This window comes from Asanoa siamensis, from assembly GCF_016862555.1.
GTDB classification, from domain to species: domain Bacteria; phylum Actinomycetota; class Actinomycetes; order Mycobacteriales; family Micromonosporaceae; genus Asanoa; species Asanoa siamensis.
Window position 1 is genome coordinate 55038 of the sequence record NZ_BONE01000014.1, and the last position, 56900, is coordinate 111937.

General features: G+C 72.0%; 51 protein-coding genes and 1 pseudogene (2 of these 52 cut by a window edge). 28 read left to right on the plus strand and 24 right to left on the minus strand.

All coding sequences use genetic code 11. From position 1 onward, the window contains the following. A protein-coding gene (locus Asi02nite_RS11515) for an FtsX-like permease family protein (protein ID WP_203712412.1) crosses the window boundary here: on the minus strand, positions 1-2352 show its 5' portion. The gene continues 693 nt to the left of window position 1, outside the view; only the first 2352 of its 3045 coding nucleotides appear in the window; the start codon lies at positions 2350-2352; the stop codon falls past the left edge of the window. A 151-nt stretch (positions 2353-2503) separates the two neighbouring features. Between Asi02nite_RS11515 and Asi02nite_RS11520 the strand changes: the two genes are divergently transcribed. Then, positions 2504-2770: a hypothetical protein gene (locus Asi02nite_RS11520; RefSeq protein ID WP_203712414.1), complete on the plus strand. Its 267-nt coding sequence runs from the start codon at positions 2504-2506 to the stop codon at positions 2768-2770. Here the strand turns inward: Asi02nite_RS11520 and Asi02nite_RS11525 are convergent. Continuing rightward, a complete protein-coding gene (locus tag Asi02nite_RS11525; protein WP_203712415.1) occupies positions 2767-4032 on the minus strand; it encodes an ABC transporter substrate-binding protein in 1266 nt (421 codons plus the stop codon). The genes Asi02nite_RS11520 and Asi02nite_RS11525 overlap by 4 nt on opposite strands. An 88-nt stretch (positions 4033-4120) precedes the next feature. Here Asi02nite_RS11525 and Asi02nite_RS11530 point away from each other — a divergent pair, with 88 nt between their 5' ends. Further along, positions 4121-4951 (plus strand): phosphoribosylaminoimidazolesuccinocarboxamide synthase, encoded by an 831-nt coding sequence (locus tag Asi02nite_RS11530; RefSeq protein ID WP_203712417.1) that lies wholly within the window; start codon positions 4121-4123, stop codon positions 4949-4951. Positions 4952-4956: 5 nt separating this feature from the next. Here Asi02nite_RS11530 and glpK read toward each other — a convergent pair whose 3' ends face one another. After that, positions 4957-6414: a glycerol kinase GlpK gene (glpK, locus tag Asi02nite_RS11535; protein ID WP_203712419.1), complete on the minus strand. Its 1458-nt coding sequence runs from the start codon at positions 6412-6414 to the stop codon at positions 4957-4959. Positions 6415-6461: 47 nt separating this feature from the next. On the opposite strand from glpK, the gene Asi02nite_RS11540 reads away from it, so the two are divergent. Both Asi02nite_RS11540 and Asi02nite_RS11545 read left to right on the plus strand, forming a co-directional pair. Next, complete coding sequence (locus Asi02nite_RS11540; protein ID WP_203712420.1) at positions 6462-7397, plus strand: ribose-phosphate diphosphokinase; 936 nt, start codon at positions 6462-6464, stop codon at positions 7395-7397. A gap of 208 nt (positions 7398-7605) precedes the next feature. Continuing rightward, positions 7606-8304 (plus strand): hypothetical protein, encoded by a 699-nt coding sequence (locus Asi02nite_RS11545; RefSeq protein ID WP_203712421.1) that lies wholly within the window; start codon positions 7606-7608, stop codon positions 8302-8304. 292 nt (positions 8305-8596) lie between these two features. Here the strand turns inward: Asi02nite_RS11545 and Asi02nite_RS11550 are convergent. After that, a pseudogene (locus Asi02nite_RS11550) lies at positions 8597-9365 on the minus strand (IS5 family transposase). Positions 9366-9884: 519 nt separating this feature from the next. On the opposite strand from Asi02nite_RS11550, the gene Asi02nite_RS11555 reads away from it, so the two are divergent. From Asi02nite_RS11555 to Asi02nite_RS11575, 5 genes are all read left to right on the plus strand, one after another. Next, positions 9885-10778, plus strand: coding sequence for an AAA family ATPase (locus tag Asi02nite_RS11555; RefSeq protein ID WP_239126645.1), 894 nt, complete (start codon positions 9885-9887; stop codon positions 10776-10778). Next, positions 10775-11893 (plus strand): vWA domain-containing protein, encoded by a 1119-nt coding sequence (locus Asi02nite_RS11560; RefSeq protein ID WP_203712422.1) that lies wholly within the window; start codon positions 10775-10777, stop codon positions 11891-11893. Before Asi02nite_RS11555 ends, Asi02nite_RS11560 begins: the two co-directional genes overlap by 4 nt. Positions 11894-12077: 184 nt before the next feature. Then, positions 12078-12677 (plus strand): (2Fe-2S)-binding protein, encoded by a 600-nt coding sequence (locus Asi02nite_RS11565; RefSeq protein ID WP_308440148.1) that lies wholly within the window; start codon positions 12078-12080, stop codon positions 12675-12677. 10 nt (positions 12678-12687) lie between these two features. Next, positions 12688-15048 (plus strand): xanthine dehydrogenase family protein molybdopterin-binding subunit, encoded by a 2361-nt coding sequence (locus Asi02nite_RS11570; protein WP_203712423.1) that lies wholly within the window; start codon positions 12688-12690, stop codon positions 15046-15048. Then, positions 15045-15890, plus strand: coding sequence for an FAD binding domain-containing protein (locus Asi02nite_RS11575; protein ID WP_203712424.1), 846 nt, complete (start codon positions 15045-15047; stop codon positions 15888-15890). The genes Asi02nite_RS11570 and Asi02nite_RS11575 overlap by 4 nt, the downstream gene beginning before the upstream one ends. A gap of 82 nt (positions 15891-15972) precedes the next feature. Here Asi02nite_RS11575 and Asi02nite_RS11580 read toward each other — a convergent pair whose 3' ends face one another. From Asi02nite_RS11580 to Asi02nite_RS11590, 3 genes are read right to left on the minus strand one after another with little or no spacing between them, the layout of a single operon-like run. Further along, complete coding sequence (locus Asi02nite_RS11580; RefSeq protein WP_203712425.1) at positions 15973-16389, minus strand: VOC family protein; 417 nt, start codon at positions 16387-16389, stop codon at positions 15973-15975. A gap of 10 nt (positions 16390-16399) precedes the next feature. After that, positions 16400-16825, minus strand: coding sequence for a helix-turn-helix domain-containing protein (locus tag Asi02nite_RS11585; protein ID WP_203712427.1), 426 nt, complete (start codon positions 16823-16825; stop codon positions 16400-16402). Beyond that, the gene (locus tag Asi02nite_RS11590; protein WP_203712515.1) at positions 16822-17724 is read right to left on the minus strand and encodes a hydroxymethylglutaryl-CoA lyase; all 903 of its coding nucleotides are present in this window, start codon (positions 17722-17724) and stop codon (positions 16822-16824) included. Before Asi02nite_RS11590 ends, Asi02nite_RS11585 begins: the two co-directional genes overlap by 4 nt. Before the next feature lie 162 nt (positions 17725-17886). Here Asi02nite_RS11590 and Asi02nite_RS11595 point away from each other — a divergent pair, with 162 nt between their 5' ends. Continuing rightward, complete coding sequence (locus tag Asi02nite_RS11595) at positions 17887-18171, plus strand: adhesin (protein WP_203701681.1); 285 nt, start codon at positions 17887-17889, stop codon at positions 18169-18171. On the opposite strand, the gene Asi02nite_RS11600 is transcribed toward Asi02nite_RS11595, so the two are convergent. Both Asi02nite_RS11600 and Asi02nite_RS11605 read right to left on the minus strand, forming a co-directional pair. After that, positions 18164-18952 carry a pentapeptide repeat-containing protein gene (locus tag Asi02nite_RS11600; RefSeq protein WP_203712429.1) on the minus strand — a complete coding sequence of 263 codons (789 nt, stop codon included), beginning with the start codon at positions 18950-18952 and terminating at the stop codon, positions 18164-18166. The genes Asi02nite_RS11595 and Asi02nite_RS11600 overlap by 8 nt on opposite strands. 2 nt (positions 18953-18954) lie before the next feature. Continuing rightward, the gene (locus Asi02nite_RS11605) at positions 18955-19305 is read right to left on the minus strand and encodes a winged helix-turn-helix transcriptional regulator (RefSeq protein ID WP_203712431.1); all 351 of its coding nucleotides are present in this window, start codon (positions 19303-19305) and stop codon (positions 18955-18957) included. Between the two features lie 78 nt (positions 19306-19383). Here Asi02nite_RS11605 and Asi02nite_RS11610 point away from each other — a divergent pair, with 78 nt between their 5' ends. Both Asi02nite_RS11610 and Asi02nite_RS11615 read left to right on the plus strand, forming a co-directional pair. Next, positions 19384-19923: a TetR/AcrR family transcriptional regulator gene (locus Asi02nite_RS11610; RefSeq protein WP_203712433.1), complete on the plus strand. Its 540-nt coding sequence runs from the start codon at positions 19384-19386 to the stop codon at positions 19921-19923. Between the two features lie 72 nt (positions 19924-19995). Next, positions 19996-21867 carry a transketolase gene (locus Asi02nite_RS11615; protein WP_239126646.1) on the plus strand — a complete coding sequence of 624 codons (1872 nt, stop codon included), beginning with the start codon at positions 19996-19998 and terminating at the stop codon, positions 21865-21867. Here Asi02nite_RS11615 and Asi02nite_RS11620 read toward each other — a convergent pair. Beyond that, the gene (locus tag Asi02nite_RS11620) at positions 21864-22211 is read right to left on the minus strand and encodes a UBP-type zinc finger domain-containing protein (RefSeq protein ID WP_203712434.1); all 348 of its coding nucleotides are present in this window, start codon (positions 22209-22211) and stop codon (positions 21864-21866) included. The two genes, Asi02nite_RS11615 and Asi02nite_RS11620, sit on opposite strands and share 4 nt — an antisense overlap. A gap of 90 nt (positions 22212-22301) precedes the next feature. Here Asi02nite_RS11620 and Asi02nite_RS11625 point away from each other — a divergent pair, with 90 nt between their 5' ends. Further along, on the plus strand, positions 22302-22916 hold the full coding sequence (locus tag Asi02nite_RS11625; protein ID WP_203712436.1) for a DedA family protein: 615 nt from the start codon (positions 22302-22304) through the stop codon (positions 22914-22916). A gap of 56 nt (positions 22917-22972) precedes the next feature. Here the strand turns inward: Asi02nite_RS11625 and Asi02nite_RS11630 are convergent, their stop codons facing one another. From Asi02nite_RS11630 to Asi02nite_RS11640, 3 genes are all read right to left on the minus strand, one after another. Continuing rightward, the gene (locus tag Asi02nite_RS11630; RefSeq protein WP_239126647.1) at positions 22973-23872 is read right to left on the minus strand and encodes a carbohydrate ABC transporter permease; all 900 of its coding nucleotides are present in this window, start codon (positions 23870-23872) and stop codon (positions 22973-22975) included. Position 23873: 1 nt separating this feature from the next. Then, the gene (locus tag Asi02nite_RS11635; RefSeq protein ID WP_239126648.1) at positions 23874-24698 is read right to left on the minus strand and encodes a carbohydrate ABC transporter permease; all 825 of its coding nucleotides are present in this window, start codon (positions 24696-24698) and stop codon (positions 23874-23876) included. Positions 24699-24796: 98 nt separating this feature from the next. After that, positions 24797-26134 carry an extracellular solute-binding protein gene (locus tag Asi02nite_RS11640; RefSeq protein WP_239126649.1) on the minus strand — a complete coding sequence of 446 codons (1338 nt, stop codon included), beginning with the start codon at positions 26132-26134 and terminating at the stop codon, positions 24797-24799. A 324-nt stretch (positions 26135-26458) separates the two neighbouring features. On the opposite strand from Asi02nite_RS11640, the gene Asi02nite_RS11645 reads away from it, so the two are divergent. Together Asi02nite_RS11645 and Asi02nite_RS11650 are read left to right on the plus strand one after the other, a co-directional pair. Then, positions 26459-28837 carry a glycoside hydrolase family 3 N-terminal domain-containing protein gene (locus Asi02nite_RS11645; protein WP_239126650.1) on the plus strand — a complete coding sequence of 793 codons (2379 nt, stop codon included), beginning with the start codon at positions 26459-26461 and terminating at the stop codon, positions 28835-28837. Between the two features lie 11 nt (positions 28838-28848). Continuing rightward, a complete protein-coding gene (locus tag Asi02nite_RS11650) occupies positions 28849-29883 on the plus strand; it encodes a substrate-binding domain-containing protein (RefSeq protein WP_239126651.1) in 1035 nt (344 codons plus the stop codon). Here the strand turns inward: Asi02nite_RS11650 and Asi02nite_RS11655 are convergent. Together Asi02nite_RS11655 and Asi02nite_RS11660 are read right to left on the minus strand one after the other, a co-directional pair. After that, positions 29860-30900, minus strand: a complete 1041-nt coding sequence (locus Asi02nite_RS11655) for a LacI family DNA-binding transcriptional regulator (RefSeq protein WP_239126652.1) — start codon at positions 30898-30900, stop codon at positions 29860-29862. The genes Asi02nite_RS11650 and Asi02nite_RS11655 overlap by 24 nt on opposite strands. A 57-nt stretch (positions 30901-30957) precedes the next feature. Further along, entirely contained in the window at positions 30958-32184 is a 1227-nt protein-coding gene (locus tag Asi02nite_RS11660) for an APC family permease (protein WP_203712440.1), read from the minus strand. Positions 32185-32296: 112 nt separating this feature from the next. Here Asi02nite_RS11660 and Asi02nite_RS42295 point away from each other — a divergent pair, with 112 nt between their 5' ends. Then, on the plus strand, positions 32297-32767 hold the full coding sequence (locus Asi02nite_RS42295) for an Lrp/AsnC family transcriptional regulator (RefSeq protein ID WP_203712442.1): 471 nt from the start codon (positions 32297-32299) through the stop codon (positions 32765-32767). Here the strand turns inward: Asi02nite_RS42295 and Asi02nite_RS11670 are convergent. Further along, positions 32760-36167, minus strand: coding sequence for a phosphodiester glycosidase family protein (locus Asi02nite_RS11670; RefSeq protein ID WP_203712444.1), 3408 nt, complete (start codon positions 36165-36167; stop codon positions 32760-32762). The two genes, Asi02nite_RS42295 and Asi02nite_RS11670, sit on opposite strands and share 8 nt — an antisense overlap. A gap of 116 nt (positions 36168-36283) precedes the next feature. Between Asi02nite_RS11670 and Asi02nite_RS11675 the strand changes: the two genes are divergently transcribed. From Asi02nite_RS11675 to Asi02nite_RS11705, 7 genes are all read left to right on the plus strand, one after another. Then, entirely contained in the window at positions 36284-37456 is a 1173-nt protein-coding gene (locus tag Asi02nite_RS11675; protein WP_203712445.1) for an erythromycin esterase family protein, read from the plus strand. Positions 37457-37461: 5 nt separating this feature from the next. Continuing rightward, positions 37462-38211 carry an IclR family transcriptional regulator gene (locus tag Asi02nite_RS11680; RefSeq protein WP_203712446.1) on the plus strand — a complete coding sequence of 250 codons (750 nt, stop codon included), beginning with the start codon at positions 37462-37464 and terminating at the stop codon, positions 38209-38211. A 76-nt stretch (positions 38212-38287) separates the two neighbouring features. Further along, positions 38288-39376, plus strand: coding sequence for an Ldh family oxidoreductase (locus Asi02nite_RS11685; RefSeq protein WP_203712447.1), 1089 nt, complete (start codon positions 38288-38290; stop codon positions 39374-39376). After that, positions 39373-40707, plus strand: coding sequence for an MFS transporter (locus Asi02nite_RS11690; protein ID WP_203712448.1), 1335 nt, complete (start codon positions 39373-39375; stop codon positions 40705-40707). Before Asi02nite_RS11685 ends, Asi02nite_RS11690 begins: the two co-directional genes overlap by 4 nt. After that, positions 40704-41450: an SDR family NAD(P)-dependent oxidoreductase gene (locus Asi02nite_RS11695; protein ID WP_203712449.1), complete on the plus strand. Its 747-nt coding sequence runs from the start codon at positions 40704-40706 to the stop codon at positions 41448-41450. Before Asi02nite_RS11690 ends, Asi02nite_RS11695 begins: the two co-directional genes overlap by 4 nt. Before the next feature lie 96 nt (positions 41451-41546). Continuing rightward, positions 41547-41942 (plus strand): hypothetical protein, encoded by a 396-nt coding sequence (locus Asi02nite_RS11700; protein WP_203712451.1) that lies wholly within the window; start codon positions 41547-41549, stop codon positions 41940-41942. After that, positions 41942-42256 (plus strand): hypothetical protein, encoded by a 315-nt coding sequence (locus Asi02nite_RS11705; RefSeq protein ID WP_203712453.1) that lies wholly within the window; start codon positions 41942-41944, stop codon positions 42254-42256. The genes Asi02nite_RS11700 and Asi02nite_RS11705 overlap by 1 nt, the downstream gene beginning before the upstream one ends. On the opposite strand, the gene Asi02nite_RS11710 is transcribed toward Asi02nite_RS11705, so the two are convergent. The 3 genes from Asi02nite_RS11710 to Asi02nite_RS11720 all read right to left on the minus strand — a co-directional run bounded on the left by Asi02nite_RS11710 (position 42253) and on the right by Asi02nite_RS11720 (position 45370). After that, the gene (locus tag Asi02nite_RS11710; RefSeq protein ID WP_203712455.1) at positions 42253-43035 is read right to left on the minus strand and encodes a nickel/cobalt transporter; all 783 of its coding nucleotides are present in this window, start codon (positions 43033-43035) and stop codon (positions 42253-42255) included. The genes Asi02nite_RS11705 and Asi02nite_RS11710 overlap by 4 nt on opposite strands. Further along, the gene (locus tag Asi02nite_RS11715) at positions 43032-43637 is read right to left on the minus strand and encodes a hypothetical protein (protein WP_203712457.1); all 606 of its coding nucleotides are present in this window, start codon (positions 43635-43637) and stop codon (positions 43032-43034) included. The genes Asi02nite_RS11710 and Asi02nite_RS11715 overlap by 4 nt, the downstream gene beginning before the upstream one ends. 62 nt (positions 43638-43699) lie before the next feature. Next, positions 43700-45370, minus strand: a complete 1671-nt coding sequence (locus tag Asi02nite_RS11720; RefSeq protein WP_203712458.1) for a purple acid phosphatase family protein — start codon at positions 45368-45370, stop codon at positions 43700-43702. A gap of 224 nt (positions 45371-45594) precedes the next feature. Between Asi02nite_RS11720 and Asi02nite_RS11725 the strand changes: the two genes are divergently transcribed. Next, on the plus strand, positions 45595-46071 hold the full coding sequence (locus Asi02nite_RS11725; RefSeq protein WP_203712459.1) for a hypothetical protein: 477 nt from the start codon (positions 45595-45597) through the stop codon (positions 46069-46071). Here the strand turns inward: Asi02nite_RS11725 and Asi02nite_RS11730 are convergent. Next, positions 46068-46883, minus strand: a complete 816-nt coding sequence (locus Asi02nite_RS11730; RefSeq protein WP_239126653.1) for a carbohydrate ABC transporter permease — start codon at positions 46881-46883, stop codon at positions 46068-46070. The two genes, Asi02nite_RS11725 and Asi02nite_RS11730, sit on opposite strands and share 4 nt — an antisense overlap. Continuing rightward, positions 46880-47761 carry a carbohydrate ABC transporter permease gene (locus Asi02nite_RS11735; RefSeq protein WP_239126654.1) on the minus strand — a complete coding sequence of 294 codons (882 nt, stop codon included), beginning with the start codon at positions 47759-47761 and terminating at the stop codon, positions 46880-46882. The genes Asi02nite_RS11730 and Asi02nite_RS11735 overlap by 4 nt, the downstream gene beginning before the upstream one ends. Positions 47762-47855: 94 nt before the next feature. On the opposite strand from Asi02nite_RS11735, the gene Asi02nite_RS11740 reads away from it, so the two are divergent. The 3 genes from Asi02nite_RS11740 to Asi02nite_RS11750 are packed head-to-tail and all read left to right on the plus strand — an operon-like array spanning position 47856 to position 51256. Continuing rightward, the gene (locus tag Asi02nite_RS11740; RefSeq protein WP_203712461.1) at positions 47856-48611 is read left to right on the plus strand and encodes a glycoside hydrolase family 27 protein; all 756 of its coding nucleotides are present in this window, start codon (positions 47856-47858) and stop codon (positions 48609-48611) included. Continuing rightward, entirely contained in the window at positions 48584-49918 is a 1335-nt protein-coding gene (locus Asi02nite_RS11745) for an NPCBM/NEW2 domain-containing protein (protein WP_203712462.1), read from the plus strand. Before Asi02nite_RS11740 ends, Asi02nite_RS11745 begins: the two co-directional genes overlap by 28 nt. 30 nt (positions 49919-49948) lie before the next feature. Beyond that, positions 49949-51256, plus strand: coding sequence for an ABC transporter substrate-binding protein (locus Asi02nite_RS11750; RefSeq protein ID WP_203712463.1), 1308 nt, complete (start codon positions 49949-49951; stop codon positions 51254-51256). On the opposite strand, the gene Asi02nite_RS11755 is transcribed toward Asi02nite_RS11750, so the two are convergent. Together Asi02nite_RS11755 and Asi02nite_RS11760 are read right to left on the minus strand one after the other, a co-directional pair. Then, the gene (locus tag Asi02nite_RS11755; RefSeq protein ID WP_203712465.1) at positions 51253-53148 is read right to left on the minus strand and encodes an MSCRAMM family adhesin; all 1896 of its coding nucleotides are present in this window, start codon (positions 53146-53148) and stop codon (positions 51253-51255) included. The genes Asi02nite_RS11750 and Asi02nite_RS11755 overlap by 4 nt on opposite strands. Before the next feature lie 87 nt (positions 53149-53235). Then, positions 53236-54105 (minus strand): alpha/beta fold hydrolase, encoded by an 870-nt coding sequence (locus Asi02nite_RS11760; protein ID WP_203712466.1) that lies wholly within the window; start codon positions 54103-54105, stop codon positions 53236-53238. 82 nt (positions 54106-54187) lie between these two features. On the opposite strand from Asi02nite_RS11760, the gene Asi02nite_RS11765 reads away from it, so the two are divergent. Then, positions 54188-56041 carry an AfsR/SARP family transcriptional regulator gene (locus Asi02nite_RS11765; protein ID WP_203712468.1) on the plus strand — a complete coding sequence of 618 codons (1854 nt, stop codon included), beginning with the start codon at positions 54188-54190 and terminating at the stop codon, positions 56039-56041. A 36-nt stretch (positions 56042-56077) separates the two neighbouring features. On the opposite strand, the gene Asi02nite_RS11770 is transcribed toward Asi02nite_RS11765, so the two are convergent. Then, positions 56078-56900, minus strand: the 3' portion of a protein-coding gene (locus tag Asi02nite_RS11770; protein WP_203712470.1) for a hypothetical protein. Its footprint extends 269 nt past the window's final position; only the last 823 of its 1092 coding nucleotides appear in the window; the start codon falls outside the window, past its right edge — the gene reads right to left on this strand; it ends in the stop codon at positions 56078-56080.

A 56900-nucleotide genomic window follows, 5' to 3' on the forward strand; every position in this document is an offset into this window, starting at 1 on the left:
GAACTCGGCACGCCGCACGCCGGCCGCGATGGCCGGGAGCCGCTCGGGGTTGTCGTCGACGTAGACGAACGGGTCGTTCGGGGACGGTGGCGGGGGGCCGGGCGTGACGACCAGACCCGTCGCGGTGCTGGCGACGGCCGCCGGTGCCGGGCCGCCCCCGACGGCGGTGCGCCAGCGGGACCGTTCGGCGAACGCCGGCGTGTCGATGCCGCCCTCCGCGCCACGCAGCGCCGAGAGCAGCACGGCGTCGGGCGCCGGGTATTCGGGCGACTCGATCGGGAGCCCGGGAAGCGCCGGCGCGGGCGGCGCCGTCGCCTCGGGGACCACGCCCGACCCGACGATCTCGAAGGAGACCAGCCGGCACCCGGCCGCACAGCCCGGCGCGGCGGCGCGGTAGTCGCCGGCACCACCCTTGACCCAGCCGAAGTCGGCATGGACCGCCGCGCCGCCGGTCGTCTGGAGGGCCGCCTTGACCTGGGCGCTGCCGCGCAGCGCGGTCGCCGTCAGGGTCAGCTCCGCCCCCGTCACGGTCAGCGGGGCCGGTGGCTCCGGCCGCAGCCGGGCCGCGACCGCCGCGGCGTCGGCCCCGCCGTAGTCGCCGCGCCAGCGCGGCACGGTCGCGAGCCGGGTGGTGTCGACGGCCAGCACGCCGAGGTTGGCCGACGCCACGACGGCCATCGCGAACTCGCCCCGCGGGTCGATCTCCCGGGTCGCCGCGAGCAGCACCGTGCGGCTCGGTGCCGTGACCAGCAGGACCTGGTCGGCGCCGATCTCGGTGGCGGCCCGCTCGGCGCCGGAGCGGGTCGTGGTGTCGGAGGTGGTCACCGCGACGCAGAACAGCGTGACGGCCGCCGTGAGCAGTGCGGTCAGCCGGGGGACGGCCGGCCGGCGCGCCAGTTCGGTCGCGGTGAACGCGACACCGAGGCGGCCGGCCCGCAGTGCCCGCCGCGCGACGCCGGCCGCGATCGGCACGACGACGCGGGCCAGGACCACGCCCAGGGCGAACGCGAGCAGGGCCGGGGCGAGCAGGGCCAGCCACGTGCTCTGCTGGCCGGCGCCCTCGACCGGGTCGCGGCTCGCGTAGGACCAGGCCTCGTAGGCGCCGGCCAGCGCGAGGATGACCAGCACGCCGTCGACCGCGCCGTAGCGCCAGCCGGTGCGGCGCGGCGGCACCGCCCGCATCAGCAGCGCGACCGGCGCCGAGAGCGCCCGGCGCTCCGCGATCGCGGCGGCCAGGATCGCGCCGAGCACGGTCACCGCAGCGGCGGCCACCGAGAGCAGGTCGGTGGTCGTGGGGGAGAACTCCGCGATGCCGACACCGGCGCGCAACGGCACCATGACCGCGAGCCCGACCAGGCCGCCGAGCAGCATCGGCACCGCGCTCTGGCCCAGCGTCAGCGCGAGCATCCGGGATCCGCCGGCGCCGCGGAGCTTGAGCAGGCCGATGTCGCGGTGCCGCTCCAGCGCCCCGTGCCGCACCGCGAGGAACAGCGCGATCCAGCAGAACGCGAGCAGCTCGATCATGCTGATCGGCACCGCGTACACGATGTCCAGTTGGCTGTTGTAGATGGTCACCGCGAGCACCCGCAGCGGCGTCTGCGGCTCGTAACCGCGCTCGCCGAGTGTCGGGGTCGCCTCGACGATGCGGTCGCGCACGGACAGCGGCGGGTGGTGCTGGAACACGTCGCCGCTCGCCACGGCGTCGACGACCAGCGTGGTGGTCTGCGGCCGCGCGGCGACGATCGTCTCCGGCACCGTGAACAGCGGCGGGTTCTGCTGGCCGGAGTCGAGCAGGCGGGCGGCCGCCCAGTAGTCGGAGTAGGGGTCGCGGATCCGGTAGACGGCCGTGACGGTGAACGGCTTCTCCTCGTAGCCCGGCGCGTAGGCCAGCGCGTCGCCGACCTCGACCCCGAAGTTGCGGGCCGTCGGCTCGCTCACCGCGACCTCGCCGGGGCGGCTCGGGCAGGCGCCGTCGAGGTCGACCTCGGCGCAGAAGCCGGTGCGGTTGACGAGGAGGACGTTGTTGCTGTTGGAGCCGACGACCACCGAGCCGTTGACCACCCAGCTGCCGTGCACCCGCAGGTCAGGCAGGCCGATCTCGGTGCCGACCTCCTGCTCGGCCTGGCTGACCGCGTCGGGGCGCAGGTCGGCCTGGTCGATGGGCCGGCGCATGAACACGGCCCGGTCGAGCACCGGCGCGGCCTCGGCCGTGGCGTGGGCCAGGTCGCGGGTGGCCGTGGCGATGTATTGCGGTGCCGCGGCGGCCGCGCCGGCGGAGAGCACGGTGAGCAGGAACAGCGTGATGGACGGAGCGCGCCGGCTGGCCAGCGCGCGCAGGATGAGCCCGAACATCCCCCGCTCCCGTCGTCGGGCCCGGCGGCGGCGCCGGGCTCGTCTCTGGTGGACGCGTCCACCGTGCGGAGAGGTTGTCACGATCGATCGCTCTGCGCTGCCCCGGAACCCCGAGACTGTGAAACTTGCGCGCACCCAGCAGGATGGCTGCATGGAACTCGTTCGTAAGATCCCCGCCATCCGGTGGTTCGCCCGGATCGGTGCCGTGCTGACGACCGCGTCGCTCGCCGTCCTCGTGCCGGCCATGGCCTGGGCCAGCACCTCCGGCGCCTACGACGTGGCGGTCGAGGCGGCCCGCAGCCGCCGTCGTGGCGGCTTCGGCTTCTTCGGCGTCGCCGGCCTGCTCTGCTGCCTGGTCGTGGTCGCGGTGGTGGTCGTCGCGGTCCTTCTCGTCAACAAGAACCGCAAGCGCCGCTAGCTCGCCAGGGCGGTCGCGGCGGCGCGGGAGAACTCGACGGCGGCGTCCGCCGGGCCGTACTTGTCGGTGGCCACCGTGTCGGCCGCCGCGGCCAGCAACTCCCGCAGCTTGGTGTGCGCGGCCGGGGGCGGCGCCGGCGCGGGGCCGATCCGGTCGCGCATCGCGTTCTCGAACTCGTGCGCGGTGCGGGCCGGCCCCTGGGCCAGGTCGGCGGCGTTGGCCTCGCGCACCTCGAGGTTGGGCGCGAAGCCGCGGTCGTCGCCGAGGGCGCGCCCAGCCTGCGGGTCGTTGGTCAGGAAGTCGATCACGTCGGCGAGCACCTCCGGCGACCGGGTGCCCCGGTAGCCGGCCCAGTAGTAGCTGGCCCGCGTCCACTGCCCGCGGGCGTCGCCGGGGCAGCCGACCAGGGCGAGGTCGTCGTCGGTGCGCCCCTGCCAGGCCGCGAAGTCGGTCGACCAGCCGAACGCGGCCGCGGCGGTGCCCTTCGTCAGCGCCTGCTCACCCGTCGGCTCCCCGGCCTTCGCGATCGCCCCGTCCTCGCGCGCGTCGCGCCACATCGTGAACCAGCGCGTCACGTCGGGCGCGTTGAAGCCGGGCCCGCCCTTCTTCTCGTACAGCTCCCGCCCCTGGGCCCGCAGCCACATCCAGAACGCGTCCAGGTCGCCGGATCCGTCGGCCAGGCCCGCGACGTCCTCGCCGCTCTCCGCGTGCACGTCCCGCGCCCAGGCGAACAGCTGCGGGTAGGTCATCCCGCTCTTGGGCTCGGCGACCCCGAGGTCCTTGACCAGCGTGCGGTTGTAGACGACGGCCGGCGTCCCGGCGCCGGCGGCGACCGCGAACGTCTTGCCGCCGACCTTGCCGTAGTCCGCGAGCCCCACCGGGAATCGGGTCACGTCGATCTGACCGCCCGCGACCGGCGCGCTCAGGTCGAGCAGCAGCCCACGGCCGGCGTAGTCGACCAGCCACGCGTCGTCGATCTGGAAGAGGTCGGGCGCGTTGCCGCCGACCGCCTGAGTGGCGAGCCGGTCGTAGTAACCGGCCGCGCCCTGCCAGGTGACCTTGAAGTTGGTGCCGGGATGGCGCGTCGAATAGAGCTTGAGCGCGGCCTCGGTGTGCTCCGCCCGGGCCTGGTCGCCGTACCAGAACACGGACAGCGTCACCGGCCCGGTGGATCCTTCGGACCGGCCCGCCGAGCAGCCGCCCGCCAGCAGGGTGACGACGGCGAGCAGGGCGACGACCGGCCGGCGTGGGAAGCCGCGCACGCCTGGACTCCTCGCTGCTGGGTTACTGGATCGTCAACTACACCGCCCGTACCGACGGGGTGTCAACTGCTCGTGATCTACTGAATCGGTGGAGCTGCTGCACCAGGGGAAAGTCCGCGACGTCTACGCCGACGGCGACGAGCTGGTGCTGGTCGCCTCCGACCGGCTGTCCATCTACGACGTCATCCTGCCGACGCCGATTCCCGACAAGGGCGCCATCCTGACCCGGCTCTCGCTGTGGTGGTTCGCGCAGCTCGCCGGCATCGTGCCCAACCACGTGATCTCGGCGACCGACGTGCCGGCCGAGTTCGCCGGGCGGGCGATCCGGGTCCGGCGGCTCGACATGCTGCCGGTCGAGTGCGTCGCGCGCGGCTACCTGACCGGCGGCGGCAAGCGGGAGTACGACGAGACCGGCACCGTCTCCGGCATCCCGCTCGCGCCCGGCCTGGTCGAGGCGCAGCGGCTGCCCGAGCCCATCTTCACCCCGTCGTCCAAGGCGCCGAAGGGCGAGCACGACGAGCCGATCTCGTTCGACCAGGTGATCGCCGAGGTCGGTCGGGAGACCGCGGAGGCGATCCGGGACATCACGATGGCCGTCTACCGGCGTGGCGCGGAGCTGGCCGCCGAGCGGGGCGTGCTGATCGCCGACACGAAGATCGAGCTGGGCCGGGCGACGGACGGCACGCTGGTGCTGGGCGACGAGGTGCTCACCCCGGACTCGTCACGGTTCTGGCCGGCCGACGACTACGAGCCGGGGCGCACGCAGTTCTCCTTCGACAAGCAGTTCGTCCGCGACTGGGCGACGGACGCGGGCTGGGACAAGAAGTCGCCGCCGCCACCGGTGCCGGACGACGTCGTCGCCGTGACCCGCGCCCGCTATATCGACATTTATGAGCGTTTGACAGGCGAAGCCTGGTAAAAGGCTCAAACCCAGTCGAGCGTACGCGTGACCGCCTTGCGCCATTGGCTCCACTCGCGTTCGCGGCGAGCCTTGTCGACGAGCGGCTGCCATTCCGCGTCGGGCCGCCAATGCGCGCGCAGCGCGTCGAGGTCCGGCCAGAATCCCACCGCGAGCCCGGCCGCGTAGGCCGCGCCGAGACAGGTGGTCTCGGTGACCCGGGGCCGGACGACCGGCAGGTCGAGCACGTCGGACAGCGTCTGCATGAGCAGGTTGTTGACGGTCATCCCGCCGTCGACCCGCAGCCGGCGCAAGGCCACGTCGGTGTCGGCGTCCATCGCCTCGACCACCTCGCGGGTCTGCCAGGCGCTCGCCTCCAGCGCCGCGCGGGCCAGGTGGGCCCGGGTGATGTAGCCGGTCAGCCCGGCGATCACGCCCCGCGCGTCGCCGCGCCAGTGCGGCGCGAACAGTCCGGAGAACGCGGGCACGATGTAGCAGCCGCCGTTGTCGTCGACGGACGCGGCCAGCGCCTCGATCTCGTCGGCGCTGCCGATCAGGCCGAGGTTGTCACGCAGCCACTGGACCAGCGCGCCGGTCACGGCGATGGCACCTTCCAGGGCGTACGCGGGACGCTCGGAACCGACCTGGTAACCGACCGTGGTGAGCAGCCCGTGCCGGGACACCACCGGGGTCGCACCGGTGTTGACCAGCAGGAAGCTGCCCGTACCGTAGGTGCACTTGCCCTCGCCCGGCTGGAAGCACGCCTGGCCGAACAGCGCCGCCTGCTGGTCGCCGAGGGCGCCGGCCACGGGGACGCCGTCCATCCGGCCGCCGCGGGCCGGGCCGTACACCTCGGACGACGGTCTGATCTCGGGCAGCATCGCCGCCGGGATGCGCAGCGCGTCGAGCAGGTCCGGGCTCCAGTCGAGCGTACGCAGGTCCATCAGCAGCGTCCGGCTGGCGTTGGTCACGTCGGTGACGTGCCGGCCGGTCAGGTTCCAGATCAACCAGCTGTCGACGGTGCCGAACAGCACCTCGCCACGCTCGGCCCGCCCGCGCAGGCCGTCGACGTTGTCCAGCAGCCAGCGCAGCTTGGGCCCGGCGAAGTAGGTGGCCAACGGCAGGCCGGTGATGCGGCGGATGTCGGCCTCGCGGTCGGCGAGCGTACGCAGGACGGGTTCGGTCCGGGTGTCCTGCCACACGATCGCGTGATGCACCGGCTCGCCGGTGGCCCGGTCCCAGACGACGGTGGTCTCGCGCTGGTTGGTGATCCCGAGCGCGGCGATGTCGTAGCCGGCGGTCGCCTCCTCGACCACGGCCCGCACGTTGGCCCAGATCTCGGCGGCGTCGTGCTCGACCCAGCCCGGCTTGGGATAGCGCTGGCGGTGCTCGCGCCGGGCGACGGCGGCGATCCCACCGTCACCGTCGAAGACGATGCACCGGGAGGAGGTGGTGCCTTGATCGATCGCGGCGACGTAGGGCATGCGGGCCATTGTGCCGGGCGGATCGTCGCCCGAATAGGATCGGTTTCGTGCGCGACATCGCGGTATTCAGCGGTAGTGCCCATCCGGAGCTGGCCGCCGACATCTGTGCCCACCTCGGCGTCCCACTGCTCCCGACGCGGGTCTCCCGGTTCGCCAACGACTGCCTCGAGGTGCAGCTGCAGGCCAACTGCCGGGAACGCGACGTCTTCCTGATCCAGCCGATCGTCGCGCCGACCCAGGAGAACCTGGTCGAGCTGCTCTTCATGATCGACGCGGCCCGCGGTGCGTCGGCGGGCCGGATCACGGTGGTGCTGCCCCATTTCGCGTACGCCCGCTCGGACAAGAAGGACGCGCCCCGCATCTCGATCGGCGCCCGCCTGGTCGCCGACCTCCTGGTGTCGGCGGGCGCCCACCGGGTGCTGGCGATGACGCTGCACTCGCCGCAGGTGCACGGCTTCTTCAGCGTGCCGGTCGACCACCTGCACGCGCTGCGCGAGCTGGCGGCGCACTTCCGCGGCGAGGACCTGAGCGAGACGGTCGTGGTCTCCCCGGACCTGGGCAACGCGAAGGAGGCGGCGGCGTTCGCCCGCATGCTGGGCACGCCGGTGGCCGCGGGCGCGAAGCAGCGTTTTCATGACAAGGTCCGCATCAGCGCGGTGATCGGCGACGTCGCCGACCGCGACGTGATCGTCCTGGACGACGAGATCGCCAAGGGCAGCACGGTGATCGAGCTGGTCGACCACCTCCACCAGCTCAAGGCCCGCTCGATCCGCCTGGTCTGCACACACGGCCTCTTCGCGGACGACGCCCTGGACAGGCTGTCGGCACTGGACGGCGTCACGGAGATCATCTGCACGAACACGGTGCCGATCCCGATCGAAAAACGCGTGCCGCAGCTGACGATCCTGTCGGTGGCGCCGGCCCTGGCGGAAGCGATGCGCCGCATCCACAACGGCGAGTCGGTCAGCGCGCTGTTCGCCTAGACACGATCGAGGATCCGTTCCCGGGTCCGTCGGGGGCGCGACCGTCGCTCCCGCCGGACACCGCTCGCTCCGCGTCGCTGCCACGCGCGCGTCGGGTCACGGACCTTCTCCCATCAGTCGACCGCGGGCCGGGGCCTGCGCATCGGCCGCACATGTTTCGGCATGTACACACATCGCAGAGCATGTGCCCGCTTCGTAGAGTGGGCGGATGTCCCAGCCGCAGGTGCTCGTTCAACCGTCAGGACTGAGCGGGCGGGCCCGGGATTTCCTGGCCGCGCACGCCCGGGTGGTGCCGGTCGGGACCGGGCCGGGTGAGGACGAATGCCGGGCCGAGATGCGGGCGGCGTTGGGATACTGCGACGAGAGCGCCCTGGCCACGCTGCGGCGCATTCAGCGGCGATACTCGGGTCTGGCCTTCACCAGCCGGCTCCGGGACAGCGAGATCGTCTTCGAACCCGTTCTGGACGTCGATCCCGATACCGGCGAGATCGTCTTCGGGTCCGCGATCATGGACGCCGCACCGGACGGGTGCCGCAGTGGGTTCGTCAGGCCCGACGGGACGCTCTGGTTCGGCCTGTTCGAGACCGACGCGCAGGCGTTTCCCTCGCTCGACCACTTCCTGGAATGTGAAGCGCTGCTCCACCACGCGCACCGCCGGCGGCCCTTGTCGACCGAGACACCGCCGGATGCCGATGAACACCTGGCCGTCCTGCGTGGGCGGTACCCGCGCCTGCGGCCGGTGGACGCGGCGAGCGGCTTCTGCGTCGGGTGGTGGAGCGACGGCGAGCGGCTCGTGTTCGCCAACGGACTGGACGCACGGTTGGCAGCGGACGGCCGCGGTGCGAGTCCGGTGCCAACCGTCGTCACGACCTGGCTGGGAGAACCCCGGCCATCAGGAGGCACGTAGGCAGCGCACGTAGAGATGGCGTTGTCCGTCTCCCGGGTCGGTGCCCAGGCCCGTCGCGTCCGTGGTCCGGCGGCACAGGAACACGTCCACGACGCCGCCGTTGACGTCGCGCGGCCCCACCAGGTCCGACGCCTCGGTCGTAGGACGTCACGCGGCGGCCGCCAGCGGACTCCCGGGAGACCTTGGTGCCTTCCCGGTCGATCCTCGGCCTCGTCGGGCACCTGGGCCGCCGCCCGCCAACGTGGTAGTGCCGGTGAGCGGGTTCCGGGCCGGCTAGGCCGTGTCCTGCCGATCATCGAAGCCAGATGAGGGCGGCGATGAGGAGGAGTGATGAGCGGTAGAGGGCGGCGCGTTTGGCGTATCGGGTGGCTAGGGCTCGCCATTGTTTGAGGCGGTTGAAGCAACGCTCGAAGACGTTGCGGTGTCTGTAGAGCTGCTTGTCGAAGTCGTGTAGTCGTCCGCCCTGGCTGCCTTTGGTGGCTCGGCGGGTGACCTGGTCGGTGCGTTCCGGGATGGTGTGGGCGATGCCGCGGCGGCGCAGACCGGCGCGTGTGGGGTTGTGGGCGTAGGCCTTGTCCGCGATGAGCATGTCCGGCTTTGCGTCGCGAACGGCCTGCCGCGTCCGTCGACGGCGAGGTGAATCTTGGTGGTCAGGCCGCCCCGCGAGCGACCCAGCGCTTCACCGTCCGCCGCTGGTATGGCGACACCGCCGGCGGATCCCCTTTTTTGCGGGCTCCAGCGGCGTGCTGGTGGGCACGCACGACGCTGGAGTCCAGGCTGATGATCCATTCGACGGGCTGGCCGTCGTCGTAGACCTGTGCCCGGGCCAGGATCAGCTCCCAGGTGCCGTCGTCGGTCCATCGGCGCAGCCGTTCGTGGCAGGTCTTCCACGGCCCGTACCGTTCCGGCAGGTCTCGCCACGGCGCCCCGGTCCGCAGTTTCCACAGGATCCCGTTGACCACTTGGCGGTGGTCCCGCCACCGTCCTGACCTGCGGCCCGGCTCCGGCAGCAGCGGCTCGATCACCGCCCAAGCCTTGTCCGTCAGCTCGCCACGCCCCACACCCGACACATCAACCAGAACTGATCAACTGGCCGGGTACACCTAGGCGGAGAGGGACGGCGGCGGCGCCGCGGTGGGACCGGGACGTGCCCACGGCAGCCTTGGCGGTTCGGTGGCACCGACGTCGGTGGCGAGTTGGCGCCTGAGGCCAGCACGAGTAGCTCCCGTGCCTCGTCCGTCGACAGCGGCGGCGCTTCGGTCTCGTCGTCGTCGTCCCGCATTGCCAGGCGAGCGAATTGAGCAAGCGCAGGTATCTCCCTTGTCCAGGCGGGCGCCTGTGCCAACCATCGGCCTTCGCGAGCGGGACCACAACGGTTGAGCGGGCAGACCACCATCCACCCATCGGCATGAGGGCTCGATCGTGGGCGACGTGGCCGAACGCTCGTTGCGTCACTTGCCCTTGATGAGTGGTGTGCTGACCGCGCCCGCGCCTGCGAACCGTCATCGCGCACCTCGACGTCGATCGATTCGATGTTGTGGACAGGCTAACCCGGCGATCGAGCTGGCATAGTGGGGCGCGTGACGACCTCGTTGCCTGAGTCACCCGCGGCGTTGGCTGATGCGTTGGCGTCCACCGGGTACCTGGCCGACGAAGGGCTTGCCACCGCCGGGTTTCTGGCGCTCACCTTGGGCCGGCCGTTGTTTCTCGAAGGCGAGGCCGGCGTCGGGAAGACCGCCTTCGCGCAGGCCCTTGCCGTCGCTACCGGTGCGCGGTTCGTGCGGCTGCAGTGCTACGAAGGGCTCGACGCCGCGCAGGCGCTCTACGACTGGGATTTTCCCCGGCAGATCCTGCACCTGCGGGCCGCCGAGGCCGCCGCGTCCGGGCAACAGATCGATGCCGCCGTGCTCGAGGCCGGGCTCTACGACCGGCGGTTCCTGATCGCGCGGCCGCTCCTCCAAGCCCTCGAGCACAGCCCCTGCGTGCTGCTCGTCGACGAGGTCGATCGGGCCGACGACGAGTTCGAGGCGTTCCTGCTCGAGACGCTCGCCGAGGCCGCGATCACCATTCCCGAGATCGGGCGGATCGTGGCCGAGACGCCGCCGCTCACCGTCCTGACCAGCAACCGCACCCGGGAAGTGCACGACGCGCTCAAGCGGCGCTGCCTCTACCACTGGGTCGAGCACCCCGAGTTCGACCGCGAGGTCGCGATCCTGCGGGAGCGGCTGCCCCAGATCACCCGGCGGCTCGCCGAGCAGGTCGCCGCCGCGGCCGGGCGGATGCGGGAGCTTGATCTGATCAAGCCGCCCGGTGTCGCCGAGTCGATCGACTGGGCCGGTGCGCTCGTCGCGCTCGGAGCCCGCGACCTCGATCCCGACCGGGCCGCCGCCACCCTCGGTGCCGTCCTGAAGTACCGCGAGGACGTCGCCCGCGTCAGAGCCGGCCTCGACGACCTGGTCGCCGCACAACCATGACCGGCGCGGGGCTCGACCTGACGGGGCTGGTCGTCGGGTTCGCACGCACCCTGCGGCACGCGGGCGTCGAGGCGGGGCCCGACCGGGTGCAGACGATGCTCCGCGCGGTCGACGCCCTCGGCGGCACCACCGCACGACACCTCTACTGGGCCGGCCGCCAGACGCTCTGTGCCGAGCCGGACGACATCAGGATCTACGACGCCGCGTTCGCCGCCTACTTCGGCGGTCAGCGGCCCCAGCGTGGCACCCCGCTCAACCCCGCCGCCACCCTGCCCAGCGTCGCCGCGCCGTACACGTCCGGGCCGCCCGGCGACAGCGCGGACGACGGCGACGAGCCGCAGGTCCTCGGGCTGTCCGCCAGCACCGTCGAGATCCTCCGCCGGCGCGACTTCGCCCTGCTCACCCCGACGGAACGCGCCGAGGTGCGCCGGCTGCTGGCGCTGCTCGGACCGAAGACCGCGACCCGGCGCAGCAGGCGGCGCCAGCCGGCCGCGCGGGGTGAGATCGATCCGAACAGGACGGTCCGCGCCGCGCTCACGCGGGCGGGCGAGCCCACCCGGCTCGCCCGGCGGCGCCGCGTCGAGCGCCCCCGCCGCCTCGTGCTGCTGATCGACGTCTCCGGGTCGATGAGCCCGTACGCCGACGCCCTCCTGCGGTTCGCGCACGCCGCCGTCCGGACCAGGCCGACCCGCACCGAGGTCTTCACGCTCGGCACCCGGCTGACCCGGATCACCCGAGCGCTCCGGCACCGCGACGCCGACGCCGCGCTGCACGCCGCGTCGACCGCCATCCCGGACTGGCACGGCGGCACCCGGCTCGCCGACGCGCTCCAGGCCTTTCTCGACCGCTGGGGTCAGCGCGGCACGGCCCGCGGCGCGATCGTCGTCATGTTCAGCGACGGCTGGGAACGCGGCGACCCCACCGCCCTCGCGCAGCGCACACACCGCCTGGCCCGCCTCGCGTACCGGCTGATCTGGGTCAATCCCCACCGCGGCAAGGACGGCTTCGCTCCCCTGGCCGGCGGGATGGCCGCCGCCCTGCCGCACCTCGACGAGTTCGTCGCCGGCCACACCGTCGCCGCGCTCGACGAATTGGTCCGGGTCATCGCGAAATAAGAACACTCTCCTCTTGCGGTGCCGCGCACGAAGAGATTGGCTGATGGCTTAGCGCGAATGACCTTGGCCGCCCGCAACGTCGCCGGTGGAGAGGAGGAAAGCGCAGCCTGGGCCCGCGCCCGTCCCTGACGTGAGCATGCGCGCCGGCCCCCACCGGGCGCAGTGGAGCAAGCCGGGAGGCTTGATGACCCGGGTATCGATGAAGGTCGACGGCGTCGAGTACGAGGACGACGTCGAGCCGCGCACCCTGCTCGTGCACCACCTGCGGGAACAACTCGGCAAGGTCGGCACCGTCGTCGGTTGCGACACCAGCAACTGTGGCGCGTGCACGGTGCTGATGAGTGATCCCGAAGGGCGCCAGCAGGGTGTCAAGAGTTGCTCGGTCCTGGCCGTGCAGGCCGACGGCCGGGAGATCACCACGATCGAGGGCCTGTCCGGGCCCGACCGCACGCTGCACCCCGTGCAGCGGGCCTTCCACGAGGCCCACGGCCTGCAGTGCGGGTTCTGCACCCCCGGCATGATCATGGCGGCGGTCGACCTGCTCCAGGAGAACGCCGACCCCACCGAGGACGAGATCCGCGAAGGGCTCGAGGGCAACCTCTGCCGGTGCACCGGCTACCAGAACATCGTGCGGGCGGTCCAGGAGGCGAGCGCCGAGATCCGCCAGGGCGCCCAGGCCGAGCCGGCTCCCCCGTCGCCACGGGCCGGCGAGGCCCAGACACCCGACGACGGTCTGCCCCGCGAGCACGTGCCGGACGAGACCATCCCCCAGCCGGTGCCGTGAGGGAGAGCCGATGACCATCACCGAGGTTGGCAGCGCGCGGCGCCGCAAGGAGGACGCCCGGCTGATCACCGGGCGCACGACCTGGACGGAAAACGTGACGCTGCCCGGGATGCTGCACCTGGCGATCCTGCGCAGCCCGATGGCACACGCCCGGATCACCAGCATCGACGTCTCGCCGGCGCTGGAGACCAAGGGCGTCGTCGCCGCCTTCTCCGGCCGCGACGTGGCCGACGTGCAGGGGGCGCTGCCGTGCGCCTGGCCGGTCACGGCCGACATGGTGCACCCCGACCGGCCGCCGATCGCGGTCGACGAGGTCAAGTTCATGGGCGAGGCGGTCGCGGTGGTCGCGGCCCGGTCGAGGGCGGCCGCGCTCGACGCGATCGCCGCGATCGAGGTCGACTACGAGCCGCTGCCGGCCGTGCTCGACATGGAGGCGGCCATCGCCGACGGCGCCGACCTGGTGCACGCCGACAAGGGCACCAACAAGGGCTACACCTGGGTGTTCGACTCGGCCGAGGCGGGCACGGGCGGCGACGCCGCGGCCGCGCTCGACGGCGCCGAGGTCGTCATCAAGCGGCGGTACGTGCAGCAGCGGCTGATCCCGGCCTTCATGGAGCCGCGCAGCGTGGTCGTCGACCCGACCGGCGACGCGTACTCGATCTGGTCGGCCACCCAGATCCCGCACATCCTGCGGTTCCTGATCTCCGTCGTGACCGGCACCCCCGAGCACAAGGTCCGCGTCATCGCGCCGGACGTCGGTGGCGGCTTCGGCGGCAAGCTCCAGGTCACGCCGGAGGAGCTGATCGCGTTCGTCGCGGCCAAGCGGCTGGGCCGACCGGTCAAATACACGGAGTCGCGCTCCGAGAGCCTGGTCTCGGCCCACCACGGCCGCGACGTCATCCAGGATCTGGAGCTGGCCGCCCGGCGCGACGGCACCGTCACCGGCCTGCGGGTCAAGCTGCTGGCCAACATGGGTGCCTACATGGGACTCGTCGGCCCGGGCGTGCCCATCCTCGGCGCGTTCATGTACAACGCGATCTACAAGTTCCCCGCGTACCGCTTCGAATGCTCCGGGATCTTCACCAACACGACGATCACCGACGCCTACCGGGGTGCGGGCCGGCCCGAAGCCACCTACGCGATCGAGCGGCTGATGGACGAGCTGGCCGCCGAGCTCGGGCTCGATCCGATGGACGTACGCCGGCGCAACTGGATCAAGGCCGAGGAGTTCCCGTTCACCACGGTCTGCGGCCTGCAGTACGACTCCGGCGACTACGACAAGGCCACCGACCGGGCGATGGAGCTGCTCGGCTACGACGAGCTGCGCGCGGAGCAGCAACGCCGCCGGGAAGCCCAGGACCCCGTCCAGCTCGGCATCGGCATCTCGACCTACACCGAGATGTGCGGCCTGGCGCCGTCCCGGGTGCTCGGCTCGCTGCGCTACGGCGCCGGCGGTTGGGAGACGGCGAGCGTACGCATGCTCCCCACCGGCAAGGTCGAGGTGGTCACCGGGACGTCACCGCACGGCCAGGGGCACGAGACGGCGTGGAGCCAGATCGTGGCCGACCAGCTCGGCGTCGCCTTCGACGACGTCGAGGTGCTGCACGGCGACACCCGCACCTCCTACAAGGGGCTCGACACGTACGGCTCGCGCTCCCTCGCGGTCGGCGGCATCGCGCTCTACAACGCCTGCCAGAAGGTGCTCGACAAGGCCAAGCCGATCGCCGCGCACATGCTCGAATGCGACCCGGCCGACCTGGAGTTCACCGGCGGGCAGTTCCGGGTGCGCGGCAACCCCGACGGCGGCAAGAGCATGGCCGACTGCGCGCTGGCGGTGTTCGCCGCGCACGACCTGCCCGACGGGATCGAGCCGACGCTGGACGCCGACGCGGTCTACGACCCGGTCAACTTCTCGTTCCCGCACGGGACCCACCTGTGCGCGACGGAGGTCGACACGGAGACGGGCCGGGTCACGATCCGGAAATACGTGGCGGTCGACGACATCGGCAAGGTGATCAACCCGCTGATCGTCGAGGGCCAGGTGCACGGCGGCATCGCGCAGGGCGTCGCGCAGGCGCTCTTCGAGGAGGCCGTGTACGACGCCGACGGCAACCTGATGACCGGCACGCTGGTCGACTACACGCTGCCGACGGCGGCGGACCTGCCGTCGTTCGTCACCGACCGCACGGAAAGCCCGGCCCCGGACCATCCACTGGGTACGAAGGGAGTCGGCGAGGCGGGCACGATCGCGTCGACGCCTGCGGTCGTCAACGCGATCGTCGACGCGCTGCGCCCGATGGGTGTCAACGACATCGCGATGCCGTGCACGCCGGAGCGGGTCTGGCGGGCCGTCCAGGGAGGTGCGGCATGATCCCCCCGTCGTTCGACTACGCGGCGCCGACCACCGTCGACGAGGCGGTCTCGACGCTGCGCGACGCCGGCGAGGACGCCAAGGTGATCGCCGGCGGGCAGAGCCTGCTCCCGCTGCTGCGGATGCGGTTCGCCGCCCCGAGCACCCTGGTCGACCTCGGCGGTGTCGCCGAGTTGCGGGGCGTACGCGAGGACGGCGACGCGATCGTCATCGGCGCGATGGTGACCCACGCCGACGTCCTGCGCGACCCGCTGGTCAACGCGCACCTGCCGCTGCTCGCGCAGGCCACGTCCACCGTGGCGGACCGGCAGGTCCGGCACCGCGGCACGTTCGCGGGGTCGCTGGCGCACGCCGACCCGGCGGGCGACCTGCCGGCGGTGGCGCTGGTGCTCGGGGCGTCGATGGAGATCGCCGGCCCCGGCGGGCGCCGGGTCGTGCCGGCGAGCGAGTTCTTCGTCGACTACCTGGAGAGCGTCGTCGCGCCCGACGAGGTGCTCGTCGCGGTCCGGGTGCCCAAGCAGGGCGCCTGGCAGGGCCGCTACGAGAAGTTCAACCGGGTCGCCCAGGGCTGGGCCCTGGTCGGCGTGGCCGCGCTGGTCAAGCGCGAGAACGGCACGGTCACCGCGGCCCGGGTCGGGCTGACCAACATGGGCTCGACGCCGCTGAGGGCGACCGCGGCTGAGGAGGCGCTGGCCGGTGCCGGCGACGCCGAGGCGATCGGCGCCGCGGCGGCCCGGGCGGCCGAGGGCACCCGGCCGAGCGACGACATGCTGGCCAGCGCCGACTACCGGCGCCACCTGGCCGGCGTGCTGACGAAGCGGGCGGTCGCGAGCCTGGTGTGAAGCAAGGAACGGTCCGTTGTTAACGCCCGGTGTTAATAACGGACCGTTTCTCTGCGGAAACCGTTAACAGCGGACCGTTCCTTCAGCCTCGCCGCTGGCTGAAGCGGACCATGTTGCCCGACGGGTCGCGGAAGGCGCAGTCCCGCACCCCGTACGGCTGGTCGACCGGCTCCTGCAGCACGTCGGCGCCGGACCGGCGGACCTGCTCGAACGTCGCGTCGCAGTCGTCGGTGTCGAAGATCAGCGCGGACAGGGCCCCCTTGGCGATCAGTTCGCGCAGCGCCGGCTGGTCACCGGGTGCCTTGGACACGGCGGGGTCGAGGCCGATCTCGATGCCGGGCTGGCCGGGCGCGCCGACGGTGATCCAGCGCCACGGGTTGCCCCAGTCGGTCATGTCGAAGTCGTTGCGCACCTCGAGACCGAGCACGTCGCGATAGAACGCGAGGGCCTTGTCCTGGTCGTCGACGAGGATGAAGCAGTGCGAGAGCGTCAGGTTCATGCTCCCGACGCTAGGCCGGGGACGCCGCCCGGCGCTTCTCCGAAACGACTCGCCTGGGTCGCGTCAGCCGTTGGGCGAAGCAGGCGGGCACCGGTGCGAGCCGCGAGTGGTCCCGGGCCCGGTAGACCGACGGCGGAACCCCCACGATCTCTGTGAACCGGGCGCTGAACGAGCCGAGCGACGTGGCACCGACCGCGAGGCAGACCTCGGTCACCGACAGGTCGCCCCGCCGCAGCAGCGCCTGCGCCCGCTCGATCCGCCGGGTCATCAGGTATTGATAGGGCGTCTCGCCGAACGCCGCCCGGAACCCGCGGGCGAAGTGCGACGGCGACATCAGCGCCGCCCGGGCCAGCGCGGGCACGTCCAGCGGCCGGGCATAGTCGCGATCGATCAGATCGCGGGCCCGGCGCAGCAGCACCAGGTCGTGGAGATTCACGACGCCAGTCTGGTACGCGGACCCGCCCGCAGCACACCCGACGGCAGTTCGCGGCCCACCACCCGCTGCGCCAGCGCCGCCGCCTCGATCAGCGCGTCGAGGTCGATCCCGGTGTCGATGCCCATGTCCTCCAGCATGTGCACCACCTCCTCGGTGGCCACGTTGCCGGTCGCGCCCGGGGCGTACGGGCAGCCGCCCAGCCCGCCCACGCTCGCGTCGAACTCGGTGATGCCCAGGTCGAGCGCGGTCAGGATGTTGGCGAGCGCCGTACCCCTGGTGTTGTGGAAGTGCAGCAGCACCGGGATGTCCGGCTGGCGCTCGCGGACCAGGGTGACCACCTCGGTGACCCGGCGCGGGGTGGCCATGCCGGTGGTGTCGCCGAACGCGATGCGGTCGGCCCCGTCGGCCACCACCCGGTCGACGATGTCGGCGACCCGCTTGGGATCGACGTCGCCCTCGAACGGGCAGCCGAAGCTCGTCGCGATGATCACCTCGGCGCTGGCGCCCGCGCCGTGCAACTCGTCGATCAACGCCGCGATGTCGTCGAGCGACTCGGCGGTGGAGCGGTTGACGTTGCGCTTGTTGTGCGTGTCACTCGCCGAGACGACGACCTCGACCTCGGTGAACCCGGCCGCGAGGGCGCGCTGGGCACCGCGCGAGTTGGGCACGAGGGCCGAATAGCGCACCGCCGGTGACTTGTGCACCGCGGACCACACCGCGTCGGCGTCCGCCATCTGCGGGATCGCTTTCGGGTGAACGAAGGAGACCGCCTCGATCCGGCGTACGCCCGTGCCCGAGAGCGCGTCCAGCAGCTCGATCTTGGCTTCCGTGGGCACCGGATCCTCGTTCTGGAGCCCATCACGGGGTGCGACCTCGCGGATGGACACAGAGCCGGGCATCGGGTTCATGAACTCATGTTAAGTCGCGTTCGGGTTGCGGGATCCGGCGGCGGAGGGTTACGTGGGTCTTGGACGGCCGCAGTTCCGCTCGCCGTTAAGGACGGCCCTGTCAGTTGCGGTCTCAACCAACAATCCCCTGCCGCAAAACTGGAGGGTTTCACCATGCTCGCAGTGACCGACAACGCCGTCGCGGTGATCCGCGACCTGACCGGCCAGCAGAACCTGCCGGACGGCGCCGGGGTCCGCATCGCATCCGACCCGACGCAGGGCGCGCTCACGATGAGCCTCGCGACCTCGCCACAGGAGGGTGATCAGGTCGTCGACACGTCCGGTGCCCGGCTGTTCCTGGACGGGGAAGCCGCCCGCGTGCTCGACGACAAATCGCTCGACGCAGCCGTCGACGCCAACGGGGCCGTCCAGTTCGAGGTTGGCGAACAGCTCAGCTAGTCCAGTGGTCGGGGCGGCGCAGCCCGGCCGGCAGCGCCGTCCCGCGGTCCCCGCGCGCCGCCGTGACCTGCGGCTGCGTGAGGAACAGCGTGGTGCCCAGCCGGGCGCCGCGCAGGTCGGCGTCGCGCAGGTCGGCGCCGATCAGATCGGCCGCCGCCAGGTCGGCGCCGCGCAGGTCGGCACCGATCAGGTACGCGCCGCGCAGGTTGGCCGCGCGCAGGTCGGTGCGCCGCAGGTCCTTGCCGACGAGGTCGGCACCGCGCCGTTCCAGGCGCCGCCCGGGCGCGTTGCGACGGACGGTGGCACTTGCCCGCAGCAGCAGGTCGTTGACGGCCGCCCAGTGCGGCGCGACGTCGAGCGCGGCCAGGTCGTCACCCTCGGTCAACGCGACCGTCTGCTCCCGGGCCGTCTCCAGGGCGGCGCGCTGGGCGGCCGGCAGCGTCAGGTCGAGCGCGGCGGTCAGGTACCAGAGCAGTTCGTGCAGTTCCCGCATGACCGGGAAGGCCGCCAGCAACTCGGGCCGCTCGTGCCAGTCCGCGCCCCCGAACGTCCCCTGGGTCAGGTGCTGCCCGGCACCGAAGCAGTCGTAGACGGTGCAGCCGCGGAAACCGGACGTGCGCAGCTTCGCGTGGATCCCGCAGCGGAAGTCGCCGCCCAGGTTCGGGCAGGGCTGCCGGGCGGGCTTGTCGATCGCGAAGTCGACCGACTTCGCGAAGGCCGGCACCACGCAGCACAGCCCGACGCACCGGCTGCAGTCCGCGGTCAGCTCCACGGCGACCAACCCTACGAAACCGCCCGCCGGTCGTACGCGGCGCGGGCGGCCGCGATCTCCGCACGGTGCCGTTCGGCCCAGGTGGTGAGCGTGACCAGCGCGTCGTAGATCTCCCGGGCCAGGTCGGTGGCCACATATTCGACCCGGGGCGGGACGGTCGGGTAGACGGTGCGGGTCAGCAGGCCGTCGCGTTCGAGGTTGCGCAGCGTGAGCGCGAGCATGCGCCGGCTGATCCCGTCGATCGACCGCTCCAACTCGGTGAACCGCACGGGGCCCAGCGCCGCGGCGACGATGATCGCGATGCTCCACTTGCCGCCGACCCGGTCGAGCACCTCGCGCGCGGTGCACTCGTCCTCGGTCATGCCTCCATCGTCACAGAGGTCGGCCGCCTGTTACAACTCGTACACCAAGGCGTTTTTGCACACTTGTACAATCGCCGGATGGGAAACCGGGAAAGCCTGATCGCCGGGGCCAAGCAGTGCCTGCACGACATCGGCTACACCCGCACCACCGCGCGCGACATCGCCACGGCGGCCGGCGTCAGCCTGGCCGCGATCGGCTACCACTTCGGCTCGACCCGGGAGCTGCTCAACCAGGCGCTGGTCGAGGCGCTGGCCGAGTGGGGCGAGGAGCTGGCCGGCACGCTGCGCGACACCGACGGCTCGGCCGAGGCGGTCTGGGCCGCGGTCATCGCGTCGGTGCGCACCCAGCGCCCGCTCTGGACCACGCAATTCGAGCTCGCGGGCCAGGTCGACCGGCTGCCGGAGATCCACGAGTTCCTGGTCGCGGGCCAGCGCCAGGGGCGCACCGAGCTCGCCGGCCTGTTCGGCGCCGCCGAGGGCGAGGAGGCCCGGCTGCTCGGCGGCCTCGCCCAGGCGCTGCTCGCGGGCCTGGCCATCCAGTGGCTGATCGACCCCGACGGCGCGCTCACCGCGACCGACCTGACCGCCGCGATCCGCGCGGCGGCCGACCGGGCCTGACGGCCGAGATTCAACCCGCCCACCAGGGGTACGCGGCCAGGAAGGAGAAATCCACGCCGCGAAGGGGACATCGTGACCAGCACAGCGACCATCGCCGACCTGTCCACCGCGCGTGAGGTGGCCCGGCAGCTCCGGGTCGACTCCGTGCGGACCAGCACGAGCGCCGGATCCGGCCACCCCACCTCGAGCATGTCGGCCGCCGACCTGCTCGCCGTGCTGGTCACCCGGCACCTGCGCTACGACTGGGACAACCCGGGGAACGACGCCAACGACCACCTGATCTTCTCCAAGGGGCACGCCTCGCCGCTGCTGTACTCCGTCTTCAAGGCGGTCGGCGTGGTCTCCGACGAGGAGCTGATGACCGGCTACCGGCGGTTCGGGCAGCGGCTGGAGGGCCACCCGACCCCTGTGCTGCCCTGGGTCGACGTGGCCACCGGCTCGCTCGGCCAGGGCCTGCCGGACGGTGTCGGCGTCGCGCTGGCCGGGCGCTACCTCGACGAGTTGCCGTACCGGGTCTGGGTGCTCTGCGGCGACAGCGAGATGGCCGAGGGCTCGATGTGGGAGGCGATCGACAAGGCCTCCTTCTACCGGCTCTCGAACGTGATCGCGATCGTCGACGTCAACCGGCTCGGCCAGAGCGGCCCCACCGAGCTGCAGTGGGACCTCGACGCGTACGCGCGGCGGGCCGAGGCGTTCGGCGCGCGGGTGCTGATCGTGGACGGGCACGACGTGGACGCGATCGACGAGGCGTACCGGGCGGCCACCGACCGCACCGACGACCGTCCGACGGTGATCCTCGCCCGCACGCTCAAGGGCCGCGGGTTCAGCGAGGTCGAGAACCTGGAGGGCTGGCACGGCAAGCCGCTGCCCGCGGAGATGGCCGACCGGGCGATCCGCGAGCTGGGCGGCGAGAGCGACCTGGTGGTGCGGGGGCCGCTGCCGCCCGACGCGCAGCCGGCGTCCCGCCCCGCGCCGCGGAACCTGCCCGACCTGCCGCGCTGGGACGTGGGCGAGAAGGTGGCGACCCGCCGGGCGTACGGGGACGCGCTGACCGCGCTCGGCGGCGGACACCCGCGGATCGTGGCGCTGGACGGCGAGGTCGGCAACTCGACCTACTCGGAGGAGTTCGCGAAGGCGTTCGGGGACCGGTTCTTCGAGATGTACATCGCCGAGCAGCAGATGATCGCGGCCGCGGTCGGGCTGTCGGTGCGGCGCTACGTGCCGTTCGCCTCGACCTTCGCCGCGTTCCTGTCCCGGGCGTACGACTTCATCCGGATGGCCTCGATCTCACAGGCCGACATCCGGCTCTGCGGGTCGCACGCCGGCGTGGAGATCGGCGCGGACGGGCCGTCGCAGATGGCGCTGGAGGACCTGTCGATGCTGCGGGCCGTGCAGGGCTCGACCGTGCTCTACCCGAGCGACGCGACCAGCGCCGCGGCCCTGGTGGCGGCCATGGTCGACCTGCCGGGCGTGAGCTACATGCGGACGACCCGCGGCGCCTACCCCGTGTTGTACGAGGCGGGCGAGCAGTTCCCGGTCGGCGGGTCCAAGGTGCTGCGGTCGAGCCCGGACGACGTCGTGACGCTGGCGGGCGCCGGCGTGACGCTGCACCAGTGCCTGGCCGCGGCCGACCAGCTCGCCGCCGAGGGCGTCCGCGCGCGGGTGCTCGACCTCTACTCCGTCAAGCCGATCGACGCCGCGACACTGCACGAGGCCGTGGCGGCGACCGACGGGCGGATCGTCGTCGTCGAGGACCACCACCCGGAGGGCGGGCTCGGGTCGGCGGTGGCCGAGGCGCTGCTCTCCGCGGGCTCGTCGACCCTGCGCTTCACCCACCTCGCGGTGCGGACGCTGCCCGGCTCCGGCAAGACGGCCGAGCTCCTCGCCGCCGCGGAGATCGACGCCGACCACATCGCGGCCGCGGCCCGGGCACTGGCTAGCTAGGCGTTCAGTCGGAGCTGCCAGTCGTGGGGCACCCGGTCGGCCGGACCCGGCACGGGCTGGTCGTCCGGGTGGCTCTGCGGGTCGGCGAGCGCCGGGCCTTCCAGGAAGTCGCCGGTCGAGTAGTCGTAGTACCAGTCCTCGCCGGGCTCGTACGAGCGGATGATGTTGTGCCCGCTGGTGGTGGCGTGCTTGGTGGCGTGCTGTGAGGGCGAGTTGTCGCAGCAGCCGATGTGCCCGCAGGTGGCACAGCGGCGCAGGTGCAGCCACCAGCCGCCGCTGTCGGTGCATTCCGCGCAGCCGGTGCCGGACGGGGCCACCTCGGGTCGTACGACCGATTCAGTCACGGTTGTTCCTCCTCCTGTGCTGCCCTGCCAGCTACCCCGATCAGGCGCGGTCTCACGTGACGATTCCGTCACCCCACGTAAGATCGCCAGGTGAGCGACGTGCTCAACAGTCTGCTCGACCAGCGGGCGATCTACGTCTACCTGATCGTCGCGCTGGTCGTGTTCGCCGAGGACGCGCTCTTCTTCGGTTTCATCCTGCCCGGTGAGACCGCCGCCATCCTGGGTGGCGTCGCGGCCAGCCTGGGCCACGTCAGCGTGGTCTGGATGAGCGTGATCGTGGTCGCGGCGGCGATCATCGGCGACACGGTGGGCTACGAGATCGGCTCGCGCTGGGGACACCGCCTGCTGGGCGTCAGGATCCTGCGAAAACGCGAGAAACAGGTGGAGGCGGCCCGCTCGTTCCTGGCCAGACGCGGCGGGCCGGCGGTCTTCCTCGGGCGGTTCATCGCGTTCCTGCGGGCGTTCGTGCCCTTCGGGGCCGGCGTCGCGCACATGCACTACCGCCGGTTCCTGGCCTGGAACGCGATCGGCGGCGTGGTCTGGGGCGTCGGCTCGGTGCTGCTCGGCTTCCTGGCCGGGCACTCGTACCAGATGATCGAGGACGCGGTCGGCAAGTGGGCGGCGATTGGCATCGGCGCGGCGGTGGTGGCCGCCGTGCTGGCCTGGGTCGTCTACCGCCGGGTCCGCGAACGCCGGGCCCACTAAGTCCTCTGCTTCGCCGCCCGGAGTGTCAGGCGGCGAAGCCGAGGAGGGGCGGGGATCTACTTGCTGAAGCCGGCCGTCAGGCCGCTGAGCAACTGGCGCCGGCCGAGCACGTAGACCGCCAGGATCGGCAGGGTCGTCAGCACCACCGAGGCCAGCACCGCGGGCACGTTGATGCTGTACTGCCCCTGGAAGGTCCAGAGCGCCAGCGGCAGCGTGCGCTGCGTCGGGCTCTGGGTCAGCACCAGCGGCAGCAGGAAGCCGTTCCAGATCGAGAGCCCGTTGTAGATGATCACGGTGACCAGCGCGGGCCGCACCAGCGGCAGGGCCAGGTGCCGCAGCGTGCCCCACTCGCTGGCGCCGTCCATCCGCATCGACTCGAACAGCTCGCGCGGCACGTCGCGGATGAAGTTGGAGAGCACCAGCACCGACAGCGGGATGGCGAACGCGATCGACGGCAGGATGATCGCCATCAGCGTGTCGTACATCCGCAGCCGGATGATGATCAGGAAGACCGGGATGATCACCGCCTGCAGCGGGATCGCCAAGCCCATCAGGAACAGCGAGTTGACGCCGCGCAGGAACCGGCTGCGGTGGCCACCGCGGACGATCGCGTAGGCGGCCATGAACGAGATCGCCACGGCGGGCAGCACCGCGCCCGCGGTGACGATCACGCTGTTGACGAAGTAGCGGACGAAGTCGGCCTCGATCACCATGCGGTAGTTGTCGAGGGTCGGCTCGGTCGGCAGCGCGAACGGGTTGCTGAGGAAGTAGTTGGCCTGCGTCTTGAGGCTGGTGATCAGGATCCAGTAGAGCGGGATCAGCACGATCGCCAGCCAGATCAGGCCCGCGACGCCGGCCGGCAGGTTGAACCGCCGGCGGCGGCCGCCCAGCACGGGGCGGTGCGGTGCGCGCGGCCGGGTCGCCTGGTCGGGTGGTGTGCTCAGGGTCGTCGTCACGTCACACGCCTTCCATCTGGCTCTCGCTCGCGTCCTTGCCGCCGAGGCGGCGCAGCAGCAGCGCGAGCGCGAGGCCGACCAGCACCAGGATCACCGCGATGGCGCTCGCCGGGCCCATCAGGTTGGCCTGGAAGCCCCGCTTGTACATGTCGAGCGCGAGCGCCCGGGTGGCGTCGCCCGGCCCACCCCCGGTGAGCACGAAGATCAGGTCGAAGAAGGTCAGCGAACCGACCACCATCAGCGTCGACGACGTGATGATCGTGTACTTGAGCTGCGGCAGCGTGATGCTGAAGAACTGCCGGAGCCGACCGGCGCCGTCGATCTCGGCCGCCTCGTACATCGCCTTCGGGATCTGCCGCACGCCACTCTGGTAGATCAGCGAGTGGAACGGGATGAACTGCCAGGACACGACGAACACGAGTACGCCGAGGGCCAGGTTGTCGCGGCCGAGCCAGTCCTGCTGCAGCAGCGGGATGCCGAGCCCCGCGCCGAGCCCGAAGTTCGGGTCGAGCAGCGCCTTGTAGGTGATCGCCAGGGCGGCGGAGCTGAGCAGCAGGGGTACGAAGTAGATCACCGCGAGGATCTCACGGTAGCGGGTCTGTGTCGCCAGGTAGACGCCGATCAGCAGGCTGAGCGGGGTCTGGAAGGCCCAGGACAGCGCCATGATCAGGAAGGTGACCCAGAGCGCGTGCACGAGGGCCGGGTCGCTCAGCACGGTCCGCCAGCTGTCGAAGCCCGCCGGGTGGATGTCGCCGATGCCGTCCCACTGCGTGAAGCTCAGGACCAGCACGCCGATCAGCGGGACGATGCCGAACGCCACGAACATCAGGAAGGCGGGTACGGCCAGCCACGAGACGGACCCGCTCCGCCCGCCCGTGGAGGCTTCGGTTGAACTCCTCCGCAAGGCGGGCGGAGCGAGAGATGTCATTGCCCGATCGTCCCGTTCATGTTCTCGGCCCACTTCTCGGGGGAGATCTTGAGCTGGAACAGCTGCGCGATGTTGTCGAGCAGCTTCTCCGCCGCCGTCGGGCTCAGCGCCTGGTCCCACGACTGCGCGAAGGTCTTGGCGTTGGCCGAGGTCTGGTAGACGAACTTCAGGAAGTCGGCGTCCTTGGTCGCGCCGAACGCGCCCTCGGTGCCCTTGACGATCGGCACGGCGCCGGCGTCGATCCACTCCTTGACCTCGGCGTCGGCGAGCACCGCCTCCTTGAAGAACTTCTTCGCGGTCTCCTTCTGCTCGGCGGTGGCCTTGGAGGAGATCGAGTAGTACTGACCGGGGTTGCCGACGGTGTCGCTGACGTCGCCCTTGCCGCCGTCGATCGGCGGGAAGTTCATGTAGCCGAGGCTGCCGCTGGACACGAAGTCACCCCCGTCGGCGGCCATGCCGCCGTAGGTCCACGTGCCGTGCAGCATCATCGCCGCCTTGCCCGTGTAGAGCAATGCCTGGTCGGCGTTGGAGTCGGCGGTGATCGACGAGAAGCCCTTGATGAAGCCGTTCGCCTTGATCAGGTCCTGGGTCAGCGTCAGCGCCTGGATGGCCGCCGGGTGCGACCAGGCGCCCTTCTGGCCGTCGAAGACCGCCTGGAACACCTCGCTGCCGCCGATGCGGTCGAAGAGGAACTCGAGCCACATCATGTTGGTCCAGCGGGACTGGCCGCCGAGCGAGAACGGCGCGATGCCCTTGGCGTTGAACTTGGGCACGAGGTCCATGACGTCGCCCCAGGTCTGCGGGGGCTGCGCGCCGATCTTCTCGAAGGCCCGCTTGTTGTAGAACATGACGATCGGCTGGACCGTCTCGGCCGGCATCGCGTAGATCTTGCCGTCGATGGTGGCGGCGCCGAACGACGACGGGAACAGCCGGTCCTTGACCGCCGCGTTCTCGCCGAACCACGAGGTCAGGTCCTCGACCTGGCCGGCCTGGACATAGCTGCGCAGCGTGCCGCCGCCCCAGCCCCAGATGATGGTCGGCGCCTGGTTCGCGCCGATCGAGGTCTTGATCTTCGTCTTGTACGCGTCGTTCTGGAACGTCGTCGCCGTGATCTTGGCGTCGGGGTTCGCCTGGTTGAACCGGTTGACGGTGTTGGTGCGGATGCCCTCACCGGGTGCGCCGGTGAGGAACCAGTAGCTGGCCGCACCGGCGCCACCGCCACCCGCGGCCCCGGTGCCGGGACCGGAGCTGCCGCAGGCGGCCAGTGCCGCACCGGCGCCCACGCCCATGGTCAGGCCGAGAAAATTCCGCCGGGACAGGATGCTGCGCTCCACGCTGGACCTCCGTACTCGTGAGCCGCGGCGGGCGCGGCCGAATCGATCGTGCTGAGGCGGCAAGGGGTCACCGGCCACAAGGGAGCGCTCCCACAGCGCGGCGCACAGGTGCTGTGGCAGGGAAGTTTCGGCCGGTGGTCTCGCAAATTAACGGAGAATTTTCAAGTCAACGTAGGATTCCGCCACCGAGGTGTCAAGGGCTTGAAGCCGCCGTTCTGATCGGCGAAAGTAAGCCCAGCGCAAGGCGCGTCGGCACGTTCCACGCTCCGCGAACGTCGAAAGTTTCGAAGCTGTACCGCCATCTTGCGCGAAGGAGGCACCACCGTGACGACCCAGCCCGCGCAGATCGCGACGCAGCCCTGGCACGACACCGGCAGTCCGGTCGCCGAGCGGGTCGAGGCGCTCCTCGCGGCCATGACGCTGGAAGAGAAGATCGCCCAGCTCGGCAGCCGGTGGCTCCGCAAGGACATGCACGAGCCGGACGCCGAGCCGATCTTCGACACCGACCACAACATGGCGCCGATGCAGGACGTCTTCTCGGCCGGCGACCTGCCGCTCGACCAGGCGAGCCGGCACGGCCTCGGCCACCTCACCCGGGTGTTCGGCAGCGCGCCGGTCACCGCGGCGGAGGGCGCGGCCGAGCTCGTGCGGCAGCACCACGTCGTGCTCGACGCGCACCGGCTGCGCATCCCGGCCCTGGCCCACGAGGAGTGCCTCACCGGCTTCACCACCTACGGCGCCACGGTCTACCCGGCCGCGATCGCCTGGGGCGCGACGTTCTCGCCCGACCTGGTCGAGCGGATGGCCGCCGCGATCGGCCGCGACATGGCCGCCGTCGGCGTCCACCAGGGACTCTCCCCCGTGCTCGACGTCGTCCGGGACTACCGGTGGGGCCGGGTCGAGGAGACGATGGGCGAGGACCCGTACCTGGTCTCGATGCTCGGCGCCGCCTACGTGCGCGGCCTGCAGAGCGCCGGCGTGATCGCCACGCTCAAGCACTTCGCCGGCTACTCCGCCTCTCGCGGCGCGCGCAACCACGGGCCCGTCTCGATGGGCCGCCGCGAGCTGATCGACGTGCTCCTGCCGCCGTTCGAGACGGCCGTGGCCACCGCCGCCGCCGGGTCGGTGATGAACTCGTACGCCGACGTCGACGGCATGCCCGCCGGCGCCGACCACTGGCTGCTCTCCGACGTCCTCCGCGACGACTGGGGCTTCACCGGCACGGTGGTCTCCGACTACTGGGCGGTGCCCTTCCTCGCCTCGATGCACCGGATCGCCGCCGACGACGCGGACGCGGGCGCGCTGGCGGTGGCCGCCGGCATCGACGTCGAGCTGCCCGACACCATCGGGTACGGCGCGGCGCTGCTCGCCAAGGTCCGCGCCGGCGAGGTGTCCGAGGCGCTGGTCGACCGGGCCGCCCGCCGCGTGCTCACCCAGAAGGCCGAGCTCGGCCTGCTCGATCCCGGGTGGACGCCGGAGGGCTCGGTGGCCGGCGCCGCGACCGTCGACCTCGACTCGCCCGCCAACCGCGCGCTGGCCCGGGAGATCGCCGAGCGGTCGATCGTGCTGCTCGACCCGGGCAGCGCGCTGCCGCTGGCCGGCGCCGGGCGGGTCGCGGTGGTCGGGCCGTGCGCGGCGCAGCCCCGTACCTTCATGGGCTGCTACGCGTTCCCCAACCACGTGCTGCCCCGGCACCCGGGGCTGGGCCTGGGCGTCGACGTGCCCACCGCGCTCGACGCGCTGCGCGCCGAGCTGCCCGCGGCGGACGTCTCGTTCGAGCCGGGCTGCGAGATCCAGGGCGACGACCGATCCGGCTTCGCGGCCGCGATCGCGGCGGCCCGGGCCGCGGACGTGTGCGTCGCGTTCGTCGGCGACATCGCGGGGCTGTTCGCCCACGGCACCTCCGGCGAGGGCTGCGACGCCCCCGACCTGCGGCTGCCGGGTGTGCAGGCCGACCTGCTCGCGGAGCTGATGGCCACGGGCACCCCGGTGGTCGTGGTCGTGGTCTCCGGCCGGCCGTACGCGCTCGGTGACCTGCACGGCCGGGCTGCCGCGCTGGTGCAGGCGTTCATGCCGGGCGAGGAGGGCGGCGCGGCGATCGCCGGCGTGCTCTCCGGCCGGGTGCAGCCCAGCGGCAAGCTGCCGGTGCAGATCCCGCGCGCGCCGGGCGCCCAGCCGGGCACCTACCTGCAGCCGCCGCTGGGTGCCGAGAACACCGACATCAGCAGCCTCGACCCGGCTCCGCTGTTCCCGTTCGGGCACGGCCGGTCGTACACCACCTTCGCGGTCTCCGACCTCGCGCTCTCCGCGGCGGAGGTGCCGACCGACGGCGAGTTCGTGGTGAGTGCCCGGGTCCGCAACACCGGTGACCGGGCCGGCACCGAGGTCGTCCAGCTCTACCTGCACGACGTGGTCGCCCAGGTGGTCCGGCCGGTCAAGCAGCTCGTCGGGTTCGCCCGCGTCGACCTCGCGCCCGGCGCGACCGCCGACGTGCGCTTCGCGGTGCACGCCGACCGCACCGCGTTCACCGGTCGCGACCTGCGCCGGATCGTCGAGGCCGGCGACATCGAGGTGCTGGTCGGCACGTCCGCGGCCGACCTGCCGCTGCGCGGTACGGTACGGCTCGTCGGCCCGACCCGCGTCGTCGGGCACGACCGGCGCCTCGACACTCCCGTGACGGTCGACCCCAGCGGTCTGTGCTGAAAGGAGGGTCCGTGCCGCCCAAGATCCGGCGCGCGACGCTGGCGACGGTGGCCGCGTCGGCCGGCGTCTCGGTGACCACCGTGTCCAAGGTGGTCAACGGGCGCGCCGACGTGGGCCCGGAGACCCGCGCGCTGGTGGAGTCGCTGCTGGAGCAGCACGACTACATCGGGCGGCGGTCACCGGCGGGCCACGGCGGTCCGGCCACCGCGCGCATCGAGCTGATGTTCAGCGGCTCGCTCAACGCGTACTCGACCGAGATCATCCAGGGCGTGCTCGAGGCGGGCGGCGAGGCGGGGGTGGCGGTCGCGATCACCACCCGGCCGCGGCCCGCGCCGAGCCGCCCGCGCGGCTGGGCGCGGGACCTGGCCGCCGCCGGCCGGCGGGCGGTGATCGCCGTCGTCGACGAGCTGACCTCCGCCGACCTGGCGGGGCTGACCCGCGCCCAGTTGCCGCTCGTGGTGATCGACCCGCTCAACCTGCAGCGCAACGAGGTCACCAGCGTGGGCTCGACCAACTTCGCCGGCGGGATGGCCGCGGCGCAGCACCTGCTCGCGCTCGGCCACCGGCGGATCGGCTACGTCGGCGGGTCCACGCGGTCCGCCTGCAACCAGGCCCGGATGCACGGCTACCGGGCCGCGCTGGAGGCGGCGGGCGTCGCGGTGCCCGACGAGTACCAGCGCACCGGCGACTTCCGCTACCGCGACGGTCTCGACGGTGGCGCGGCGCTGCTCGACCTGCCGGTGCCGCCGACGGCCGTGTTCGCCGGCAGTGACGAGACCGCGGCCGGCGTGATCGAGGCGGCCCGGGCCCGCGGGCTGCGGGTGCCCGACGACCTGAGCGTGGTCGGCTTCGACGACACCGAGGTGGCCCGGCTGGCCTCACCCCCACTGACCACGGTGCGGCAGCCGCTGCGGGAGATGGGCGGCGTCGCGCTGCGCACCGCGCTGCGCCTGGCGGCGGGCGAGAAGCTGGACTCGCACCACGTCGAACTGGCCACGGAGCTGATAATCCGCGGGTCGACGTCAGGGCCGCGGTGCGGCGGTTGACTCCCTGACGACCAGAGTCGTCGCGAGTTCCACATGGTGCGAGTCGAGCTTCTCGCCGGCGATCAGGCGCAGCAGCGTACGCAGGGCCACCCGGCCCATCTCGCGCAGTGGCTGGCGCACCGAGGTGAGCGCCGGCGTCGACATCACCGTGAGGTAGGTGTCGTCGAAACCGACGATGCTGACGTCGTGCGGCACCTGCCGGCCGAGCGCCTGTGCCGCGGCGAAGACCCCCACCGCGGTCGGGTCGCTGGCCGCGAACACCGCCGTGGGCGGATCTTCTACGCCGAGCAGGTCGCCGCCGAGCGTGAGCCCCGACGCGAAGTCGAACGAGCCGTTGCGGATCAGGGCCGGGTCGGGGCGGATGCCGGCGTTCTCCAGCGCGGCCCGGTAGCCGTGCAGCCGGGCCCGGCTCGGTGAGGAGGCCGCCGGGCCGCCGATGAACGCGATCCGCCGGTGGCCGAGCCGGATCAGGTGGTCGGTGGCCTCGAGACCGCCGCTCCAGTTGGTCGCGCCGACGCTGACCACGTCGGTGCGGGGCAGGTTGACCGGGTCGATCACCACGAGCGAGAGCCCGGCGCGGTCGAACGCCGCGAGCTGGCGCGAGGTCAGCTCGGAGGTGACCACGATGAGCCCCTTGCGGCCGGCCTCGGTGAGCCGGCGGGCCCAGGCGGCCTCGGTCCGCGGCGGGTTGTCGGTCAGCGTCGGCAGGCGGCGGACCACCACGTCGACGCCGAGCTCGTCGCCGCCGTCGGTGACGCCGTGCAGCACCTCGGTCGCGTACGGGCTGATGATGTCGTCGAAGACGAGCTCGATGCTGCGGGTCGGGGCCGACGTGCCCCGGGTCCGCGCCCCCGGCGGTCGGTAGTTGTGCGCCCGCAGCGCCTCCTCGACCTTGGCCCGGGTGGCGCTGGCGACGTCGGCGCGACCGTTGAGCACCTTGGAGACGGTCGGCAGCGACACGCCGCACGCCTCTGCCACCATGGCGAGCGTGGCCCGCCCTCCGACCTCCGCCGGCACTCTTCCCCCCACACCTTCGAAAACTTTCGAATCCCCGGTGCGGAGGTTAGTCCGAGGTCAAGCGCCGTGTCGACCGGCCGTTAGGGCAAGCTCGCGGGGCCTTTCGCGGCGTCCGAGGGTGGCTGCCAGGACGACCACGGCCGCGGGTACGAGGGTCGGGCCGCAGAAGGCCAGCACCACCGCGACCGCGAGGCAGGCGATGCCGGCGCAGATCCGTGGCACGCCGGTCAGCAGGCGCCAGCCGGCCGCCGTGCAGCCGAGGTAGACCACGAGGAAGAAGGTCGTCGGGACGTTGACCAGGGTGGCCAGGTCGATGCGGCCGGTGGCGAGCGGCCCGATCAGCACGACGCCGGAGAGCAGGACCGCACCGCCGAGCCAGCGCGGCAGCGCCTCGGCCCGGGCTTCCGCTCGCGGGGGTCGCAGCGCGCGGGCGAGGCTCGCGGCGCCGGCGAGGTAGGCGAGGATCGCGCCGACCGTGAGCACCACGGCCCCGAGCGCGGCGACGGCCGTGCCCGTGTCGCCGAACCCGATCGTGAGCAGCGCGGCCAGCGGCACCTCGGTGCCGGCCCGGTCGCCGAGCGCCGCGACGGTCACGATGCCCAGCGCCAGGTAGATGACGGCGGTCACGCCGAACGCGATCGCGATGACCCGTCCCGGCCGCGTGAGCCGGGCCGTCAGCGGCGCGATCGCCTCCCAGCCGACGAAGGCGAGCATCAGCGTCGCGGCCGCCGTTCCGATCGCCGACCAGCCGTGCGGCGCGAATGGCGTCCAGTTGGCGGCGTCGCTCGCCGGGGCGGCGCCGGCCACCGCGCCGACCACGATCACCAGCAGCAGCGTCACGAGTCCGAACTGGACGGTCGTGGAGGTGCGTACGCCGCGGGCCACTACGGCGACCGACCCGGCGAGCAGGAGCGCGGCCGTGGTCGCGGCGACGCGGACGCCGCCGCCCGTCAGCTCGGCCACGTAGTTGCCGCCGATCACGCTGACGATCGGCGCCCCGCCGATCACGCCGGCCAGGAAGCACCAGCCGACCGCCCGCCCCGCGCGGCGACCGAGACCGGCGGTCGCGTAGCCCCACACGCCGCCGGCGGACGGGTGCCGCACGCCGAGCGCGGCGAACACGACGGCGAACAGCGCGGAGGCGCCGAGCAGCAGGGCCCAGGCGACGACGGACGCCGGGCCGGCCTGGCTCGCGGCGAGCCCGGGCAGCAGCAGGAGGCCGGGGCCGAGCAACGCGCCGATGTAGAGGGCGCTGCCCCGGGCGGTGCCGATGTCGCTGGTCATGGCACGCAGTCTGGCAGCGCGGCGGCCGCACACGATGGCAAATGTGCGCGGCTTCGCGCGCTGTGACGCAACTATGTTGCGCGCAGATGGCGCTCGACCGCATTATCTGCCCATGCCTTACGACAGCACCGACCGGGCGATCCTGGCCCGGCTCCAGGCGGACGGCCGGATCGCCAACGTCGACCTCGCCGAGGAGGTCAACCTGTCACCGTCGGCCTGCCTCCGCCGGGTCCGGGCGCTGGAGCAGGACGGCCTGGTCGCCGGCTACCGGGCGGAGCTCGACCGGGCCAGGCTCGGCCTGGACCTCACGGTCTTCGTCGAGCTGCGGGTCGACCGCCACTCGCGCGAGAACGCCGCCCGCCTCGAGGCGGCGCTCACCGCGATCCCGGAGATCGTGGCCTGCCACGTCATCTCGGGCCGCGCCGACATCCTGGTGGAGGCCGCGGTCGCCAACCTGGCCGCGTACGAGCATCTCCTGATCGACCAGATCCTCAGCATCCCGTCGATCGTCGACGCCCACAGCACGTTCGCGATCCGCACGGTCAAGACCCGCGGCCCCCTCCCGCTCGCCCAGCTCACCTGACCAGGGCGACCTCCGCGCCGGCCTTCACGCCGTTGACGGTCAGGGTCAGCGTGACGGTGCCACCCGCCCGCAACGCCGTCAGCCGCCCCGTGCCCGGGTCGAACCAGGCGCGGTCGCCCGGCCGGATGCCCGCCGCCGACCCGACGTGCAGGCCCGCGCCGCCCGACCACTGGGCCGTCACCGGCGGTGCGACCGGCACGATCCGGCCCCCGGGCTGGGTCAGTGTCGCGGTCACGGCCGCGGGTGCGCCGATCCCCACCGTGGCCGGCGCCGTCAGGGTCACGGCGTCGACGTGGGGGTTGACCTCCGCCGCGATCCAGCGTGGACCCTCGGCGAACGGGTTCAGCCGGGCCAGCGCGGCCTCGGCCGGCGTGACCGGGTCGACGCCGAGCATCGTCCAGCCGGTGAAGCCACCGAGGTGCGGCGCGGTCGACGGCTCCTTGCCGCTGTTGCCGTTGATCAGGTACGGCACGCCGTCCACCCGGTCCGCGTGGAACGTGCCGACGTGCGCGCCGACGAACGCCGCGCCCTTGCCGGTGCGATGCTGGAACTCGCCCAGCCAGCGCTCGACCAGCGCGGCCTCCTTCCGGTCGCCGAGTTGGCTCGCCTTGGCCGGCGTCGGATCGCGCGGCGGGTGGTGCGCGAACACCGCGACCGAGCCGACCCGCGGGTCCGCCGCAGCCTCGTCCAGCGCGGCCCGCAGCGCCAGGATCTGCGCGAAGCCGCTGCCGCGCAGGGATCCCGCGCTGGTGTCGAGCGTGATCATCCGGGTGCCCCGGTGGTCGAACACCCGCGACGTCGGCCCGAACACCGCCTGGAAGTTCGAGATCGGGGCGCCCATGATCTCGTGGTTGCCCGGCACGTAGTAGTACGGCAGCGCGCCGCCCAACTCCTCGTCGAGGATCCGCTTGGCCAGCGCGAAGTCCGCCGGCAGCGCCGTGTCGACCAGGTCACCGTTGATCACCAGGAAGTCGGGCGCGGCCGCGCGGATCTCGCGCAGGGTCCGGCGGGCCCGCTCGACCTGCGTGCTGTCGGGGTCGGCCGCGACGAACTGCGCGTCCGACAGCACCGCCAGCCGCCACGGCGCCCCGTCCACGGTGCCGTCGCGGAGCACGACCCGGTCGGTGCGCGGCGGCTCGGGCGGCACGTCGACCGGCGGCGCGACCCGGGCCACGATGTCGTCGATGACGATGTCGGTCTGGTAGGCCTCGGCCGGGTCGGTCTCCGCGACGTAGAACCGCCGGATCCGCACCGGGTACTGCACGCCCGGCGGCACCGCCATCTCGACGTACCGCCAGCCGGTCCAGGTGACGTAAGGCCCGCGCAGCACGTGCTGCTGGTCGAGGGCGTCGTGCAGGTGCAGGCTCGGCCACTCGCCCCGGCCGTTGCCGTGGATCCACATGCCGAACGCCTGCGGCTGCCCGTCCACCGGGATCCACTGTGGTGGGTCGGCGTAGGCGGCCCGCGTGCCGGTCGACTGGCCGAAGTCGTACGCCATCCGCAACCCGCCACCGGTGTGGCCCGGCGCCGGCGCGACCGAGCCGGTGGCCCGCGCGGCGCTGAACGTCCACGCCGCGGCGTCGTCGAACGTCGCGACCGACACGTCGGTGAGCCCGATCGTCACCGGCACCACCGTGCGCCGGCCGCTGACGGTTGCCGTGATCGTGCCCGCGCCGCTGCTCGCGAGCGCCTTGACCGTGAAGAAGCCGTCGGCGCCGGGCGTGACCTCGACCAGCGACCGGTCGTACGCGAGCCGGACGTCACCGGTCTCGATCGGCGCGCCGTTGCCCTCGCCGTCGTAGCCGACCACGCCGAACGATCCGGTCGCGCCGGCCCCGTCCAGGGCCACCTTGTCGGCGGTCGCGTCCACCCTGGACAGTGGGCCGAGCACGACCAGGTCGATCTCGCCGCGGGCCTCGCCGCGGCTCGCGGAGACCTTCGCCGTGCCCGGAAGCAGACCGCGGAACACACCGGTGCTCGACACGGTGCCGTTCAGGATCCTGGTGGACCGCCAGGTCGGCGCGCCGGCGGCGGGGCCGTAGGTCTCGTCGTAGCCGGCCGCGGCCAGCCGCCGGGTCAGGCCCGGGAAGACCCGGTCCGGGCGCCCGCCGCGGACCGGCCCGATGCCGGGCGCGCCGGCGGGGTCGATCGCGGTCTTCACCCAGTACGCGGTCAGCCGCCCGCTCCCCGTCGGCGCGTAGACGGCCAGCCCGTTGGGCACCGGCCGTTCCGAGCCGTCGGAGGGCGCGTTCTCCACCCGCACGGCCGGCGCGCCCGGCTCGCGGGCCACCAGCGTCGACGACCCGCCGCCGTCGAGGTTGAGCGCGTCGTGGGCGCCGAGCGAGGCCATCAACCGGCCGAGCTCGGTCAGTGTCACGCCGCGGCTGTCGGCCTGCCGCCCGTCGACGGTCAGCATGATCATTTTCGTGCCGCCGGCGTCGAACCCAACCGCGGTACGCGGTTCCGGTGTCACGTCGCCGATGTCCTGCGGCACGCCCGCCTTGACCAGCACCCGGTTGCCGCCGATCGCGGCCTTGACCGCCCGGTCGTCGGACGCCCGGGCGCGGTGGGTCACCTCGACGGGATCACCGGGCCGCAGCCCGGCCAGCGCGTCGGCGCCGGCGTCCCGGCCGAGCAGGATCGTGGTGCCGGCCGGGATCGGGCCCTGGCCGGGCGCCGCGCCCACCGTGACGACCCGGCCGCCCGCCAGCGCGACCTCGGTGACCCGGCTCGCGCCGGCCACCGCCCGCGCCCGGTCGTAGTCGCCCCACAGCGCCGTGAACACGCCGACGCCGCCGGCCTGCACGAGGTTGTTGAACTGGGTCAGCGTGACCGGCCCGCTCGGCAGCGTCGCGGTGCCCGCGAAGTAGAACTGCACCACGCGACCGATCCCGTCAGGCCCGATCGCGACGCCGTCCGGGTGGCCGCCGACCGGCGACTGCACGAGGTCGCCCCCGCGCACGCCGATCCCCTGCGCGGCACCTGACTGATTGATGTCGAAGAAGTCGCCGTTGACGGCCGCGACCGCGCCGGCCTGGTCGACGACACCGCGCAGCGGCGCGGTGCGGGCCACCGCACCCGTGTTGACGTAGTCGACGGAGAGGCCCTCGCCCGCGAGATCCGCCGTGAGCGCGTCGGCCCGGATCCAGCCGTTGGCGTCCAGCCGGTCGAACGAGGTCAACTCGAGTCCGGGGGCGACCGGCCGGGTGCGCCGGTCGGTCTCGATCGAGGCGTCCGCGGCGGTGGCGGTGATCCGCGTGGACGGTGCCGGGTAGGACGACGCGGCGGCGCTGTCGACCTGGCCGACGGGCGCGGCGACGGCGGGGCCGCCCGCGAGCAGCACGGCCAGCAAGGGCAGCAGCACGGGCGCGGCACGCCGCGCGGATCGACGGGAACCCATGCGGCGAGCCAACCGGAAGCTGGAGGAATTTTCAAGAGACGGTTGTCTAAGTGAAGGAAAACTTCACGTGCGCCGCGCCGGTCCCCTTCCAGCCACGGCCGGTAACGTGCGGACGCATGACCGTACGCGTCCGGGAGTTCCTGGCCGGTCCCGCCGCGGGCAGCGACCTGCTCGCGCTGGGCGAGCCGACGCACGGCGAGCCGGCGTTCGCGCTGCTGCGCAACGAGATCTTCGCGGAGCTGGTGGAGGCGGGCTTCCGCTCGATCGCCGTCGAGTCCGACCGGCTCGCGGCCCTCACGGTCGACGCGTACGTCCAAGGTGATGCCGGCACGCTGGACGAGGCCCTGGCCGCCGGGTTCAGCCACGGCTTCGGCCCGCTGCCCGGCAACCCCGAGCTGGTCAGCTGGATGCGCGCCTACAACAGCGGTCGTCCCGCCGCCGAGCGGCTCACGTTCCACGGGTTCGACGCGCCGCTCGAGATGACCAGCGCGCCGAGCCCGCGCCGTTACCTGGCCCACGTGCTGGCGTACCTGGGCGATCTCGTCGACCCACCGGCCGACCTTGACGGCCTGGTCGGCGCCGACGACCGGTGGACCGACTTCGCCGCGATCATGGACCACTCGCGGTCGGTCGGCAGGTCGCCGGAGGCCCTGCGGCTCCGGGCCGTCGCCGACGACCTCCGCACGGCGCTCTACGCCAACGCGCCCCGGCTGGTGGCCTCGTCGTCGCCGGCGCGGTGGCGGCGGGCCGCACTGCACGCGGACGTCGCGGCCCGGGTGCTCGGCTACCACGCGGAGGCCGCCGCGCCGGCCCCACAGGCGGTCCGCACCTCGCGGCTGCTCGGCGTCCGCGACGCCTGGATGGCGCAGAACCTGCTCGACATCCGCGCCCACGAACGCCACCGCGGGCCGACGCTGGTCTTCGCGAACAACCGGCACCTGCAGCGCCCGCCGAGCACCTGGCAACTGGGCGGCATGGACTTGTCCTGGTCCGGCGCCGGCTCGATCGTGTCGGCCCTGCTGGGCCTCCGGTACGCGGTCATCGCGGGCAGCCTGGGCGCGAGCGCGGCGCTCGGGCTGGGCGCGGCCCCGGCGGGCACGGCCGAGGCGGCGTTGAGCGAGGCGGCCGACGGCCCGACCCTGTTCGACCGGCCCGGGCTGCACGCGACGCTCGCCGGCCGCGCCTTGACCGGCCGCGCCGACATGACCCCTGAGCAGGGCTACTTCCCGCTGGACGCCGAGCTGATCGCGACCAGCGACGCGGTGCTGCACGTGCCCGCCGTACATTGACGGTTGTGACCGACCGGGCCGGCGCCGCCGACAAGTCGTTCGACGTGCTCGAGGCGCTGGTGGAGCACGGCCGGCTGGCCGACATCGCGCGAGCGACCGGGCTGCCGAAGGCGACCGTCCACCGGATCCTGCAGGTCATGGTCGAGCGGGGGCTGGCCCAACCGACCGGTGACGGCGGGTACGCCTGCGGGCCGCGGCTGGTCGCGCTCGCCGGGCGGGTGATGCACGCGGTCGACCTGGGCGGACGGGTGCATCCGCAACTCGACGCGCTCCGGGTCGGCACGGGGCACACCGTGCACCTGGCGCTGCGGGCCGGCGACGAGGCGGTCTACGTGGCGAAGCTGGACGCCGGTAGGCCGTACCGGCTCGCCTCCCGGGTGGGGATGAGCCTGCACCTGCACAGCACCTCGATCGGCAAGGCGATCCTGGCCGGGTTGACCGACGCGGAGGTCGCCGAGGTGGCCGGGCGCACCGGGTTGCCGGCCCGGACGCCCCGCACCATCACCGCCCTGCCCGACCTGCTCGCCGAGATCGGTCGCACGCGGCGGCGCGGCTGGGCCGAGGACCACGAGGAGAACGAGGCGGGGGTCGGCGCCTGCGGCGCGCCGGTCCGCGACCACACGGGCGCGGTGATCGGCGGGATCAGCGCGGTGGCGCTCACCCACGACCTGACCGGCGGATACGACCGGCTCGGTCCCCAGGTCGTCGAGGCGGCGGCCGCGGTGTCGCGGGCGTTGGGCGCACCGCGGGTTTGACGTCCGCGAATCGCGGTACATAGATACATGCACATCTAGTGGAACGCCATTCCGTCAGACGGAACGGAGGCGACGGATGAGCGACGACGACAACGGCCTCGCCTGGTCGGCCACCCCTGCCCCATCGATCGGGGACGCCCACGTGATCTCCGGGGCCGACCTGACGCGGGTCGCGACCGCGATCCTCGGGCGGGCCGGGGCACCGGCCGAGATCGCCACCACGGTCGCACGCTCCCTTGTGGACGCCGACCTGGCCGGGCACGACTCGCACGGGGTCCGGCGGCTGGTCCCCTATCTCGCGGCCGTGCGGGCCGGCCACCTGAAACCCGCCGCCCGCCCGGCGGTCACCGCGCACGCCGGCGCGACGGCCAGAGTCGACGGCCGGCGCGGCTTCGGGCAACTCGCCGCGCACGCCGCCGTGGACACCGCGCTCGACCTGGCCGGCCAGCAGGGCTGCGCCGTGGTCGCGGTCGGCAACGCCAACCACGTCGGCCGGCTCGGCGAGTACGTGGAACGGATCGCGACCGCCGACGCGGTCGGCATCGCGCTGTGCAACGCCGATCCGACCGTGACACCGCACGGTGGCCGGGAACGCCGGCTCGGCACGAACCCGCTGGCCTGGGGGGCGCCGCGGGCCGCGGGCCGGCCGCCGGTGGTGACCGACTTCGCGACCTCGGCCGTGGCCGAGGGCAAGCTGGCGCTGTCGGTGGTGCGCGGCGAACAGGTCCCGTCGGGCCTGCTGGTCGGCGCCGACGGCGCGCCGTCGACCGAGCCCGGCGACTTCTACGCCGGCGGCGCGCTGCTGCCCTTCGGCGGGCACAAGGGGTACGCGCTGAGCGTGATGATCGAGATCTTCGGCGGGCTGCTGTCGGGGGCGGGCATCTCCAGCCTGCCCGGGTACGACGCGACGAACGGCACCGTGTTCGTCGCCGTGGACATCGCCCGCTTCCTGCCCGTACCCGAGTTCCGGGAGCGCACCGAGCAGTTCTGCCGCCTGCTGGCCGACACGTCGCGGGCCGGCGCGGATCCGGTACTGGCGCCGGGCGAGAAGGAGGCGACCACCCGGGCCGCCCGGGCCCGCGACGGCATTCCGCTGGCGGCCGCGACCTGGCGGGCGCTGGCCGACCTGCCCGGCGGCCCGTCTGTCGAGAGGAGCGCACGATGACCGACCGGACCGAGTTGCGCCGGGTGGTCACCGGCTCGCTCGTCGGCACCGCCCTGGAGTGGTACGACTTCTTCATCTACGGCACGGCCGCCGCGCTCGTCTTCGACGACCTGTTCTTCCCGGACGCCGAGCCCGCGGTCGGCACGCTGGTCGCGTTCGCCACGTTCGGCGTCGCGTTCCTGTTCCGCCCGGTCGGTGGGTTCTTCTTCGGCCGCCTCGGCGACCGGATCGGCCGGCGGGCGACGCTGATCGTCACGACGCTGGTGATGGGCATCGGCACGGGCCTGATCGGCCTGTTGCCCACCTTCGACCAGGTCGGCATGCTGGCCCCGATCCTGTTGGTACTGCTGCGGATCTGCCAGGGCCTGGGCGCCGGCGCCGAGTTCGGCGGCGCGTCGACGCTGCTGGCCGAGCACGCCCCGGCGGGCCGGCGCGGCTACTACGCGTCCTTCGCCCAGACCGGTGTCCAGATCGGACTGATCATGGGTACGGTCGCGTTCCTGCTCGTGGGCCTGCTCCCCGACCGTGACCTCGAGGCCTGGGGCTGGCGCATTCCGTTCCTGGCCAGCTTCCTGATGATTTTCGTGACGTTGTACGTGCGGCTGCGGGTCACGGAGTCGCCCGTGTTCCGGGAGATGGAGCGCACCCGTACGGTGGTCCGCACGCCGGTGATGGACACGCTGCGCCGCTACCCGCGCAGCTTCCTGGTCGGCATCGGCGCGCACATCTGCGACACGGCGATCGTCTACATCTTCGCCACCTTCGTCGTCGCGTACGTGACCGACGAGTTGGGCCTGAGCCGCTCCACGGCCCTGACCGGCGTGATCATCATGGGCGTGGTGGTGACGGCGAGCCAGCCGTTCTACGGCGCCCTGTCGGACCGGATCGGCCGCAAGCCCCTCAACATCTTCAGCGTGCTGTTCACGGCGGCGTTCGCGTTCCCGTTCTTCTGGATGGTGAACACGGCGGAGCCGGCCCTCATCTGGCTCGCCCTGGCCCTGGCGGGCGGCATCGGCTTCGCGCCGATGATCGCGGTGCAGCCGGCGTTCTACGCGGAGCTCTTCGGCGCGGGCGTGCGCTACACGGGCTTCGCGGCCTCCCGCGAGATCGGCGCGGCCATCGCGGGCTTCTCGCCGCTGGTCGCGGCCGCCCTGCTGCGCGCGGGCGACGGCACACCGTGGTTGGTCTCCGTCTGGATCATCGCGACGGCGGTGGTGTCGCTGATCGCCTTCGTGTTCGCCCGGGAGACCCGCACGATCGACATCGCGGCACTGCACCACGACCAGTCGACGCTGGTCGCGGACCGCCCGGAGACGGCGAGGACGCCGTGAACCTGTCGGGCGCGGTCGCGGTGGTCACCGGCGGCGGCACGGGCATCGGCCGCGCCGTCGCCGAGGCGCTCACGGCGCCCGGCGCCTCGGTCGCGATCACGTACGCCCGCTCGGCCCCGGAGGCGAAGGCGACAGCCGCGTCGCTCGGCGCGCTGGTGGTGCCGCTCGACGTAGCCGACGACAAGCAGGTGCGCCGGATGGCCGACCGGGTCGTCGGCGAGTTGGGGCGGGTGGACATCCTGGTGAACAACGCGGCGGTCACGCACGCGGTAGAGCACGCCGACCTGGACGCCCTGACGGACGCGATGTGGCACGAGATCCTCGACGTCAACGTCCTGGGCGCGTTCCGCTGCACCCGCGCCCTGGCCCCTGTTCTGCGGGCCTCCGGAGGCGCGGTGGTCAACGTCAGCTCCATCTCGGCGTACCGGGCGGGCGGCTCCTCGATCGCCTACGGCGTGAGCAAGGCGGCGCTGCTCCAGCTGACGCGCAACCTGGCCGCCGCGCTGGCCCCGGAGGTCCGGGTCAACGCGGTGGCCCCCGGCACGGTCAACACGCGCTGGCAGACAAACCTCCACGGGGCGGCGGACTTCGCGATCCGCCGCGCGACGGAGGAACAACACATCCCCCTGGGCGCGATAGCCACACCCCAACACGTAGCCCAAGCGGTCCTGGGCCTCCTGGGAATGGACAACGTGACAGGCGAAACCCTCATAGTCGACGGCGGCAAACACATCCGCTACTGACAACAGGCCACACGACTAAAACATGCATCGATACGATGCTTCCGACGGCTGTCCGTTCTCGAGATCGGGGTCGCGACGGCCAGAGGGTCCGGCGCGGTGGGCAAAGGGCTCATCCGCGCCGCCCTGGCGTTCCTGCGGAAGTCGAAGGCGCGCCGCGCGGGCTGCGGAAAACGCGAGGCGGCCCAACCACTGTCCAAGCTGGATTTCGCCAACCCGAAGACGTTCGACCCAGCCGCACTGCGCGGCAGGAGCGCCGCCGATATCCGGGCGGCGATCCCCGCGAACTGGTCCTCCCGGCCGAGCAAGCGCGGCGGCGGGACGGTGTTCGAGGACCCCGGCAACGCCGGACGGCAGATCCGGATCATGCCCGGATATACTGCCGGAAATCGACCGGATCCATTGACCCACGGTCCTTACGCTGAGGTGTCTCAGAACGGCAGGACGACCAAGGTGCCGTCGCGTGGCAACCCGACGCTTCCCGGAGGCGCGTGATGACGTCCGAGGCCGAGGTGTGGTTGGCCGGCGAGGTTCGGGATCATCTGCATGACTTCGGGGCCGTCGGGCTCTACGAGTTGGTCTGGTTGTTGCGGGGGTCGTCCTTCGGGCTCGCGGATGACGACGCGGTCGAGGTCGCCAGGCGGGTCGCTCGGGGTGTGCTCGCCGGTGGCGCCGTCGGGATCTATCGGCTTGCCTGGCCCGGTGCCGCCGTCGTCGACGGGCCCCTCGATCCCCAGGTGCTGTCGAGCGCCGAAGCCTGGCAGGAGGGCGAGCGGTATCTCGCCCTCGTCGAGGGTGGCGGCCGCTAGGCCGTCAGGGTCGAGACCGCCGCTACCACGTAGAGGCAGCCCGCGGTGGCGACCGCTACACCCGCTATCGCCGGGGTCCAGGCCGCCAGTGCCGACCACTTGCGGGTTCGGTTGGCCAGGGCCGTGAAGCCGCGGACCGTCACCACGCCGACCGCCGTCAAGGTCACCGCCATGCCGACGCCGAAGGACAGGACCAGGATCAGTGCGTCGACCGAGCGGCCCGTGAGCAAACCGCTGACCAGCAGCAGGAACGCCGACGGCGAGGGGAGCAGGCCGCCCGAGAGGGCCAGGGCCACCAAACCCCGGCGGGACCACGGGTCCGTCGCCTCGTCCACCTCGTGCGAGTGGTCATGCGAATGCGAGTGGGAATGGCCGTGGGAATGCGAGTGCGCGTGCGCGTGTGCGTGGGCCCGCCGGCGGATCTGGCGCCAGGCCAACCGGCCGCCGACCGCGATCACGACCACGCCCGCCGCCACCTGCATCCAGGCCGTCACCGACTTCGTGCCGATGCTCGCCGAGACGCTCAGGCCCACCCAGACCAAAGCCAGCACCAGCACCGAGAACGTGTGCATCACCGCGACGATCACGCCGAGGCGCAGGGCGTCGCGGTAGCGGCCGTGCGTACCCACCAGGTAGGCCGCCGTGATGGTCTTGCCGTGGCCCGGCGCCACCGCGTGGGCCGCGCCCACGCCCAGCGACACCAGCAGCAGCACCCAGAAGACCGTGCCGCCGTCGAACAATGCGATGAGCCGGTTGTCCAGCCCCTCCAGGCCCGTCACGCGGACCGCCGCCGGCGGCGCAGGAAGAACCAGAGAACAGCGGCGAGCAGGACCACGACAGCGGTGCCGATCGCCATGGGTACGACGGCCGCCGGGCGGGACGAGCCGTGCAGCACCAGGTCCTGCTCCGGCGACGCCACCGTGAACATCGCCTCCGAGTCGCCGACCAGGACGGTGCGGTACGCCTCGTTCAGGTCCATCAGCGCGGCCAGCTTGATCCGCACCGAAGCGACCGTCGCCGGGCACTCGTAGGTGAGCGTCGCGCCCGTCGACAGCAGGTCCTTCAGCTCACCGACCGTGCCCGGGCAGGCGACACCGGCCTGCCGCACGGTCATCCGGGCCAGCAGGTAGTCGCGGACCGCCGGCGACCGCTGCAGCTTCTGCTCGCCCGTCACGTCCGTGGCCGGGTCGTCGAACGCGCCGACCGACTGGCCCAACGCCACCCAGTCGTCCTCGGCCGCGTGCCAGACCAGGGTCAGCGACGAGCCACGCGCGGTGACCTTCGCCGTCGAGGGCGGGCCGAACGGGTGCGCGGCGGCCGGCGTTCCGGCCAGACCGACGACGGCGAGCGCGACCAGCGCGCCGAGTGCCAACCGTCTCAACGGGTGCTCCTCAAACCAGGAGTGCGGGCCGGCCGCGAAAGGCCGGCCCGCACCGGGAACAACTACTTCTTGACGGTGATCACCGGGCTGGAGATCTGCTGGGTGCGGCTCTCCAGGTAGACGGTGTGCTGGCTGCCACCGGTCGCGCTCGCCGGCAGGGTGAACGTGTAGTCCAACCGGCCCAGCTCGTCGGCCTTCTTCGTGGCGATCAGGATGCCGGGCTTGCCCTCGGCGGTGCTGGTCTTGCGCAGGTAGACGTCGACCGACTCGCCCGGGTCGTACCCGTAGCCGGTGACGGCCAGCTTCGAACCGGCCTTCGGGGCCGTCGTGCTGACGATGACGTGCTCACCCGTGGTGGTCTCGGGCGTACGCCACTCGTTGACCGTCCGCTCGCCCGCGTCGTTCTTGCGGACGACCACGCCGTCGAAGTGCTTGCCGTTGGCGAAGCGGGCCTCGTAGGTCAGCGAGTCACCCTTGACGTCGATCATCTGGTAGAGCTGGCTGTCCTCGGCCTTGGCCATGATGTCGGCGCCGTTGTCGGTCCACACGGAACCGTCGACGTCGTACATCTTGCCGCCGGAGACGGACACCGCGTACACGGTGCTGTTGTGCACGGTCGCCGACTGCTTCGAGGCGGTCGTGCTGCCGCGGCCGTACGTGTGGTCGTGGCCCTGGAGCACCAGGTCGACGCCGTACTTCTCGAACAGCGGACCCCACTGGTCCCGGATGATCGGGTTGTTGCGGCCCTCGGCGGTCGAGTAGACGGGGTGGTGGAAGGTCACCACGGTCCACTTGTTCGGGTTGTCCTTGAGCAGGCCCTCGAGCCACGCGGTCTGCGCGGCCATGACCTCGGGGATGCTCTGGACGTTGGTGTTCAGCCCGATGAACCGCACACCCTGGTAGTCGGTGTAGTACGCGGTCGACTTGAGCGCGGCCTGGTCGCCCCACGCCGGGCCGTTCTCCGGGTACGGGAACTGCGGCGCCCAGAACGACGACAGGTTGCTGCCGCTGTACTCGTGGTTACCGGTGATCGAGATGTTGTTGATCTGGCCGTCGATGAAGCTGCCGGCGTTGTACCACTGACCCCACTGCTCCTCGCTGTTCGCGGAGTCGATGAGGTCACCGGCGTTGACGATCAGCTTGGCCTGCGGCCGGTCGGCGAACGCCTGGCGGAACACGCGCGGCACGGCGCTGTCGATGTAGTTCTGCGCGTCACCGTAGTAGATGAACGAGAACGGCTCGAAGCCCTCGGCGGCGGTGGTGAAGTCGATCCACTCGCTCCAGTTGGTGCCGTCGCCGACGCGGTACGTGTACCGCGTCGCCGGCTTCAGGCCGGTGAACTCGACGGTGTGGTACGTGGAGGCGTACCCCAGCGAGGTGTTGACGGGCGTGTTGGCGATCGCCTTCACGGTGGTGACCGCGCCGGCAGCCGGGGCGACGTCGCCGAGGGCCTTGGGCGCCTCGAGGAACTGCGCCTGCGCCCACTCGGCGGACGCCTCGGCGCGCCACGAGACGCGCTGGCTGGTGGCGGGCTTGTCGGTCGGGATCAGGATGACGCGGTCCGGCACCGGGGTCGGCTTGTAGCGCTCGGCGGCCGGGAACTTCGTCGGGGCGGCGTCACCGAACGCGGCCGGGCCGAACGCGAGACCACCGGCGAACAGCGCCGCGGCACCGATGGCCGCGATCGCCGCGCGCCGACGGCCCGAGTTCCAAGGCCTCTTGACCTCACTCAACTTTGTTTCCCCCCTCAGGGAATCTCTGGTTGTCCCGCCGACAGGGGTGGCGGTGGGACAACGCGCATTCAGCCAAAGCAGGGCGACGCCCATCGGACTTCGACGTTGCGTCCGAGTGAACTGGAGATCAGCTGATAGTCCGCTGGGTACGCGGCCATCCGGGCGCAGCCGGCCCGACATCCGGCGTTGGTCCGGCCGCCAGCAAGAGCGCCTACGGTCCCCGGGTGCCTGTTCTCCGCTGGGTCGGGGTGGCGGCCACGGTGCTGGCGCTCGGGACACTGTTCGCCACGCCGCCGGACGCGCCCGTCAAGAAGACCGACGCCTTCCTCGACGCCGAGACCACCGGCCTGCTCAGCATCGAGCTGACCGAGTGCTTCGACGATCCGGAGTACGACCGCCGGGCCGACGACCGCGTCGTCGTCTACGTGCCGTGCGCGGACGGTGCCGACAACCAGGCCTACAACTTCGTGTACGCCCCCGACGGCGACTTCGACCGCCCGAGCGTCGCCGCGCTCGCCTGGGACCGCTGCGGTCAGGTGTTCGACAAGCTGTGGAAGGGCGCGGGGCGGGACGGCCTCGACTACTACCCCACGCTGCCGACCGCCGAGACGTGGGCCGACGGCGACCGCGTCATCATGTGCGTGGTCTACCGCCCGTCGGGCCGCCTGCCCGACTCGGTCCTCCCGCTGGCGGGCCGTTAACCCTTCGTCGAACCCAGCGTCAGCCCGCTCACGAAGTGCCGCTGCAGCACGAAGAACACGATCAGGGTCGGCAGCGCCACGATGATGGAACCGGCCGAGAGCAGGTTGTAGTCGGTGAAGAACTCGCCCCGCAGGTTGTTCAGGGAGCTGGTGATCGGGAACTTGTCGCCGTCGGTGATCAGCACCGTGGGCCAGAAGAACTCGTTGTAGATCCAGGTCACCTGCAGTGTGGTCAGCGCGGCCAGCGCCGGCCGCACCAGCGGCAGGGTCAGCGTGAAGAACTGCCGCGTCACCCCGGCACCGTCGACCTCCGCCGACTCGTACAACTCGTGGGGGATGGTCTTCATGTAGTTGCTCAGCACCAGCGTGCAGAACCCGAGCTGGAACGCGGTGTTGATGAGCACGACGCCGGTGTAGCTGTCGAGCAGCTCCAGCTCGCGGAACGCGCGGTAGACCGGGATGAGCAGCGCCTGCGGCGGCAGCAGGTTCGCGGCCACGAAGATGCCCAGCAGGGTGAGGTTGAGCGTGAAGCTGAAGCGGGCGAGCACGAACGCGGCGCAGGAGGCGAGGAAGAGCGTCACGAGTACGGCCGGCACGGTGATGTAGATCGAGTTGAGGAACTTCTCGCCGAACTCCGCGCGCTCCCAGGCGTCGACGTAGTTGTCGAAGGTGAAGCCGCCGAACGAGAAGTAGCCGTGCGTACCCGTGTAGCCGTAGTCCCGCAACGAGTTGAACAGGCCCCACAGCAGCGGGACGAGCCAGCCGAGCGCCATCACGGCGAGGAACGCGTGCAGGATCAGACGGGGTCTCACCGGTCGTCCTCCCTCGTGGTCGCGCGCAGGTGGACGACGACGTAGATCGACGAGATCAGCAGCATGATGGTGGCCAGCGCCGACCCGAAGCCGATCCGGCTGGCCTCGCCGATGATGTTCTGCGCGACCAGGGCCGCGATCACCTCGAGCCCGTTGCGGCCCTTGTTGACGATCCAGACGATGTCGAACGCCCGCAGCGACTCGATGATGGTGATCACCAGGACGATCAGGTTGATGGGTCGCATGACCGGGAAGATCACCGAGAAGTACGTCCGCGTCTCGCTGGCGCCGTCGACCCGCGCCGCCTCGCGCAGCCCCGGGTCGACCGCCTTCAGACCGGCCAGGTAGATCAGCATGATGTAGCCGGTGTGCTTCCAGGCGGTGGCCACCAGCACCGCCCACAGGTTGACGTTCGGGTCGCCGTACCAGTCGATCTCGGTGCCGAGCACCGCGTTGAGCAACCCCTGGTCGCGCGAGTAGATGAGCTGCCCGATGAAGCCCGTCAGCGCGAGCGAGAGGATGACCGGCAGGTAGAACGCGGTCTGGTAGAAGCGGCTGCCGCGGATCTCCTTGTCCAGGAGGACCGCCAGGAACATCCCGAGCGGTGTCGGGATCAGGAACAGGAAGCCCACCCAGATCAGGTTGTGCCAGATCGCCGGCCAGAACGGCGGATAGATCGTGGCGATGTTCTGGTAGTTCTCGAACCCGATCCAGTCGATCGAGCCGAGCCCGCCGAACCCCTCCCAGCGGGAGAACGACAGCGCCACCGAGGCGAGCGCCGGCAACCAGACGAGCAGGATCACGAACAGCAGCGGTACGCCGATCATCAGCGCGACGACGGCCCGATCGCGGACCGTCAGCCGTCTCGGGCTACGCATCGGGCCTCCTATGAAAGATCGACCCCCTTGCATGATCGTAACCGTCGATATTTACTGACGTCACGTTGTAGCGGCACGAAGATTGGTGCTGATCATGCGAAAGCCGCTGTCGCTCGCCGCCGCCCTGCTGCTCGCCGGCGCCGCGCTCGCCATCCCCTCGCCCGCCGTCGCGGCCACCCCCGTCGTGCCGATCACCGCGCCACCGATGGGGTGGAACAGCTGGAACCGGTTCGGCTGTGACATCGACGAGACGCTGATCCGGCAGACGGCCGACGCGATCGTCGCGAACGACCTCGACGACCTCGGCTACCGCTACGTCAACATCGACGATTGCTGGATGGCGTCGACCCGCGACGCCCAGGGCCGGCTGCAGCCGCACCCGACGCGGTTCCCGTCGGGCATCAAGGCGCTGGCCGACTACGTGCACGCGCGCGGGCTCAAGCTCGGCATCTACGAGTCCGCCGGCACCGCGACCTGTCAGGGGCTGCCCGGCAGCCTCGACCACGAGGTGATCGACGCCAACACGTTCGCCGCGTGGGAGGTCGACCTCCTCAAGTACGACAACTGCAACAACCAGGGCAGGCCGGATCTGGCCCGCTACAAAGCGATGGGCGACGCGCTGAAGGCGTCCGGGCGGGCGATCGTCTACAGCATCTGCAACTGGGGCCTGGCCGATCCGTGGGTCTTCGCCCCGCAGGTCGGCGGCAGCCTGTGGCGCACGACCGGCGACATCACCGACACCTGGGGCAGCGTGCTCTCGCTGCTCGACCAGCAGGTCGGGCTCGAGCCGTTCGCGCGCAACAACGGCTTCAACACCCCGACATGCTCGAGGTCGGCAACGGCGGCATGACCAACACGGAATACACCGCGCACTTCAGCCTCTGGGCCCTGCTCAACGCGCCGCTGCTGCTCGGCAACGACCTGCGGTCGATGTCGGCGCAGACGCTGGCGATCATCCGCAACGCCGAGGTGGTCGCGGTCAACCAGGACTGGGGCGGGTCCCAGGGCCGCAAGGTCCGCGACTTCGGCGAGACCGAGGTCTGGGCCAAGCCGATGAGCGACGGCGGCGCGGCGGTCGTGCTGTTCAACCGCTCCGCGACGACGGCCACGATCACGTCGTCCGCGGCGGAGGTCGGCCTCGGCGGTTCCAGCGGCTACGCGCTGCGGAACCTCTGGACCGGGGCCACCTCGACGTCGACCGGCGCACTGTCGGCCAGCGTGCCCGCGCACGGCGTCGCGATGTTCCGCGTCAACCGGTCCGGCGCCCTGGCCGCCGCGCCGGCCGCCGGCACCCACCAGGTCGGCGACCTCGCCTGGCTGGCGTCGAGCAACTTCTGGGGGCCGGTCGAGCGCAACCGGGCCAACGGCGAGCAGGCCGCCGGTGACGGGGGCACGCTGACGATCAACGGCACGACGTACGCGAAGGGCGTCGGCGCCCACGCGGACAGCGCCGTCCACGTCTATCTCGGCCGCGCCTGCCCGCTGTTCTCCGCGTCCGTCGGCGTCGACGACGAGGTGACCAACGCGGCCGCGTCGGTGCGTTTCCAGGTGTACGGCGACGGCCGGCTGCTCGCCTACAGCGGCGTCAAGCGGGCCGCCGACGGGCCGACGGCTCTGCGGGTGGCGACCGGCGGGTACACCACATTGGAGCTTCGCGTCACCGACGCCCGCGACAACGCGAACTACGACCACGCCGACTGGGGTGCGGCGACGCTGACGTGCACCGCGCCCGGCACGGGATCGTCGCCGTCGTTCAGCGGCGGCAACGGCTGGGGCCCGGCCGAACGCGACCAGTCCAACGGCGAGCAGGCGGCCGGCGACGGCGCGGTGCTCACCCTCGGCGGCGTGTCCTACCTGCGCGGCATCGGCACCCACGCGCCGAGCGACCTGGTCGTCACCGTCGCCGGCTGCGAGCGGTTCACCGCGGTCGCGGGCATCGACGCCGAGGTCGGCTCGGCCACGGCCCGGGTGACCTTCACGGTGCTCGCCGACGGCGTCACCGTCTTCACCAGCCCGGCCGTGACGCTCGCATCCGGCCCGGTGCCGGTCGACGTCGACGTGACCGGCCGGAGCACGCTGCGCCTCGTCGTCGGCGGCGGCGGCAACGGCATCGACTTCGACCACGCCGACTGGGCCGACGCCCGCCTTCTCTGCTGACCTCTGCACATCGTCGTTTGGAGGACACCGATGAAAGACCCCATCTCACCGGCACCCGCGCTGTTCGGGATGCCCGTACCCCGGCGGTCCGTGCTCCTCGGCGCGGCCGCCCTCGCCTCCGCCCCCGCGCTGGTTGCCTGCGGTGACGACGACGACGGGGGCGGTGACACCGGCGGCGGCGAGGTGACCTTCGGTTCCAACGAGGTCGGCTCGACGTTCGCCAAGCAGCGGCAGGCCGCGGTCACCGACTTCCAGTCGAAGAACGCCGGCTACACGGTGAAGCTCAACGAGATCGACCACAACACGTTCCAGGAGAACATCAACAACTATCTGCAGGGCAGCCCCGACGACGTGTTCTCCTGGTTCGCCGGCTACCGGATGCGCTTCTTCGCGCGGCGCGGGCTCGTCGGCGACATCAGCGACGTGTGGCCGCTCGACGGGGTCAACGACTCGTTCAAGACCGCCTCGACGGGCGACGACGGGAAGCAGTATTTCGTGCCGCAGTCCTACTACCCGTGGGCCCTGTTCTATCGCAAGAGCGTCTGGCAGGAGTGCGGCTACACGGTGCCGACGACGTTCGACGAGTTGATGACGCTGGGCGCCAAGATGAAGGCCGACGGCCTGACGCCGATCAGCTTCGCCGACAAGGACGGCTGGCCGGCGATGGGCACGTTCGACATCCTCAACATGCGCGTCAACGGCTACCAGTTCCACATCGACCTGATGGCCGGCAAGGGATCGTGGGAGAGCGCCGAGGTCAGGAAGGTGTTCGACACCTGGGCCTCGTTCCTGCCGCTGCACGCGCCAGACTCGCTGGGCCGCACGTGGCAGGAGGCCGCGCAGGCGTTGCAGCAGAAGAAGGCCGGCATGTATCTGCTCGGCACGTTCCTGCTCGACCAGTTCCCGCAGAACGAGCGGGAGGACGTCGATCTGTTCACCTTCCCGGCGATCGACCCGGCGGTCGGCGCCGATGCGATTGATGCGCCGATCGACGGTTTCTGCATGAGCGCCGAGCCGAAGAACGCTGGCGGGGCGAAGAAACTGTTGGCCTATCTGGCGAGTGTGGACGCGGCGGCGCAGGCGAGCAGGCTGGGTGAGCCGTTCATCTCGTCGAACAGCAAGGCCGACACCAGCTCTTATACGACGATCCAGAAGAAGTCGGCGGAGCTGGTGGGCAGCGCGAAGAACATCGCGCAGTTCCTCGACCGCGACACCCGACCCGACTTCGCGTCGACGGTCATCATCCCGGCGTTCCAGGAGTTCATCCGCAAGCCGGGCGATGCGGCCAGCATCCTGAAGAGCATCGAGAGCCAAAAGAAGACGATCTTCATCGACTAGCTTAGGGCGTAGTAGACCGCTTCGTGCAGGTCCTCGGGCGGGTTGAGCAGGGTCGCGATGGGCACCGCGAACCAGACGTCAACGGACCCGAAGACCGCATTGCCGGTACGCACGGTGCGATGCTGCGTGCGGGCGCCCTCAGGTGCCGCGGACGGCCGGACCACGACGACGGGCCGGCTGTCCGCGAACCGGTAGGCGAACGCATCGATCCGCCGCAGCCCACTGGCGTGCAGGTGTTCGTAGAGCTCACCGGTAGCGGGCAGCTCGGCCGACCCGTCGACGACCCGCGCGAACTGCTCGTGCACCAAGGTCTCGAGGTCGGCGGGCACAGGCGTGACAAGGACGGGCGCCGGGCCGGCCTCGCCCGCGGCATGCGGGCCGGCCTCCGCCGCCTCGGGCTCTTGTAGTCGTTCCGGCCCGCGCCCCACATCGGTATCCGCGAGGCGGCCTGGGCCGGCTTCCGGCACGCGGTTCAAGCCTGGTCGCACCACGCGGTCTAGCTCGGGATCCGTTGAGCCGCCCAGCTCGGACTCTGTTGGGCGGCTCAGGTCGGGGTCCGTTGCGCGGCCCAGGTCGGGCTCCGTCGCGCCGTCCAGCTCGCGCTCCGTCGCGCCGCCCAGGTCGAGTTCTCTCGCGCGGGATACGCCGGGCTCCCTTGCCCGGCCCAGTTGCGGATCCGGCGCGCCGTCCAGGTCGCGTTCCGTCGCGCGGGATACGCCGGGCTCCGTTGCCTGGCCCGGGTCCGGATTTGTCGGGCCTCCAAGGTCCGCTTCCGTTGGGCGGCCCAGCCGGGGCTCCGCCGGGCGGCCCAGCCGGGGCTCCGTAGGGCGGCCCAGCCGGGGCTCCGTAGGGCGGCCCAGCCGGGGCTCCGTAGGGCGGCCCAGGTCCGGATCCGTCGGTCGGCCCAGGTCCGGCTCCGGCACAGACTCCAGGTCAGCTCCCAGTACCCGCCCCAGGTCTCGTTCCTGCAAGTGTTCTTGGTCGGCTTCCGGCACGTGCTCCAGATCTGGATCAGGCGCGTGATCCAGATCGGGCTCCGCCGCGCGTTCGGGATCCGGAACGCGTTTCGAATCGGCGTCCAGCACGCGTTGAGGGTCCGGCACGTGCTCCAACTCGGGAGTCCGCACGGTTTCGGGGTCCGGCACGCGCACCAAACCGGGACGCCGCACGGCATCCGCGTCCGGCGCGCCTTCCAGATCCAGGTCCAGCACGCGTTCGCGATCCCGCGGGCGCACCAAACCGGAACCCCGCACCGTCTCCGCGCCCGGCAGGCCTTCCGGGTCAGGATCCGGCACGGATTCGCGGGCCGGCACGCTCACGAAACCGGGACCGCGCACGATTCCCGCGGCTCGCACGCCATCCAGATCCGGGCCTAGCGCGCGTTCGCGATCCTGCGCGCGCACCAAACCGGGGATTCGTAGGATTTCCGGATCCGGCGCGCCGGCCAGAGCGCGATCGGGCGCCCCTTCCGAGTCCGGCACGCCTTCCAGAGCCGGGTTCCGCATCCGTTCCGGATCCGGCCCGCCTTCCACATCTTTGTCCCGCATCCGTTCCGGATCCGGGATGCCTTCCAGATCCGCACCCCGCGCAGGTTCAGGGTCGGGCATGCGTCCAAGATCCGGACCTCGCGCGGGTTCAGGGTCTGGCTCGCGTTCCGGGTCGGCGTGCGTTACGTGGTCGGAGTCTGGCAGGTGGGTGCCTGCCGGGTCGGGCGCGTGGTCGCCATCCCGGTCCGGGTCGGGGGCGGGGTCGGGCAGGGAGAGCTTGAGCCGGCGCGCGATGGCCGCCAGGCCGCTGGGTGGTAGGTCGGTCAGCATCACCCGGCGGTGGACCGTGGGCAGGGGGTCCTCGTCGACCGGCTCCCCTGGCCACTCCTGCGGCGGCTCGTGCACGGGACGTGCCTCCCTCCCTGCGGGCATCGCTGTCCACCGTAGAGGGAGACCCCGCCCGGGCACGACGGACGCTGTGTGCGCTTCGCCCTAACGGGTCAGCAGGTCACGCAGTGCTTTGACGATCTCCGCCGGCGCCTCCTCGGCCATGAAATGCCCGGCCGTCGTGGTCCGGTGCACCAGGTCCGGCGCCCAGGCCCGCCACAGGCCCGCCGCGTCGTAACCGAGCGCCGCACCCCAGTCCTGCTGCACCACGGTCACCGGCATCGAGAGCCGCCGCCCCGCCTCCCGGTCGGCCCGGTCGTGCTCGACGTCGATGCCCGCGGACGCCCGGTAGTCCGCCACGATCGACGGCACCGCGGCGCGGGAGGCGTCCAGATACGCCGCGCGTACGCCCGCGGGAATCGCCTTGTCGTCACCCGCCCACCCGTCGAGGAACGAGCCGAAGAACTCGTCGGCGCTCGCGGCGATCATGCGTTCCGGCAGGCCCGGCGGCTGCGCCATCAGGTAGAGGTGGAACGCGACCGCGGCTTGGGCGCCGTGCAGCACGTCCCACATGTCCAGGGTCGGCAGCACGTCGAGGGACGCCAGGTGGGTGACCGCGTCGGGGTGGTCGAGGCCGGCACGGAAGGCGACCAGCGCGCCCCGGTCGTGCCCGGCCAGGGCGAACCGTTCGTGCCCGAGCGCGCGGGCCAGGGCGACGACGTCGGCGGCCATGGTCCGCTTCGAGTACGTGTCGGGATCGGTGGCCGCGGGCTTGTCGCTGTCGCCGTACCCCCGCAGGTCGGGGCAGATCACCGTGTGATCGGCGGCCAGGTCGGCGGCGACGTGCCGCCACATCAGGTGGGTCTGCGGGAAGCCGTGCAGCAGCACGATCGGGCGGCCGTTGCCGCCCACCGCGACGTGCAGCGCGACACCGTCGTCGACGGTCACGCGGCGCTCGGTGAAGCCGGGAATCATCTGTGGTTTCCTTCCGTTGGTCGGTCCTCACCAGCGTGCCGATGGCGGATGAGCGCTGGATGAGCGCGCTAGGTTGACCTGCGTGGCGGTGGAGATCGGCGTGCTGGGCCCGGTGGTGGCCTGGGATGCCGGTGGTGCACCGGTCGACCTGCGCGGCCCACGACACCGCGCGGTGCTGGCCCGCCTGGTCGCGGCCGGCGGGCGGGTGGTCCCGGTCGACACGCTGGTCGACGACCTGTGGCAGGCGCCACCGGCGGGCGCGGTGAGCGCGCTGCGTACGTTCGTGGCCGCGCTGCGCCGCGCGCTGGAGCCCGACCGCCCGCCCCGCACGCCCGCGCGGGTCCTGGTCACCGAGGGCCCGGGCTACGCGCTGCGGCTCCCTCGGGAAGCGGTCGACGCGTGGCGTTTCGAGGTCGCGGTGGCGGCCGGCGCGGATGTGACGGAGGCGCTGCGCTGGTGGCGCGGCCCGGCGTACGCGGGCCTGGACGAGCCGTGGGCGGCCGCCGAACGGGCCCGCCTGGAGGAACTGCGCCTGCACGCGGTCGAGTTGCGGGCGACGGAACTGATCGCCGCGGGCCGCGCGGCGGACGCGGTAGCGGACCTGGACGCCCACGTGACCGCCCACCCGTGGCGGGAAACGGCCTGGCGCCTGCTCGCGGAGGCGTTGTGGCGTGCGGACCGCCAGGCGGACGCGCTCGCGGTGCTGCGCCGGGCCGGCGACCTGCTCCGGGACCAGCTCGGCCTGGACCCGGGCCCGGCGCTGCGCCAGTTGGAGGCGGAGATCCTCCGCGCACCGGAGGAGGAGCTCTTCGCCTCGGCGGCGGCGGCGTACGAGCGCACGGTCGCCGCCGGCACCCCGGCCCGCCTGGAGTCGACGGTCGACCTGCTCCGCGGCCTGGCGGTCGGCGGCGGCCTGGCGGCGGCCCGCGACCAACGCCTGGCCACGATCGAGGCGGCGGAACGCCTAGGCGACCCGGAGCTCACGGCCAGGGTGATCGGCGCGTACGACGTACCCGCGATCTGGCCCCGGTCCGACGATCCTGCCTTGGCGTCCCGGGTGATGGTGGCGGCCGACCGGGCCCTGGCGGGTCTGCCGTCGACCTCGCCGCCCGCGGTCCGGGCCCGGCTGCTGGCCACGATCGCGGTGGAGTCGCGCGGTGTGGCCAACCCCCGCGCCCACGCGGCGGCACGGGAAGCGGAGGCGATCGCCCGCGGCCTGGGGGATTTCGGCTTGCTGGCGTTCGCGTTGAACGGCCGCTACATGCAAACCTTCGGCCGTACGGGGTTGTCCCCGGAGCGAGACGTGATCGGCGCGGAGCTGATCGACGTGTCGGCCCGCCACGGCTTGGCGTCCTTCGAGATCCTCGGCCATCTGGTGCGGTTGCAGTCGCGCTCGGCGGTCGGCGACTTCGCCGCGGCTGATGTCCACGCGGACGCCGCGGACCGTCTGGGGCAGCGCCATGGCCGTCCGCTGGTGGGGATCTTCACCGCCTGGTACGCGGCGCTCCGCCTGGCGGCCTCGGGGGCGCCCGCCGAGCCGGCCTTCCACACCGCTGCTGCCGTTCTGCACGGCGCCGGCATGCCCGGCGTCGAGGCCGGGCTGCTCCCGCTGGCTCTGCTCTGCTTGCGGGTGTGGCGGGACGAGCCGCTCGAGGTCCCCGTTGACACGGACTGGGGCCCGTATGCGCCGTGGGTCCGGCCCTTGCTGGCCGACGACGCGGGCGAAGCGTTGCGCCAGATCTCGGACCCGCCACCGGACCTGCTCCAGGAGGCGCTCTGGTGCCTGCTCGGCCGAGCCGCCCTCCGCGCCGGCGACCAATCCTGGATCACCCGCGCCCGCACCGCCCTGACACCAGCAACCAACGAACTGGCCGGCGCCGCGAGCGGAATGCTCACCGCGGGCCCGGTAGCCGACCACCTGGCGGCACTCGCCTGAGCTAGAACACGGCGGGCGCTGGATCTGGCGGACGGGCTAGCCAGTCCGCCCGGACATGGGTCGGCCCCCTGTCGACAGGGCCCCAGTGCCCCGCGAAGGGCAGTGCGTCGGCCGGGAACGGCCTGGCGGCGAATGGGTTGTCGAATCGCGTGATCCGATGCGGATATGGACCTGCTGGCCACGAATTCTGCAGGGCGAATACTGCCGAGAGCCCGGGTCGCCTACCGAGAGCACCGCCTCGCGCCCACGGCCCGAAGAGGCCGTCCTCGTTGCGCGTCGACTCGCCGGTGGCCACGACCACCGCCGAGCTCCCGATGAGCGCGTCGAAGACGTCGTCCAGATCGCACAGGCTGTCCCACAGGCCAACCACGATGCGAAAGGCCTGCCATGCAGGTCATACTTCTCCGCCTTGCCACCCATCACTCGTCTAAGGCGCTGCGCCCCGTTGAGCAACCCGCCAATCGCCGGCCCGCCTATGGCGATCCGGTCATCCGCCTGCGGTACCCAGCCGTCCCGCACCGGAATGAAATGGAAGTCGATCTCGGCGGCCGGCCGGGAGAAGACCTTCTCCGGCACGCCGAGGTAGCCCGAGGGCAGCGCCCGCGGGTCGGCGCGCAGGTCGTCCAGAGTGGACGCAACCCAGGCGAGCAGGTCCTCAAGGTCGGCGTCATCCCACCGCCGAACCTCGAAGTCGATCGAGTGCGCTCTGGGCGGGATCCGGTCGTTGAGCGCGTCTTCGATCCGACCGTGGCGTAGCCTCTCGGTCTCCCACTCGCCGCGCAGCATCAGTGACGCCACCTCAACCGTGCCGACGAGCGCGCCGTCATCGCCGTAGAGGCTGAAGTCCGGCCGCGTGCCA

Bases quoted from the DNA above. Each gene is read 5' to 3' on its own strand.
- Asi02nite_RS11560 (WP_203712422.1), top strand. From the start codon at position 10,775: ATGACCGGCGCGGGGCTCGACCTGACGGGGCTGGTCGTCGGGTTCGCA.
- Asi02nite_RS11580 (WP_203712425.1), bottom strand. From the start codon at position 16,389: ATGAACCTGACGCTCTCGCACTGCTTCATCCTCGTCGACGACCAGGAC.
- Asi02nite_RS11750 (WP_203712463.1), top strand. From the start codon at position 49,949: ATGAAAGACCCCATCTCACCGGCACCCGCGCTGTTCGGGATGCCCGTA.
- Asi02nite_RS11610 (WP_203712433.1), top strand. From the start codon at position 19,384: ATGGGAAACCGGGAAAGCCTGATCGCCGGGGCCAAGCAGTGCCTGCAC.
- Asi02nite_RS11675 (WP_203712445.1), top strand. From the start codon at position 36,284: ATGACCGTACGCGTCCGGGAGTTCCTGGCCGGTCCCGCCGCGGGCAGC.
- Asi02nite_RS11605 (WP_203712431.1), bottom strand. From the start codon at position 19,305: ATGACCGAGGACGAGTGCACCGCGCGCGAGGTGCTCGACCGGGTCGGC.
- Asi02nite_RS11590 (WP_203712515.1), bottom strand. From the start codon at position 17,724: ATGCCCGGCTCTGTGTCCATCCGCGAGGTCGCACCCCGTGATGGGCTC.
- Asi02nite_RS11520 (WP_203712414.1), top strand. From the start codon at position 2,504: ATGGAACTCGTTCGTAAGATCCCCGCCATCCGGTGGTTCGCCCGGATC.
- Asi02nite_RS11740 (WP_203712461.1), top strand. From the start codon at position 47,856: ATGCGAAAGCCGCTGTCGCTCGCCGCCGCCCTGCTGCTCGCCGGCGCC.
- Asi02nite_RS42295 (WP_203712442.1), top strand. From the start codon at position 32,297: ATGCCTTACGACAGCACCGACCGGGCGATCCTGGCCCGGCTCCAGGCG.
- Asi02nite_RS11685 (WP_203712447.1), top strand. From the start codon at position 38,288: ATGAGCGACGACGACAACGGCCTCGCCTGGTCGGCCACCCCTGCCCCA.
- Asi02nite_RS11595 (WP_203701681.1), top strand. From the start codon at position 17,887: ATGCTCGCAGTGACCGACAACGCCGTCGCGGTGATCCGCGACCTGACC.
- Asi02nite_RS11570 (WP_203712423.1), top strand. From the start codon at position 12,688: ATGACCATCACCGAGGTTGGCAGCGCGCGGCGCCGCAAGGAGGACGCC.
- Asi02nite_RS11545 (WP_203712421.1), top strand. From the start codon at position 7,606: ATGTCCCAGCCGCAGGTGCTCGTTCAACCGTCAGGACTGAGCGGGCGG.
- Asi02nite_RS11575 (WP_203712424.1), top strand. From the start codon at position 15,045: ATGATCCCCCCGTCGTTCGACTACGCGGCGCCGACCACCGTCGACGAG.
- Asi02nite_RS11660 (WP_203712440.1), bottom strand. From the start codon at position 32,184: ATGACCAGCGACATCGGCACCGCCCGGGGCAGCGCCCTCTACATCGGC.
- Asi02nite_RS11670 (WP_203712444.1), bottom strand. From the start codon at position 36,167: ATGGGTTCCCGTCGATCCGCGCGGCGTGCCGCGCCCGTGCTGCTGCCC.
- Asi02nite_RS11565 (WP_308440148.1), top strand. From the start codon at position 12,078: ATGACCCGGGTATCGATGAAGGTCGACGGCGTCGAGTACGAGGACGAC.
- Asi02nite_RS11690 (WP_203712448.1), top strand. From the start codon at position 39,373: ATGACCGACCGGACCGAGTTGCGCCGGGTGGTCACCGGCTCGCTCGTC.
- Asi02nite_RS11760 (WP_203712466.1), bottom strand. From the start codon at position 54,105: ATGATTCCCGGCTTCACCGAGCGCCGCGTGACCGTCGACGACGGTGTC.
- Asi02nite_RS11705 (WP_203712453.1), top strand. From the start codon at position 41,942: ATGACGTCCGAGGCCGAGGTGTGGTTGGCCGGCGAGGTTCGGGATCAT.
- Asi02nite_RS11735 (WP_239126654.1), bottom strand. From the start codon at position 47,761: ATGCGTAGCCCGAGACGGCTGACGGTCCGCGATCGGGCCGTCGTCGCG.
- Asi02nite_RS11635 (WP_239126648.1), bottom strand. From the start codon at position 24,698: ATGTTCGTGGCGTTCGGCATCGTCCCGCTGATCGGCGTGCTGGTCCTG.
- Asi02nite_RS11745 (WP_203712462.1), top strand. From the start codon at position 48,584: ATGCTCGAGGTCGGCAACGGCGGCATGACCAACACGGAATACACCGCG.
- glpK (WP_203712419.1), bottom strand. From the start codon at position 6,414: ATGCCCTACGTCGCCGCGATCGATCAAGGCACCACCTCCTCCCGGTGC.